Below are 53,662 nucleotides of genomic sequence, written 5' to 3'. Positions count from 1 at the left end.
CACGACGGCCACACTCGACACGTTCACGACCAGCATGACCAGCGGGAACATCAGCGACATCAGCCGGCCGGCACGCAGCGACACGTCGTACAGGTCGTGGTTGGCGCCCGCGAAGCGCTCGCGCTCGTACCCGTCACGGACGAAGGCGCGGATGACCCGTATGCCGGTGATCTGCTCGCGCAGCACCCGGTTGACGGTGTCGATGCGCTCCTGCACCCCGCGGAACAGCGGGCGCATCCGCCGGATGATCAGCGATACGAGGATCGCCAGGACCGGCACGATGACCAGGATCAGCGCGGACAGCGGCACGTCCTGGTTGAGCGCCATCACCACGCCGCCGACGCACATGATGGGCGCCGCCACCATCATCGTGAACGTCATCAGGACCAGCATCTGGACCTGCTGCACGTCGTTGGTGGTTCGGGTGATCAGGGACGGCGCGCCGAACCTGCCCACCTCGCGGGCGGAGAAGGACTGCACCCGGTCGAAGACCGCCGCCCGGATGTCACGGCCCAGTGCCATGGCCGTACGGGCGCCGAAGTACACGGCGCCGATCGCGCAGGCGATCTGCAGCAGCGTCACGACGATCATGATGCCGCCGAGGCTCAGGATGTAGCCCATGTCCCCCTTGACGACACCGTTGTCGATGATGTCGGCGTTCAGGGTGGGCAGATAGAGGGTCGCCAGCGTCTGCACGAGCTGGAGCAGCACGATCAGGGATATCGGGCGCATATGGGGCCGCAGATGCGCCCGCGCCAATCGGACCAACACCTTTCGAGCCTATGCGAGCCCCTGCCCGCGGCAATCGAATTTCCCCGCGCCACTCGAACGAAGGAGGAGGTTTTGCCAGAACTTGTCCGGGCAGCCGCCGGACTTGCCCGGAACGGGGCCCGTCGCGGCGTACGCCATCATGGAGGCCCCTGACGACGCACGACGAACGACGATGAAGAGGCCGCCGTGACAACAACTGGCACCGTGCGCTACTGGGCCGCGGCGAAGGCCGCCGCCGGCACCGCCGAGGAGCCGTACGCGGCGGCGACACTCGCCGAGGCACTGGCCGCGGCACGCGAGCGGCACGCCGCGAACCCGGAGTTCGCCCGCGTCCTGCTGCGCTGCTCGTTCCTGGTGGACGGCGACCCGGTCGGCAGCCGCGACCACGCGGCCGTCCGGCTGGCCGAGGGCGGCACCGTCGAGGTCCTGCCGCCGTTCGCGGGAGGATGAGCGAGACCATGAGCGAGAACCAGCCGCAGCACCCCTACGGGTCCTACGACCCGTACCAGCCGCAGGACCAGCGGCAGCAGCCGCAGCAGCCCGCGCCCGACCCGCAGGCGCCGTACGACGCGCACGGCTCCTACGGGACCGGCGGCGCGTACGGTGCACCGGCGGCCCAGTCGTACGGCGCTCACGACGGCACGTACGGCCAGGCACCGCAGCAGGGCTACGGGCAGCAGCCCCAGCAGTCGTACGGCCGCCAGGCATACGGAACCCCGGCCTACGGACAGCAGCAGCCCCCGCAGCAACAGCCACAGCAGACCTACGACGCGTACGGACGTCCGCAGCAGGCCTCCTGGCCCGCGGCGGCCGGCCAGCAGCAGCAGACCGGTCAGTACGGCCAGCAGGACCAAACCGGTCAGTCCGGCCAGTACGCCACCGGACCCGGCGGCGGTCCCTCCTACGGCCAGAGCCCGTCCGGAGCCGCCTCGTACGGACAGGACGCCTACGCCACGGGCGGCGGCGGCCACGACGACCCGCAGACCCAGATCTGGACGGCACCCACCTGGGACACCAGCGTCCAGCTGCCCGTCATGGGCGGCGGCCCCGACCCGTCGGCCCCGGGCCCGTCCGCACCGGACCCGTCCGCCGCCGAAACCGCGTACCTGCCGAAGCAGCCCCCGGCATCGGCCGCCCCCCGCGACCCGCAGTCACCGGACCGGCCTCAGCCGCAGGCCCAGCACCGGGCGCCCGGCCACCGGGCGCAGGGCCAGCACCGGCCCGCCCCGGATGCCGAGCGGCCCGCCGCCGAACCCGCGCCCGACCTGTCGCGGCTCGCACCCAACCAGCGCGCCCGCGCCGAAGGCCGCTCGCCGATCATTCCGCCCGGTCTGCGGCCCGCCGCGCTCACCGCCGCACTGGCCCTGCTCCTCGCCCTCGCCGCGCCACTGCCCAGGGCGGCCCTGATGGTGCCGGTGGTGCTCCTCCAGGCCGTCACGGCGGCGGGCTGGTTCCGCCTCAACGGCATGTGGCCCGCCCGGCAGGGCATCGCCCTCGCCTTCCTCGCGGGCGTGACCACCGACATCGCCCTGCTGGCCACCGAACGCGACCAGGCGCCCGTCGTCGCCATCGGCACCCTCGGCGTCTGGTGCCTGTTCGTCCTGGTCCTCCAGCTCCGCAACCGCAGCAGCGCGGACGAACGCATGTACGCGCTGACCGCCGGCCTCACCTCCACCGCCCTCGCGGTCCTGGCCGCCGGCCAGCTCGCCGCCGCGGCGACCGCGGTGACGGTGGGCTGTATCGCGGTCGCCGTGACCACCCTGGCCCGCGCGCTGCCGCTGCCGCAGCCCGCCTCCCTCGTCGTCGCCCTGCTCGGCGGCGCGGGCGCGGGCATCGCGGCCGGCCAGCTCACCGGCCTGGGCGCGGCCGGCGCCCTGCTGGGCCTGGCCGCCGGCGGCTGCGCCCTGATCGGCCTCCGCGTGGCCAGCTACGACTACCCGTCCCGCTTCGTCCACATGACAGCAGGCGTCGCCCTGCCGCTGGCCCTGGCAGCGCCGGCGATCTATGTGCTGGGGCGGGCGCTGGTCTGACCGCCCCAGGACGTGCCGAACCCACACCAGGCCACAGAAAAGCACCGGCCCCCACGGTCCGGTTAGGCTCAATCGCAACAGACCGGGGGTCTGACCCGGAAAAACCGGGCCGATTTCGGCCCCACGCCTGGGGGTAATGGTTCGATGCGCGCACTACGAGTGCTGCTGGTGATCGTCGTGATACTCGGCGGCCTGTTCGTGGCCGCCGACCGCGTGGCCGTGAACATCGCCGAGGGCAAGGCCGCCGACAAGATCCGCAGCAGTCAGGGTCTGGACCGTACGCCGGAGGTGTCGATCACCGGCTTCCCGTTCCTGACGCAGGTGGCGAGCCGCAGCCTGGACGAGGTCGACGCCACGATCGACGGCCTGAACGCCACCGCCGAGGGGCACACGCTGCGGATCCAGCAGCTGTCGGCACAGTTCCACGACGTGAAGCTGACCAGCGACTACACCTCGATCGAGAGCGCGGCGAGCGCCACCGGCGAGGCCCGTATCTCGTACGCGGACCTGACCACCGCCTCGGGCAAGAACGTCAAGGTGAGCTACGGCGGTGAGAAGAACGGCAAGAGCCAGGTGAAGATCTCCCCGAACCTGCCGAACCTGCCGATGCTGAACTCGCTGGAGGTCACCGGCACGGTGAGCATAGTGAACGGCGACACCGTGCGGCTGCGCGCCGACACGCTCCCGGCCCTGTGTTCCCAGCTGTCCGCCTGCCGGAACCAGATCCGCGCGCAGACCGACCACGAGTGGAAGCTGAACCGGCTGCCCGGCGGCCTGAAGCTGGACAAGGTCGTCTCGACGCGGGAGGGCATCTCGATCTCGGCCAGCGGCACGGACGTCAAGCTGCCCGGCTGATTCACCGGTGACGCCGCCCGGCCGGGGCGCCCCCACCCCCACCCCCACCCCCACCCCCGGCCACCGGCAACGGCACAAATCGCCGCGAACCCCCACCTGTCCATGCACTGAGACACCCCGTCCCGCACGCCAGACCCCCACCGGCGTGCGGACCGCGGCGGTACGGCTCCCGCGCCGCCCGCACCCCCTCCTCGTACCGCGATACGGACCAACGCGTCTCAGCATCCGACACACCGGTGACACGTCCGGTCGCCCCTCCCTACGATCGGTCGCATGCAGAGCTCTCTGAGCGGTTCCCGCCCGCGGGGACAGGCGAATCTCACGAAGCGGCGGGCAGTCGACCTGTGCCGCGTCGCCGCCATGCTCTGTCGCTCTGCCTGACGGGCGGCCTCTGCCCCCGCCCTCCGCCCGGCCCCCTGAGGCCGTCCCTGCCACTTCCCCACGCAGCGCCGCGTCCCCCGCCCGCAGCGCGCGCCGGCGTACGCGTGTTCCGTAACTGCCCCGGAGGAGAACAACATGAGCCGTAGCGACGTCCTGGTGGACGCCGACTGGGTCGAGGCCCACATCGACGACCCGAAGGTGGTCATCGTCGAGGTCGACGAGGACACCTCGGCCTACGACAAGAACCACATCAAGAACGCCGTCCGCATCGACTGGCAGAAGGACCTCCAGGACCCGGTGCGCCGCGACTTCGTCGACCAGGCGGGCTTCGAGAAGCTGCTCTCCGCGAAGGGCATCGCCAACGACGACACCGTCGTCCTCTACGGCGGCAACAACAACTGGTTCGCCTCGTACGCGTACTGGTACTTCAAGCTCTACGGCCACGACAGCGTCAAGCTGCTCGACGGCGGCCGCAAGAAGTGGGAGCTGGACTCGCGCGACCTGGTCGACGGCTCGCAGGTGCCGAACCGCCCGAAGACCGACTACAAGGCGAAGGCCCAGGACACCTCCATCCGCGCCTTCCGTGACGACGTCGTCGCCGCCATCGGCAACCTGAACCTGGTCGACGTGCGCTCCCCCGACGAGTTCAGCGGCAAGCTGCTCGCCCCGGCGCACCTGCCGCAGGAACAGTCGCAGCGCCCCGGCCACGTGCCGAGCGCCCGCAACATCCCGTGGTCGAAGAACGCCAACGACGACGGCACCTTCAAGTCGGACGACGAGCTCAAGGCCCTCTACGAGGCCGAGAACGTGGACCTGGCGAAGGACACCATCGCCTACTGCCGCATCGGCGAGCGCTCGGCGCTCACCTGGTTCGTGCTGCACGAGCTGCTCGGCCAGTCCAACGTCAAGAACTACGACGGCTCCTGGACCGAGTACGGCTCGCTGGTCGGCGTGCCGATCGAGCTCGGCGCCGCGAAGTAAGCGCACCGCCGCGGCACCGCCGCAGTACCGCCCCCCGTACCCCTCAACCCACCAAGGAAGTACCCATATGTGTGGAGCACAGGCCGGCGGCCCGGACGCTTCGACGATCAAGCCGGGCGAGACCACGATCCAGGGCAGCGTGACCCGCGACGGCCAGCCCGTCACCGGTTACGTGCGCCTGCTGGACAGCACCGGCGAGTTCACCGCCGAGGTCCCCACCTCGGCGACCGGGCAGTTCCGCTTCTACGCGGCCGAGGGCACCTGGACGCTGCGCGCCCTGGTCCCGGGCGCGACCGCGGACCGGACCGTCGTCGCGCAGCACGGTGGTCTCGCGGAGGTCGCCATCGCCGTCTGACGGCGGCACCGATACGTACACCCGTACGGCCGACGGGCCGCACCCCAGGGGTTTGGACGCCATGGCTGGGGGTGCGGCCCGCCGCGCTTCCCAGCCACCCCGGCCGGATCTACGGTGGAACCATGTCCGCGCATCAGCGTCCGCCCGCGCAGCGCCGGCACCGCCGGTACTTCGTCCTGATGGGTGTGTGCATCGCCCTGTTCGTCCTGGCGTGGGGCGTGGTACGGCTGTGGTCCATACCGGCGGCCGTGGCGATGTGCGTGGTCGCCATGGTCATCCCGCCGTTCGCGGCGGTCGTCGGCAACCGGCGGGAGCCGGGTGAGCGCTGGTGGGACGAGTCGGGCGACCCCGAGTCGGACCGGTGGTGGCGCGAGCTCGACGACCACGGTCCCGGGCACGGCTCCGGCTCCGGGCGCCGCTGAGCCGCACCCGCCGCCCGCGGTGCCGCCCGCGCCCGTACCGTCAGTAGACCAGCGCCTGCACCCCGTCCGGCATGACCTCACTCACGAAGACTTGCGCACCGGCGATCCGGACGCCCTCGATGAGGTCCTTCTCCCCGATGTCCCGGCGGGCCGCGCACTGCGTGCACACGGTGATGGTGCCGCCGCCCGCCGTGATCGAGTCGATCAGGTCCGGCAGCGGCGCCGCGTGCGGCAGCTCGAACTCCGCCGCGCGCCCCGGCAGCGCGAACCACGCCGACTCCCCGGTCAGCCACAGGGAGACATGCACCCCACTGGCCACGGCCACCGCCGCCACCGTGAACGCCTGCGAGCACCGCTCGGGGGCGTCCGCCCCCGCCGTCACCTTGATCACCAGCTTCTTCGCCATACGGCCACTTTAAGGCTCCCGCCAACGCGACCTTCCGGCCCGGCAGTTGGCCAGTCGTCCGACCGGCACACGATCACCTCGGGGGCCGCGTGCGACCGGACCGTCCTGGCCGGCCACCTCGCGCGGCGTCACGCACCCGGCTCGTACGCCGCGCGGGCCGCACCCGCCCGCTGATGATCGCCCTGGGCGCCGCGCTCGGCGTCGTCGGCACCTGGCCGACCACGCCCCGCGCCGCGCCACCTCACCTCCCACGGCTGGACCGTGCCGGACGGCACCCGGGCCCGGGTCCACCCGGCGGGACCGACCTCACAGCGCCGCCACCGGCCGCGCCGACTAGACTCGCTTCCGGTCCGTAACACCTCACTCCGTCCGAGGAGCGCGCTCGTGCTTGAGGCAGTCTTCACCACCCTGCTCGTCCTGGTCGCCGTCGGCGTCGTCGCCTTCGCCGGGCTGACCTGGAAGAAGCTGTACCAGGGCCAGCGCTGACCGAGACCCCAGATCCTTTCCCCGATACAGATCGCCTGAGCTGATGATCGAGATCCCGTCCGACCTGAACCCGGCCCTCGTGCCCCTCGCTTTCCTGCTGGGCAACTGGGAGGGCGCCGGCGTCGCCGACTTCCCCGGTGCCGAGAAGTGCAACTTCGGCCAGGAGGTCACCTTCACGCACGACGGCCGTGACTTCCTCGAATACACCTCGCACAGCTGGGTGCTCGACGGCGAGGGCAAGAAGGTCGCGCCGCTGGAGACCGAGTCCGGCTACTGGCGCATCGACAAGGACCGCAAGGTCGAGATCGTGATGATCCGCGACGGCGGCGTCGCGGAGGTCTGGTACGGCGAGCTGGCCGACCAGAAGCCGCAGATCGACCTGGCCACCGACGCCGTGGCGCGTACCGCCGCCTCCGGCCCGTACACCGGCGGCAAGCGCCTGTACGGTTATGTCAACAGCGACCTGATGTGGGTCGGCGAGAAGGCCACCCCCGAGGTGCCGCTGCGCCCGTACATGTCGGCGCACCTGAAGAAGGTCGTCGACCCGAGCGAGTGGGCCAAGGACATCAAGGACCTGCCGGACGACGGCATCGCCTTCTTCAAGTAGACCGCCTTCGAACAGGCAGCACACAGTCGCAGAGCGCCCCGCGGGGGAAGTCCGGTGAGAGTCCGGCGCTGACCCGCAACGGTGTGCGGAACGTCCGTTCCGCCAGCCCGATCACCCGCGGGAGCGCCCGTTCCTGACAACTCGCCGTGGACTGCGAGGGGACACCGCCGCCGGCCTCGCGCCACGCGCCGTCACCCCTGACCGTACGGACGCGGCCCGAGCCGAAGGCGTACGTCCCTTGGCCGCCCCAGCCCGTACCGCCGGCCCCGCCGCCTCCGAGAGCCATGCCTGCGCCCGGCCCCGTACCGGCTCGCCGGTGCCCACCGTGCCGCTGGCCGCCGGGCTGGCCCTCGTGCTGCTCGCCTCACTGGTGTGCGGCGTAGGCCTCGGCGCCTCCGGCGTCGGCTGGGGCGACGTGCTGCGCTACCTCGGCTCCGGGCTGAGCGGCGGCACGATCGCCTCCGACGAGGTCTCCGCGTACACCATCGTGTGGGAGCTGCGCTTCCCGCGCGCGCTCCTGGCCGCCGTCGTCGGCGCCGGGCTGTCCGCCATCGGTGTGGCCGTCCAGGCACTGGTACGCAACGCCCTCGCCGATCCGTTCGTGCTCGGCATCTCCTCCGGCGCCGCGGTCGGCGCCAACGCCGTCCTGCTCTTCGGGGCGCTGGCCGCGCTGGGCGTCTGGGCGCTGTCCGCCGCGGCGTTCTGCTCGGCGCTGCTGGCCATGGCGCTGGTGTACGCGGCGGCCCGCAGCGCGCACGGCCTGACCCCGCTGCGCCTGGTCCTGACCGGCTCCGCGATGTACTACGGCTTCTCCGCCCTCTCCACCCTGATGGTCTTCGCCGCCGACCGGGGCGAGGCGGCGCGCTCCGCCATGATGTGGCTGCTCGGCAGCCTCAGCGGCGCGGGCTGGGGCTCACTGCCCGTCGCCGCGGCGGCGGTGGCCGGGGCGCTGGTGTACCTGATGCTCTCCGCGGGCCGCCTCAACGCGCTCGCGATGGGGGACGAGTCGGCCGCCGCGCTCGGCGTGGACCCCGGGCGGCTGCGCCGGGAGCTGTTCGCGGTCACGGCGGCCGTCACCGGCGCGGTGGTCGCGGTCAGCGGCGCGATCGGCTTCGTCGGGCTGATGGTGCCGCACGTGACCCGGATGCTGGTGGGTGCCGGGCACCGCCGGGTGCTGGTGGTGGCCCCGCTGCTGGGCGCGGTGCTGATGGTGTGGGTGGACATCCTGTCCCGGGTGCTGCTGGCGCCCGTCGAGCTGCCGGTCGGAGTGATCACCGCGGTGCTCGGCGTGCCGGCCTTCGTCCTGCTGATGCGGCGCCGCGGCTACACGTTCGGAGGCGGGGCCTGATGCGGGGACACGGCGGTAGGTACGTACGCAGGCGGGGCCTGACGCGGAACCACGGCGGCACGTACGGAGGCGGCATCTGATGCGGATCGACATCGACGCGGTGTCCGTGGACGTGGCCGGTGCCCGGCTCGTGCACGACATCACCCTGCACGCGGGCAGCGGCCGGGTCGTCGGGCTGGTCGGGCCCAACGGCAGCGGCAAGTCCACCCTGCTGCGCTGTGCCTACCGCGCGCTGCGCCCGGCCGCCGGGACGGTCCGGCTGGACGGCGCGGACCTGCACGCCATGGGCGTACGCGAAGGGGCCCGCCACCTGGCCGCGCTGCCCCAGGAGTCGGCGACCGAGTTCGGCTTCACGGCCGCGGAGGTCGTCGCGATGGGGCGGCTGCCGCACCAGCGCGGTTCGGGGCGGCCGAGCGCGGCGGACCTGCGGGTGTGCGAGGCGGCGCTGGTACGGACCGGCGCGGACCACCTGGCCGGGCGCGCGTTCCTGAGCCTGTCCGGCGGCGAGAAGCAGCGTGTGCTGATCGCCCGCGCGCTGGCCCAGGAACCGCGGGTGCTGGTGCTGGACGAGCCGACGAACCACCTCGACATCGCGCAGCAGCTGGAACTGCTGGCGCTGGTGCGGGACAGCGGACTGACGGTGCTGACCGCGCTGCACGACCTGAACCTGGCCGCCCTGCACTGTGACGAGCTGTACGTCATCTCCGGAGGGCGCATCGTCGCCTCCGGCGCGCCGCACGACGTGCTGGGCCCGGAGCTGCTGGCCGAGGTGTTCGGGGTGCGCGCGCACCGCGTGGCGCACCCCGAGACCGGTGCCGTACAGCTCCTGTTCGACCGCCTGCCCGGCCGTACCGCCCCCTCGACCACCCCGTAAGGACCCTCCATGCGCACCCGCCACCGCTCCGCCGCCCTGCTCACCGCCCTCACGCTCGCCGCGCTCACCGGCTGCGGTGCGCACGTCGCCGAGGACGGGAAGGACGGTGCCGCCAAAGCGTCCGGGGCGGGCGGGTCCGGGCACTACCCGGTCACGGTCGAGAACTGCGGGACGAGGACCACGTACGACAAGGCGCCGCGGCGCGTGGTCACCAACGACGTCGGGATCGCCGACATCATGTTCGCGCTCGGCCTGGAGGACCACATGGCCGGGTACGTCATGCCGGAGTACCGGGGCAAGGTCGACGCCGTCGCCTGGAAGGACGCGTACGGCAAGGTGCCCTGGCTCTCCAAGAAGGCGATCACCAAGGAGATCGCCCTGGACGCCAGGGCCGACCTGGTCTTCGCGGGCTGGAACTACGGCTTCGGCGAGGACAGCGACGTCACCCCCGCCTCCCTGAAGAAGCTCGGCATCGGCAGCTACGTCCTGACCGAGTCGTGCCGCAACGGGACCGACGGCGGCCAGGGCAGCGCCCGCGGGGTGATGCCGCCGCTGGACGCGCTCTACACCGATCTGAAGACCCTCGGGAAGATCTTCGACGTCGAGGAGCGGGCGGACGCGCTGATCGCGAAGTACCGCAAGCAGGTCGCCGACGCCCAGGCCAAGGCCCCCAAGGGCGGCGAACGGCCCACCGTCTTCCTCTACGACGGCGGCCAGGACAAGCCGATGACCTCCGGCCGTTTCGCCGGGCCGCACGACATCATCACCAAGGCCGGCGGCGACCACGTCATGAAGGACCTGAAGGACTCCTGGACCACGGTCGGGTGGGAGTCGGTGGTCGAACGCGACCCTGACGTGATCGTCATCAACGATTACGGCACGCCGACCGCCGAACAGAAGAAGTCGTTCCTGAAGTCGTACGCGCCACTGAAGAACGTCTCGGCGGTCAAGAACGATCGCATCTACGTCATGGACTACGCCGACCTGGTGGAGAGCCCGCGCAATCCGGCGGCCGTCACCGCGCTCTCCGGCTACCTGCGGAAAATAGGCGGCCGCTGAACACCCTCCTACACTGGCGGTGTGGTGAGCAGCGACTGGCAGAGCGACCTCCGCAAGCGCGGGTACCGGCTGACCCCGCAGCGACAGCTCGTGCTGGAGGCGGTGGACAAGCTCGAACACGCGACCCCCGACGACATCCTCACCGAGGTGCGCCGTACGGCGGGCGGTGTGAACATCTCCACCGTCTACCGGACGCTGGAGCTGCTGGAGGAGCTGAACCTGGTCAGCCATGCCCACCTCGGGCACGGCGCGCCCACGTACCACCTCGCCGACCGGCACCACCACATCCACCTGGTGTGCCGGGACTGCACGGAAGTGATCGAAGCCGATCAGACGGTGGCCGCACCGTTTACGACGACGCTTCGGGAAACGTTCGGTTTCGACACCGACCTGAAGCACTTCGCGATCTTCGGGCGCTGCGCGGCATGCACCGAGAAGTGCGCCGCGCAGGCTGCGGACGGCGGGCCGGGCACCGAGGGCGGGTCGGGGGCCACACCGTAGCCGGTCGTACGCTTGGGGCATGCCGCGTCAACGTGAAGCCAGTCCGCTGCTGTCGCTGCCCGGTGCCGTCCCGGCCGAGGCCCCCGACGAAGGCGTCGCCGCGCACTACGGCGACCTGTTCCGCGAACAACGCACCCTCGCGGACGGCCGCGGCTTCGTCGACCTCTCGCACCGCGGCGTGGTCACCGTCAGCGGCCCCGAGCGGCTGAGCTGGCTGCACCTGCTGCTGACCCAGCACGTCAGCGACCTCGCGCCCGGCCACGCCACCGAGGCGCTGATCCTCTCCGCCAACGGCCACATCGAGCACGCCCTCTACCTCGTCGACGACGGCGGGACGACCTGGCTGCACACCGAGCCGGGCGACGAGGAGGCGCTGATCGCCTACCTGGAGAGCATGAAGTTCTTCTACCGCGTCGAGGTCGCCGACCGTACGGCCGAGTACGCGGTCGTCCACCTGCCGGCCGGCTCCATCACCGAGACCCCGAAGGACGCGGTCGTCCGGGAGACCGCGCACGGCCGGGACCTGTTCCTGCCGCGGGAAGAGCTGGAGTCCTTCGCCGCGGACAGCGGCCCCGCCGTCGGCACCCTCGCCCTGGAGGCCCTGCGCGTCGAGGCGCACCGGCCGCGCCTGGGCATGGAGACCGACCACCGCACCATCCCGCACGAGCTGGGATGGATCGGCACCGCCGTACACCTCCAGAAGGGCTGCTACCGCGGCCAGGAGACCGTGGCCCGCGTCCACAACCTGGGGAAGCCGCCGCGCCGCCTGGTCTTCCTCCACCTGGACGGCAGCGAGGTGCACCTCCCCCCGCACGGCGCCCCCGTGCGTCTGGCCGCCGACGGCCCCGAAGGCCGCCAGATCGGCTTCATCACCACCTCGGCCCGCCACCACGAGCTGGGCCCCATCGCGCTGGCCCTGGTCAAGCGCAACGTCCCCGCCGACGCGCCGCTCCTCGCGGAGAGCACCGCGGCGGCCCAGGAGGTCGTGGTCGAGCCGTAGGGCGGCCGGGACCGGCCCGTGGCGGGAGCCGCGGGCCGGTGGCTCACGGGGCAGCGCCCGCACCTCAGACCTCCAGGAGCACCGTGAACGGGCCGTCGTTCGTCAGCGAGACCTTCATGTCCGCGCCGAAGCGGCCCGTGGCGACCTCCGCGCCCAGGGCGCGGAGCCGGGTGACGACCTCGTCGACGAGGGGTTCGGCCACCGGACCGGGCGCCGCCGCGTTCCAGGTGGGCCGGCGGCCCTTGCGGGCGTCACCGTAGAGAGTGAACTGACTGATCACCAGCAGCCCCGCACCCGTGTCCGAGCAGGACTTCTCGCCGTCCAGGATGCGCACCGACCACAGCTTCCTGGCGAGCTGCGCCGCCTTCGCCGGGGTGTCGTCGTGCGTCACCCCGACCAGCACGCACAGCCCCTCACCGACGATCTCCCCGACCGTCTCGCCGTCCACCTCGACGCGTGCGCCGTCGACCCTCTGCACCACAGCTCGCATACCGCCCATGATGCACGCCGCCGCCGGGCCCCTGACAGCCGTACCCTGCCGGGGCCGTTCGGGTGCCATGGCCATGGCTGGCCCTGCGGACGGCCCTCCCGCAGTGGCACGATGCGTGCACGCGGTGCGTCGCGCGGACAACCTGCCCGTACGACCGCACCGGACGAGGGGACGGAACGACTCATGAGCACTGCCGGTCCCGGGCACACCCCCGGACCCGTACCGATCGCCCGTACGGCGCCCACTGCGGCCCGTACGACCCCGCAGGCCCCGGCGCCCGCCGGGTCCGCCCGCACGGAGGACGGTCCCATGTTCCAGGCAGGCACGGCACCGCACCGGCCGCCGCTGCAACGCGATCGCTTCCGCCCGGCCCCGCGGCCCGACCTGCCCCGGCTGAGCCTGCCCGACCTGCGCGTCGTACGGCGCGAGGCGCAGCAGGAGGAGGCCGACCTGAGCTATGTGCGGCGGCTGCTCCAGGGCCGGATCGACATCCTGCGGGCCGAGAGCACCCGCCGCACGGCCCCGCACTCGCCCCTGCTGGACCGGCTTCCGGAGATCCTCACGGACGGGCCGTCGCGGCACCGCTCCTCGGCCCGCCATGTGACGCTCGGCATGCCGCACAGCGAGGAGTACCGCCAGCTGGCGGAGCAGATGCTCGGCGAGGTGGAGCTGTCGGACCTGACGGCCCGTACGGACCAGGAGCTGCACGACGCGATGGGCCGCCTGGTCCGCTACGAGCAGCAGGTCTCCCGGCGTCGCCAGGCGCTGCAGCGGACCGCCGACGATTGCAGTGCGGAGATCGCCCGCAGGTACCGTGAAGGCGAAGCACAAGTAGACGACCTGCTCTCCTGACCCGGCGGCCACAGGTTCCGGGGGGGGATCGCGGGTCACTCCCCGGAAGGCCCCCGATGAGCACCTCCCCCGTTACCGAAGGGTCCGCCCCGGCCGGTATACCCCCCGTCCTCGCCGAGGTCGTGCGTTCGGGCTTCGTCGAGGGCCGGCACCGCGGTTCCCTGGTGGTCCTGGCGGCGGACGGCAGCGTCGAGACCGCGCTCGGCGACGTGTCCTCCCCGGTCTTCCCGCGCTCCGCCAACAAGCCGATGCAGGCCGCCGCGATCCTGCGGGCGGGGCTGGACCTGTCGGGTGAGCGGCTGGCGCTGGCCGCCGCGAGCCACTCCGGCGAAAGCTTTCACCTCGACCTCGTCCAGAAGATGCTCAGCGAGCACGGCCTGTCCGCCGGACTGGTGCGGACCCCGCCGGACCTGCCGCTGGACCCAGTGGAGGCGGAGACGTACCTGGCGTCCGGGCGGATGCGCGAGTCGCTGACCATGAACTGCTCCGGCAAGCACACCGCCATGCTGGCTGCCTGCGCCGCCAACGGCTGGCCGCTGGAGACCTACCTCCACCCGGACCACCCGCTCCAGCAGCTCGCCCTGGAGGCGGTGCGCTCCGCGAGCGGCGAGCGCGTCGAGCACATCGGTACGGACGGCTGCGGCGCGCCGCTGATGGCGATCTCGCTGACCGGCCTGGCCCGCTCGTTCCGGCACTTCGTGCTGGCCGGGCCCGGTACGCCGGAGCGGCGCGTGGCCGACGCGATGCGCGCCCACCCGGAGTACGTGGCCGGCACCCGCCGCCCCGACACCTGGCTGATGCAGGCGCTGCCCGGCGTGCTGTCCAAGATGGGCGCGGAGGCCGTGCAGGCGGTGGCACTGCCGGACGGACGGGCGCTGGCGTTCAAGGTGGACGACGGGGCGACCCGCACGCTCGGCCCGATACTGGGCCGCGTGCTCCGGCTGATGGGCGTCGAGTCGCCGGTGCTGTCGCGCATCGCGGAGGCGCCGCTGCTGGGCGGCGCCGAGCGCGTCGGGGAGATCCGCGCGGCGTTCTGAGGCTCCGGGGTGTCCGGACGCCCCGGGCACCCCGCCCGCGCCGTACCGCGCGATATTGCCGCGACGCCGGGACAGGGCCGTAGCTACCGTACGCACATGAGCATCGAGGTGCGTACGGTCGGCGACGCGGACGTCCCCGATTGGGTGCGGAGCGTGAACGTGGGCTTCCTGCGGCCCCCGGAGGTCTCCGAGGAGCAGGTCGAGTACCGCCGCCGCCACTACGACCCGGACCGCACCCGGGGCGCGTTCGACAACGGCCGCTGCGTCGCCACGTTCCACAGCTTCCCGCAGGAGCTGACCGTCGTCGGCGGCGCGCGGGTGCCCGCCGACGCCGTCACGGCCGTGACGGTCTCCCCCACCCACCGGCGGCGCGGCCTGCTCAGCCGGATGATGGCGGCCGACCTGCGGGACGCCAAGGAGCGCGGTGACGCCCTCGCCACGCTGATCGCCGCGGAGTACCCGATCTACGGGCGGTACGGCTTCGGGCCGGCCGCCTGGACCACCGAGTGGCACATCGACGTGGCCCGCGCCGCGCTGGACCCGCGCCACGCGGGCCCGGACGACGGCGGCCGGGTCGACTTCGTCGACGCCGCCGACGTGCGGGAGGCCGGCCCGGCGCTGCACGAACGGTTCCGCGCCGGCCAGCCCGGCGCGATCGACCTGCCCGCCGTCTGGTGGCAGATCCATACCGGTGCCGTCCCGCTCCCGCACCACCCCGCCAAGGACCGCTTCCACGCCGTCTACCGCTCCCCGTCCGGCGAGGTCGAGGGCCTGGCCACGTACCGGGCGGACGACGTGTGGGAGCACAAGCTGCCGCGCCACACCCTCACCGTCGACCGCCTGACCACGACCACCCCGGCCGCCGAGCGCGCCCTGTGGCGCTTCCTGTGCTCGATCGACTGGGTCATGCACATCAGGACGGGCCTGCGCGGCCCCGACGACCTGCTGCCGTACCACCTCGGCGACCCGCGCGCGGCACGGATCGTGCAGCAGTCCGACTACCTGTGGATACGCCCGCTGGACATCCCACGGCTGCTGGAGGCCCGCACCTACCCGATATCCGGCTCCCTCGTCCTGGACATCCGGGACGAAGCGGGACTGGCCGGCGGACGCTACCTCCTGGAGGCCGGCCCGGAGGGCGCCACCTGTACGCGTACGGACCGCGGCGCGGAACTCGCCCTGGACGTGAGCGCCTTCGCCGCCCTCTACCTGGGCGACGAGTCCGCCGTACGGCTGGCCGCGCTGGGCCGGGCCGGCGAGGAGCGGCCGGGCGCCCTGACGACCGCCGACCTCCTGCTGCGCACAGCACGACGCCCGTGGTGCCCGGACGTCTTCTGAGGCGCCCCGGGCGGAACTCCGGCGCGCGCCAGGGGCCGCCCGGCAGGTGTGCTGAATACAGTGGCGGGGACAAGTAAAGGCCCAGGCGGGAGTTGCAGGAAAGACACCGCCGTACCACCGAAGCAGGAGGCCGGCGACCATGAGTGACGCGAACACGGAGCCACAGGGACCCGACACGACCGAGCACGCGCACGACCCCGAGGTGCTGCAACTCGCGGGCAAGGTATTCGATCTGGCGCGGCACGGCGACACCAGCACCCTCGCCGCCTACGTGGACGCCGGCGTACCCGCCAACCTCACCAACGACAAGGGCGACACCCTGGTCATGCTGGCCGCCTACCACGGCCACGCGGACGCGGTGACAGCCCTCCTGGAACGCGGTGCCGATCCCGACCGCCCCAACGACCGCGGCCAGACCCCCCTGGCCGGCGCCGTCTTCAAGGGCGAGGACGCGGTCGTCCGCATCCTGGTGTCCCACGGCGCCGACCCGTCCGCGGGCACGCCGTCGGCGGTGGAGACGGCCCGGATGTTCCAGAAGGCGGAACTGCTGGCGTTGTTCGGGGCGGAGTGACGCCGGGCGGCCGGTGAAGGGGTGCTCCGGGCGGCGGGGCCACCGGGCGCGGCACGGAATGCGCCACCCGATGCGATGTGAGCCCAGGGCCAGGCATTGACATGAACTTTGGTTGAGGTTTTAGCGTCTGGTTCCGAAGCCGACCGCCGGCTTCGGAGCACCGCCTCAGGAGGCCCCGCCATGTCCGAGCGCCCCTTCACCCTCGCCGTCATCGTCGGCAGTACCCGTGAGGGCCGGTTCGCGCCCGTTGTCGCCGACTGGTTCACCGGACACGCCGGCCGGCGCGACGACGTCGTGGTCGACGTGATCGACCTGGATGACATCCGTCCGTACGAACTGCGGTACGGCAGCGAGGAGCTGGCCTCCTACGCCAAGCGCGTCGGCGCCGCGGACGCCTTCGTCGTCATCACCCCCGAGTACAACCACTCCTTCCCCGCCCCGCTCAAGCACGCCGTCGACCTGCTGCGCGAGGAGTGGCAGGCCAAGCCGGTCGGTTTCGTGTCGTACGGCGGGATCTCCGGCGGCCTGCGGGCCGTCGAGCAACTGCGGCTGGTCTTCGCCGAGTTGCACGCGACGACCGTGCGCGAGACGGTCAGTTTCCCGATGGCCGGCCGCCTCTTCGACGACGAGGGGAAGCTGCGGGAACCCCTGGACGCCGACCGGGCCGCCACCGTGCTGCTGGACCAGCTGGCCTGGTGGGCCCAGGCGCTGCGCGAGGCACGGGAGGCCCGTCCGTACGCGGGATGAGGGGCAGGGCCGCGGCTGTTCGCGCGCGGCACGTTCCCGTACGGGGGTCGGGCACGTGCCCCGCGCGGCAGCCGGCGGATTCCCGACCCCCGTACGGGAACCCGCCGGTCACCGCTGCCGGCCGGAGGCCGCACCGCCCCCGCCGAGCCGTTCGGTCACGCCGGCGGCGCCCACCGGACCGAAGCCCGGCGGTACGGCCATGAGCCCGCCGTCCAGGCAGCCGATGCCGTGCCCGCCCGGGCCGGGGCATCGCGGGCCGGGCCCGGGCGGGCGTGCCGCCGGCGCCCCCTTACGTCCGCTCCTCGGCGTACCGCTCCCGGGCGGCCGCCAGCGAGCGGTCGAAGCCGCGCTGGGTGGCGTCGCACCAGTGCATCAGGTCGGCCAGCATGCGCTGGAGTGTCTCGCTCGGGCTCGTCCGCCAGCCCTGCTCGGAGAGGGTGTACGTCTCCAGCGCCGCCCCCGCGCGCGCCGCCTGTCCGTCGTTTCCGGTCATGTCGCGTTCCCTTCCGTCGCCATCCCGGTCCAGCGTACCAATGCAAGCGCATCGGAAAGGGGCGTGGCAACCGGATTCCGCCCCCGCTCACTCCCGGTCCGGTATCCACGCGCCGTGGAACCCGACCGGCACCCGCGCCGGCAGATGCACCCGCGCGGCCGGTTCGCCCGTGAAATCCTGGGCGTCGAGGATGACGAGGTCCGTGGCGTCGCGCTCCGGGTCGAAGACGTACGCCAACAGCCAGCCCTCGTCCTCCGCCGCGTCCGGACCGGCAGGCACGAACACGGCCTCCCCCACGCCGCCCTGCGCCGTGAAGCGGCGCACCTCGCTGGTGCCGCGCTCCAGGTCGTACTTGAGCAGCCCGGCCCCCACCCGCTCCGTCCCCGGGAAGTGCGCCACCCGTGTGTCCGCCGCCCCGGACTCCAGCACCGCGTACCCGTACCGGTGCGGCAGCGTCAGCCGTCGCGGGTCCACCCGCGGCAGCTCCACCGGCCGGTCGTCCAGCCGCTCCCGCCGGACCCGGCCCGCCCGGATGTCCACCGTCCAGCGCTCCAGCGCGGGCGGCGACCCGTCAGGGCCCGTACGCCCCTTCGCGAACAGCCGGTCGTAACGCACCAGATGCACGACGATCCGGCCGCTGCCGCCCTCCGTCTCGTACGCGTTCATCGGGTGGAAGACGAAGCACGGATCGATCTCCAGCCACCGCACGTCCGACGCCTCGCCCTCCCGCGGCAGCACGCCCAGCCGGGCCGGGCGCCCCGGCTCCCACACGTACGGGAAGGACGGCCCGACCCCCACCCCGCCCGGGTTGAATACCACCGGCAGGTCGTACAGCAGCACATGCCGTTCGGTCAGCGAGAAGTCGTGCATCATCGGCCGCCCGTCGACCGGTATGTCCACGCGCCGCCGGATCCGGCCGTCCGTCCCCGCGACCAGGTACTGCACGTACGGCCAGGCCCAGCAGTACGCCACGCAGTGCAGTTCCTCGGTGTCCGGGTCGATGGTGGTGTGCGCGGCGAGGCCGCCCGGCAGGGTGCCGGCGAAGTCGAAGGGGCCGACCGTGTCCAGATCGCCGTCCAGTTCGTACGGCAGCGCCCCGCCCTCGACCAGTGCGAGCAGGCGCCCGGCGAAGCGGGTGACGTGCGTGTTCGGGGCGAAGTCCATGCCCAGGTGGCGCGGCCCGTGCAGGATCTTCTCGCCCAGGCGCAGCGCCATCGCGTCGGAACGCACCCAGCGGTTGCGGTACCACTCGGCCCGGCCGCCGCGCAGCCGCACGCCGTGCAGCATGCCGTCGCCGCTGAACCAGTGGTACGCCGCCGGGTCGTCCACCCCCAGCGGGTTGGGCCCGTTGCGCACGTAGCGCCCGTCCAGCTCCTCCGGAATCCGGCCGGTCACGGCCATCTCGTACGCGGTGGTCTCCTCCCGCACCGGGGCGAACAGCCCCCGCATGTAAGGATTTCCGGCACCCGCCATCGCCGCCCGCCTTTCCGGCCCCGCCCCGCGGCGACCCCCCGGTCACCGCCTCCCGCGGAGGCACCCCGCCTCCACCCTCCAGCCCCGGCACCGCCACGTCGAGACCGGCGACGGCCCGGTGGGCGCGCAGCACACCGCCCCGCGCCCCCTGCCGGTGCCCCGGGCCGCACCACCGCCCGTCCCCCGCGCGCCCCCGGGCCGTGCCGCCGTCTCTGCCCCGGCTCCCGGCTTCGGGTAAGGTGACCAGCCCACACAGTGGACGACCGAGGAGGTGAGACCCATTACCGCTGTCCAGGCTGGGTGCTCTCACCTCACGGCTGTATGGTCCCTGCGAGGCAGGTGACCGCGAGAGCGCCCTTCGGCACCCCGAAAGGCCCCGACCTCGCATGTCACGTCCGCTCTCCTCTCCCGCTGCCCCGTCCCTCACCGGCCTCGTCACCAGACTCCGCGCGGCCGGCTGCGTCTTCGCCGAGGACGAGGCACAGCTCCTCGCCGCCACGGCCCGCACCCCGTCCGACCTCGCCGCCATGGCGGACCGCCGCGTCGCCGGCCTCCCCCTCGAACAGGTCCTGGGCTGGGCCGAGTTCTGCGGCCTGCGGATCGCCGTCGCCCCCGGCGTCTTCGTCCCCCGCCGCCGCACCGAATTCCTCGTCGGCCAGGCCGCCACGCTCGTCCGCGCCCGTGACGCGGCCGGGCCGCGGCCCGTCGTCGTCGACCTGTGCTGCGGTACGGGGGCCGTCGGCGCGGCACTGGCCGCGGCCGTGAGCGGTCCCGGACCCGCGGCCCCCGCCCCGCCTCCCCGCATCGATCTGCACGCCACCGACATCGAACCCGCCGCCGTACGCTGCGCCCGCCGCAACATCCCGCCCGCCACCGGCCGGGTGTACGAAGGCGACCTCTACGCACCGCTGCCGCCCGCCCTGCGCGGCCGCGTCGACCTCCTCGTCGTCAACGCCCCCTACGTACCGACCGGGGCGATCGGCCTCCTGCCCCCGGAAGCCCGCGACCACGAGCCCCGCGTGGCGCTCGACGGCGGGACGGACGGCCTCGACGTACAGCGCCGGGTGGCGGCCGAGGCCCTGCGGTGGCTCGCCCCCGGCGGCCATCTCCTGATCGAGACCAGCGAACGCCAGGCCCCCCGCACCCTCGAAGCCTTCCGCCGCCAGGGCCTCGTCACCCGGCTGGCGACGGACGACGATCTCAGCGCCACCGTGGCCGTGGGCACCAGACCGGACGGAACGCCCTGAGGCCGGCGCGGGCCCTACCGCCCCCGCTCCCTGCGGAGCGTCTCCTCGGCGGTACGGGCCCGTTCGCCCGCCCCGGGCGGCGGCGCCGGCTCGATACCGGCCTCCGTCAGCATGCTCAGGTCCAGTTCCCACGCCACCCGGGACCGCCGCTCCCACACGTCGAACGCGTCCCTGACATGCCGGCGGGCCGCACCGCCCGTCATACCGGTGACCTTCACCAGGTGCGCGAACGCCTGCGCTTCCAGCCCGCGCACCTGCGCGTACCCGAAATGCGTGACCGTGTGGCAGTCGGTGCACAGGCAGATGAGCCGCTTGAGGGTCTGCACCCGGGCGGCCTCGTCGAAGGTCCACCGTTCATGCGCCTCCAGCCACCGCTTGGCGTCCCGGTCCTCCACGGCACCGCATATCTCGCAGCGCCGGCCGGCCCGGCGGGTGATCGTACGCCGCAGCCGCTCCCAGTCCTTGGCGGCCACACAGGACCGTACGTTGGTGAACCAGCAGGTCCGCGGCACCAGGTCGACGTAGAGACCGCTGCCCAGGTCGCGGTCCTCACCGGGCAGCAGGTCAGGCACGTCCGGTGCCGCCGCCCACCGCCGCAGCGCCGCCACCCCCGCCCGGGGCGCGTACCACCGCTTGGCCGCCGGGTCCCACCGCGCTCCCCCCCTTCTTGGCCTCGTCCTTCTCCGCGAACGGCACGTCCAGCCACTCTCGTTCGGCAGCCATTTCCTCCCCCTGCGACACCGGTGACGACGGCGCTCCCGCCCGGCGCGACGAACGCCGCCTGTCGGCAACGCCGTTGGAAAACCCGCTGGACAGGGACCACACCGACCACAAACTGTCCTCCATGACCAACTCAGCCCACAAGGCAGCCCTCCACTCGGCCCTCCAGGATGCCCGCGACGCGCTGCTGTGGAAGCTCGAAGAACTGCCGGAGTACGACATCCGCCGCCCCGTCACACCGACCGGCACCAACCTGCTGGGCCTGGTGAAACACCTGACCGGCGCCGAGACCTGGTACTTCGGTGAAACCTTCGGCCGCCCCTTCGACGGCCCGCCACTGTGGATCACCACGGACGCCGAACCGAACTCGGACTTCTGGGCGGCCCCCGACGAGACCCGTGAACAGGTGATCGGCCGGTACCGCCGCTCGTGGGCGCACGCGGACGCGACGATCACCACCCTGGACCTCGACGCGGCCGGCCGCGTCCCCGGAGGGAACGGGGCCGGGCTGACGCTCCACCGCGTCCTCGTCCACATGATCGGCGAGACCCACCGGCACGTCGGCCACGCCGACATCGTCCGCGAACTCATCGACGGCAGCACGGGCCAGCGCCCGGGGAACTCCAACATGGCTCCCGGCGACGCGGCGTACTGGAAGAACCACCGCGACCGCCTGGAACGCGCCGCCCGGCAGGCCGCCGCCCGCGAGGCGTGACGGGGCGCGGGCCGCTGTGAGGCGCCCCACACCGGCGGCCTGTCACGCTTTTCCGACGCGACGTGTCTCCATGACGTCCGGGAAGCCCGAGTGGCCCGAGGAAAGGAGCCCGCTGCCATGCCGAGGTGTGCGCACCCGCTCGCCGTGGAGGCGGTCCATGGCTGAGGACGCCTTCACCGATCACCGTTCGCTGCTGTTCACCATCGCCTACGAGATGCTGGGCAGCGCCACCGACGCCGAGGACGTGCTCCAGGAGAGCTACCTGCGGTGGAGCGCGGTCGATCCGGCCGCGGTCGAGCACCCGCGCGCCTACCTGGTGCGCCTGGTGACGCGGCAGGCCCTCAATCACCTGCGTGCGCTCAAGGCGCGGCGCGAGGAGTACGTGGGGATGTGGCTGCCCGAGCCGATCCGTACGGGGCCGGGGGTGAGCGAGGACGTGGTGCTGGCCGAGTCGGTGTCGATGGCCATGATGCTCGTCCTGGAGACGCTGAACCCGACCGAGCGCGCGGTGTTCGTGCTGCACGAGGTGTTCGGGTACACCCACGGCGAGATCGCCGCCTCGATCGGCAAGAGCGAGGTCGCCGTACGGCAGACCGCCCACCGCGCTCGCCGCCACGTCCACGCGCGGCGGCGGCGCTTCGAGCCCGTCTCGGACGCCACCGGGGAGATCGTCCAGCGGTTCCTGTCCGCGGCGGCGACCGGTGAGATCCAGTCGCTGATGGACCTACTGGCGCCGGATGTCGTGGTGCTCTCCGACGGCGGCGGGAAGGCGGCGGCCGTCCGCCGCCCGGTGACCGGCCGCACCGAGGTCGCCCGGTTCGTCCTCGGCGTGTACCGCGCCGGCGCCGCCACCACCCGCGCCGAGCCCGCCACGTACAACGGCATGCCCGCGGCGCGGTTCGTGACGGACGGCGGTCTCGACTGGCTGGTCGCCTTCGAGATCGGCGACGGACGGATCACCGGCCTCTACGGCATCCGCAACCCGGACAAGCTGCACCACGCCGACGCGGTGCGCACACTCGACAGAGGAGGCTCCCAGCCGTGGAAACCATGACCGTGGAACGCGTCATCGACGCCCCGATCGCGACGGTGTTCGCCTGGCTCACCACGACCACCCACTACACCCGCTCCCCCCTGGTGCTGCGCTGCCGCCTGACCCGGCACGGGGAGTCGGCGCCCTACGGCGTCGGCGCGGTGCGCAGCCACCTCTGGCTGATCGGCTGGTTCCGGGAGCGCATCACACACTACGACCCGCCGTACGCCACCGAGTACGTCGTCGAGCGCAGCCTGCCGCCGTCCCGGCACGAACTCGGCCGCATGACGTTCACCGAGACGCCCGACGGCACCCACGTCCGCTGGACCACCCGCGCCGAGATCCCCGTCCCTCTGCTCGGCGGCCTCCTCACCCGCTTCGTCGCGCGGCCGGTCATCACCCGCACCTTCGGCAACATCCTCGCGGCCGCGGACGCCGCACTGACCGGACCCGCCCGCCGGGGACCGGGCGCACCGGACGCGCGGGGGCCCGGTCGCCCCGCCGAAGGCCGAGCGGACGGAGGCAGGACGGACCGAAGCCAGGCGGACTGACGCGTCACTGCCGCGCGTGGAGACCGGCGGTCATCATCTGGATCAGCAGGTCGTAACTGTCGTCCAGGTTCTCCGGGAGTCCGAAGGCTCCCTGGGCCTCCAGTACGGCGAAGCCGTGGACGGCCGCGCGCAGGCAGCGGGCGGCATGGACGGCCGCGGAGTCCTCCAGGCCGTAGGCGCGGAGGGTGGCGGAGATGATGCCGATCAGCCGCGCCCCGGCCTCGGCGGTCCGCGGCTCCGGGCTCTGGATGAATGCCGGGTAGCGGTTGGGGTGGCGCTGCACATAGCACCGCCAGGCCGTCATGAACGCACGGATCGCCTCGTCGGCGGAGCGGCCGAGCACCGCTTCCCCGGCCTGGCCGGCGAGGTCGTCGGCGATGCGGGCCGATACCAGGGCGCGCAGTTCGGCGAGGCTGCGCACGTGCTTGTACAGCGACGGGGCGGCCACGCCCGCGCGGGCGGACACCGCCGCCAGGGTGAGCGCTTCGGGGCCGTTCTCGTCGATGATCCGGAGCGCGACGTCGACGACCGCGTTCGTGGAGAGGGCTGCCCTAGCCACGTCCGTCTCCGGTGAGAAAGTCCAGGACGAGCGCGGCGCCGGCAGCGGGGAACTGCACATGCGGGTAATGGCCCGCCCCGTCGACCATCTCCAGGCGGCCCAGCCCGGCAGGCAGGTCCGCCACGATGCCCTCGCCCTCCTTCCCGGGGTCGGGCCAATCGGGATCGAGCGTGCCCATGACGATCAGGGCCGGACACCGTACGTCGGCCAGCCGGGCACCGGCGTCGGCGGGCGCGGCCGTACCGAAGCGGCCGACGACGGCCATCCGGCCGGGCCTGCGCAGATCCGCCTCCAGCGCGACGAGATGCGCGCCGTACCCGTCGGGCCTGCTGCCCGGGTAGGCGTGGTCGAGGTAGCGCATCCACAGCGGCACACTGCGCAGCAGGCAGGCGCCCGCCAGCAGGCTCATGCCCTTGCGGTAGCGGGCGTGGGAGAAGAGTGCGCGCGCGTCGGGCTGCTGGGCACGGGTGAACGGGCCGATCTCGACGATGGCGTCGACCAGGCCGGGCTCCTCGGCCGCGGCGATGGTGGCGGCACCGCCGCCGAAGGAGTGGCCGACGATGACGGCGGGGCCGCCGCCCAGGTGCCTGATCAGCGCGATGATGTCGCCCGCCGTGTCGGTACGGGTGTAGGACGCCCAGCCGACGCTGGATTCACCGTGCCCCCGCAGGTCCATCGCGGCGACCCGGTACCCGGCGGCCGCGAGCCCGGCGCCCATCTCCCGGAAAGCACCTCGGTTGTCGCCCATACCGTGCACGAGCACGATCAGCGGCCCGCTGCCGGTCACCTCGTACGCCAGCAGCCCGCCTTCGACCTCCAGGATCGCGGTCCGGCCCATACTGTCGTTACTAGCCATAGCTCAAAGGCTAATGCCATTAGCCATAGGACGCCAGAATCCCGCCCGGAGCCGGACGCCGGTTTCGGCGGCTCTGCGCAGTGGGGGCGGGCCCTCCCGAACCCAACGCCACTTTTGCTAGCACCCGCTTGCAATAGTTAGCACGATGGCGCACCATCGGGGTATGGCATCACTCAACGTCGGCAATCTCGGCGAGTTCCTGCGGGAGCAGCGGCGCAATGCGCAGCTGAGCCTGCGGCAGCTCGCGGATGCCGCCGGGGTGTCCAATCCGTATCTCAGTCAGATCGAGCGCGGGCTGCGCAAGCCGAGCGCGGACATTTTGCAGCAGCTGGCCAAGGCGCTGCGGATCTCCGCCGAGACGCTGTACGTGCAGGCCGGGATCCTCGACGAGCGGAAGGTGGACGGGGTCGAGGTGCACACCGCGATCCTCACCGACCCCGCGCTGACCGAGAAGCAGAAGCAGGTGCTGCTGCAGATCTACGAGTCCTTCCGCAAGGAGAACGGACACGGGAGCGGGCGCGGCGAGAGCGGAGGCGCGACGGCGCACGAGCCCGCTCCGGACGCCCGAGAGGCCGACGGCGACCCGCACGCCACCTGAGCGACCGACCACCGATTCCAGGAGGAACCACGCCATGGCCATCACCGACGACGTCCGCAAGGCACTGACCGACCCGACTCCGCTGTACGCCCTCGCCGGCGGCGTGGACCTCGCCGCCGAGAAGGCCAAGGAGCTCCCGGCCCTGGTCGAGAAGTTCCGCCAGGAGGCTCCCAAGCGCTTCGAGGCCGTCCGCAACACCGACCCGAAGGTCGTGCAGGACCGCGTCACCAAGGAGGCGAAGGAGGCGCAGGACTGGATCACCCGTCAGCTGGGCCTGCTCGACTCCGACTTCAAGAAGCTCAGCCAGCAGGCGCAGGACCTGGCGCTGCAGGGCGTCGGCCGGGTCGCCGAGACCGCGGTCAAGGCCCGTGAGGGCTACGAGGGGCTGGCCGAGCGCGGCCGCGGCGCGGTGCAGAACTGGCGCAGCGAGACCGCCGAGGCCACCGAGGACCTCGCGGTCGCGATCGAGCCGGAGCCGAAGCAGGAGCCGAAGCGGGAGCCCGTGGCGGAGGGCGGCGCCGAGGCCGCGACGACCGGCACGACCGATCCGGAGGCCAAGACCACCACGGCCAAGAAGGCTCCGGCCGCCAAGAAGACGCCGGCGAAGAAGACCACCGCGCCGGGCGAGAACGACAAGTAACCGAACCAGCGCGGCGGGCCGGGCACGCCCCGCGTGTCCGGCCCGTTCTCCGGGTACGGTGGGCCGACGACGGACCGAGTCGAACGGGTGGTGGCAGTGCTGATCTACGGGTTCCAGAACGTGCTGAGCTGGGTGCAGCTGGTGCTGGCCGTGTACGCCGCCGTGATGCTCATCGACGCGGCCGTACGGCGGGAGGACGCCTACCGGGCGGCCGACAAGCAGACCAAGGGCTTGTGGCTGATCTTCCTGGTGCTGGCCACCGCGCTGCTGTTCCTGCTGCCACTGATGTCGTTCCTGCCGATCATCGGGCTGATCGCCGTGATCGTCTACACGGTCGACGTGCGGCCCGCGATCAAGGGGATCACCGGCGGCCGGGGCCCGCGCCGCGGCGGGTCCAGTTCGGACGGGCCGTACGGGCCGTTCAACGGCGGGCGGTAGCGGCAGCCGGGGGGCGGAGGTGAGCGCGTACGTCAGTTCCGTACGCGTCCCCGGTCCAGCAGGAGGACGGCCACGTCGTCCGTCAGTTCCCCGCCGTTGAGGTCCCGCACCTCCGTGACCGCGGCGTCCAGCAGCTCCTCGCCCCGGAGCCCGGCGGCCATCTGACGGCCCACCAGCTCCGCCATGCCCTCCTGGCCCAGGCGCTGGTTGCCGTTGCCGACGCGGCCTTCGATCAGGCCGTCCGTGTACATCATCAGGCTCCAGGCGCCGCCCAGCGCGACCTGGCGGCGCGGCCAGCGGGCGCGCGGCAGCAGGCCCAGGGCCGGGCCGCCTTCCTCGTACGGGAGCAGCCGCGGCGCCCCACCGGACCGGGCGAGCAGCGGCGCGGGGTGGCCGGCCAGGCAGACTCCGGCGTGCCGCCCGTCCGGCGTGATGTCCACCAGGCACAGCGTCGCGAAGATCTCCTCGTCGGCGCGCTCGTGCTCCAGGACCTTCTGGAGGGTGGACAGCAGGGCGTCGCCGCACAGCCCGGCGAAGGTCAACGCGCGCCAGGCGATGCGCAGTTCCACGCCGAGCGCGGCCTCGTCGGGGCCGTGGCCGCAGACGTCGCCGATCATCGCGTGCACGGTGCCGTCGGCCGTCCGTACGGTGTCGTAGAAGTCGCCGCCGAGCAGCGCGCGGCTGCGTCCGGGACGGTAGCGGGCCGTGAAGCGCAGGTCGGAGCCGTCCAGCAGCGGTGTGGGCAGCAGGCCGCGCTCCAGGCGGCGGTTCTCCTGGGCCAGCATCCGTGACTCGGTGAGCTGACGCTGCGCGAGGTCGGCGCGCTTGCGCTCGACGGCGTACCGGACGGCCCGGCTGAGGACCGCGCCGTCGAGTTCGTCGCGGAAGAGGTAGTCCTGCGCGCCGACGCGTACGGCTTCGGCGGCCCGTTCGGCGTCGGCCTCGGAGGTGAGCGCGAGGACGGCGTGGGAGGGGGCCATCCGCAGGACCGCGCGCAGGGCGCCCAGCTCGTCGTGGCCGCCGTCCTCCTCGGACGCGGGCCCGTCCTTTTCCGTACGTTCCCGCGCGCAGGCGGGCGCCAGGTCGAGCAGGATGCAGTGCACGTCGTCGGTGAGCAGCCGCTCCGCCTCGGTGAGATTGCGGGCTGTACGGACGCGGACCCGGCGGCCCTGCCAGTCCCGCATCTCGGGAACGGAGCTGGTGGGGTCCTCCCCTATGAGCAGCAGGGTCAGGCCGGTGTCCGCGGAGCGGGTGGCGGGAGAGGGGGAAGCCGAAGGGGCGGGGGCGGCAGAGGTGTCCTGGGCGGCCGCGGGCGCCGCGTCGTCGCGCGCGTCGCCCGCCGGCGCTGCCTCCTCCGGCAGCACGGCCGTCCGCTGGCGCGGAATGGGTACGGACATGCTCTGCTTCCTTCCCTCCCCCCGAGGGTGCGGCGGCCCGCCGAACGGCGCGCCGCTGTGCCCGGTTCCGCCGCCGCCCGGGGGGTCGGTCCGAGCAGTGCGCCACCGGGCACCGAGAGGCGACCATAGCGGTAGCGCGGAGCCTTACGGAATGGCCGACGGCACCCGGCACTTGTCATATGCCGTGCCCCACACAGCTGGTGACCTGGGAAAGAAGCGCCGCGGAATGACGAACATCACCTCGACGGCGTCAGGTTGGCCCCCGGCGCTCCGTGACGAAACGCACGTGGATCTCACGCTCCGTACAAGACCGCGAACTCCGCCGCGTACGGCTTCATGAGCCGCGCCGCCCCCGGAACCGCGGCTCCGGCGCGCCACCGCCCGCACCGCTCCGGCGCGCCCCCGCTCACACCGCCCCGTGTCCCTACTGGTCGGGCCGCACCACCCCGAGGATCGGCATCGAACCGGCCCCGGTGACGGTGATCTGCCGGCCCGGCCGCGGCGCGTGCACCATCGCGCCGTCCCCGATGTACATGCCGACGTGGCTCGCGTCGGGGTAATAGATGATCAGGTCGCCGGGGCGCATGTCCTTCAGGGCGACGTGCGGCAGCCGGCGCCACTGCTCCTGGGAGGTGCGCGGGATCGTCTGCCCGCCCGCCTGCCAGGCGCGCATCGTCAGCCCCGAGCAGTCGAAGGTGTCCGGGCCTTCCGCGCCCCACACGTAGTCCTTGCCGATCTGCGAAGTCGCGTACGAGACCGCCTTCTTGCCCGCCTCCGAGGCGTGCGCGCCGATGTCCTCCAGCACGCCGGAATCCAGCCATTTCTGCTGCGCCTGGAGGGCCCGCGCATCCTCCAGCTTCTTCAGCCGCTCCTTCTCCTCTGCGGCCAGCCGCGACTCCAGCGCCTGCGCGGCCTCGATCTTCTTGCGGACGTCGAGCTGCGCGGCCTCCGTCCTGCGGCGGTTCTCCTCCAGCCGCTCCCAGCGGTCGGTGGCGTCCTGCGCGTACCCCTCCAACGCGTTCTTCGTCCGCGCGAGTTGGTCGCTCAGGTCCTTCGCGGCGTGCTGTCCCTTGCGTACCAGCGTGGCGTTGTCGAGGAACGCCTCGGGGTCCTTGTTGAGCATGAGCCGGGCCTCGGGGGGAATGCCGCCGCCCCGGTACTGGGCGCTGGCCAGCGCGCCCGCCTGGCGCTTGAGTTCGTCCATCCGCCGCTGCGTGCGGTCGATCGTCCGCGCCAGCTTGACGATCTCCTTCTGCTGGAGGCCGACCTGCTCCTTCGCCGCGTTGTACGCCTCGGTGGCCTGCTCCGCCTTGCGGTAGAGCCCTTCGAGCTCCTTGCGGACCTCTTCGAGGCGCTTTTCGGACACGCCCGGCCCGGGATCGGCGTACGCGGCCGGAGCCGTCCCGCCGAGGATGCCGGTCACGCCCAGCACCACCGCCGTGGCGGCCACCACGGCGCCGCGCAGCCCCCGCGCCCCCCGCCGGCTCCCCGCGCCCGCCCGGCTCCGTACCCCCGCCCGGCTCCCCGCGCCCGGCCGCCGCGGCCCGTCCACCGCATCCGCACGGTCCCGTACGTCGCGTTCGCCGTACATACCGCGATCGCCCCGCCCTGCCCCCTGCCGCCCCACCAGCCACCTCCGGTCGTTCCGCACCGATTCGTGCACCTCTACAGGCGCGGATGCTGCCATACCGGCGGGTAATCCGACAGGCCCACGCGCAGGATTCGAAGCCGTCCCTACGCCGCCCCCATCCGACGGCCGAGGTTCACCCCGCGTTCACCCTCCTCCATCGGCGGCTTCACCTGATCTGCCTAATTTCGGCCGTACCGAGCGGCGCGCCACTCCTGCGGAGCGAACGCGGCACGGCATTGCTGAACCACCGGGCGCACCGCCCCGGCGCCCCTTGCCCGACCCCTGCGGCCGCCGCACAGTGGCCACACCGTCACGATCCGGTCACCGCGCCGGTGACCACCCCTATCTCCACCCCGCACGCCGAAGAAGCGGCGCGCCCCAGGAAGGAACTCACGACAGTGAAGCAGCTGCAGCGCAAGAACCGGGTTCGCGCCCTCGCCGTCGGCGCTCTCGCCGTCACCGGTGCCCTGGCCCTGTCGGCGTGCGGCTCCGACGACACCAGTGGTGGCGGCGGTGCGGCCTCGACGGCGAAGACCGGCAACATCAAGTGCGAGGGCAAGGGCAAGCTGCTCGCCTCCGGATCGTCCGCGCAGAAGAACGCCATGGACGCCTGGGTGCAGGCCTACTCGGGCGCCTGCAAGGACACCGACATCAACTACCAGCCCACGGGATCCGGTGCGGGCATCACCACCTTCCTCCAGGGCCAGACCGCCTTCGCGGGCTCCGACTCGGCGCTCAAGCCCGAGGAGGTGGAGAAGTCCAAGAAGATCTGCAAGGGCGGCCAGGCGATCAACCTGCCCATGGTCGGCGGCCCGATCGCGGTCGGCTACAACGTGCCCGGTGTGGACAGTCTCGTCCTCGACGCGCCGACCCTCGCCAAGATCTTCGACTCGGAGATCACCAAGTGGAACGACGCGGCGATCAAGAAGCTCAACCCCGACGCCGAGCTGCCGGACCTCAAGATCCAGGCGTTCCACCGCTCCGACGACTCCGGCACCACCGACAACTTCACCAAGTACCTCAAGGGCGCTGCCCCCGACGCCTGGAAGCACGAGCCGGGCAAGACCTGGGAGGGCAGGGGCGGCCAGGCCGCGGCCGGCTCGGCCGGCGTTTCCTCGCAGGTCAAGCAGACCAGCGGCGCGATCTCCTACTTCGAGCTGTCGTACGCCACGGCCAGCAAGATCAACACGGTCAAGCTGAGCACCGGCGCCAAGGACCCGGTCGAGGCCACCGTCGACAACGCCTCCCAGGCCATCGCCGAGGCCAAGCAGGTCGGCAAGGGCAGCGACCTGGCCCTGAAGCTCAACTACACCACCAAGGCCGAGGGCGCCTACCCGATCACCCTGGTGACGTACGAGGTCGCCTGCGACAAGGGCAACAAGCCGGAGACCCTGCCCGCCACCAAGTCCTTCCTGACCTACATCGCGGGCAAGGACGGCCAGAACTCCCTCAAGGAGCTGGGTTACGCGCCGCTGCCCACCGAGATCGCCGACAAGGTCCGCTCGGCCGTCTCCTCGCTCTCCTGACCCACCGGGCGGCGGCCCGCGCCCCGCAGGCCGCCGCCCGTCCGGTGCACCGCCGCGCCAGGAGCCCCCGCCGGGCTCCGCAGACCGGAGAAACCATGAACTCAGCACCCTCGATACCCAGCGCACCACCACCCGCGCCCCCCGCCGCCCCCACGGTGTCCGGCAAGGCGGTCCGCCCCGGAGACCGGATCTTCCTCGGCCTGTCCCGCGGCTCGGGCATCGCCCTCCTGGTGATCATGGCCGCCATCGCGGCCTTCCTCACCATCCGCTCCGTGATCGCCATCTCCGGGGACCACGCGAACTTCCTGACCCACCTGGAGTGGAACACCTCCGGCCCCGAGCCCAGGTTCGGCATCGCCGTCCTCGCCTTCGGCACCGTCGTCAGCTCGGTGATCGCCATGATCATCGCGGTCCCGGTCGCGGTCGGCATCGCGCTGTTCATCTCGCACTACGCGCCGCGCCGCCTCGCCTCCCCGCTCGGGTACGTCATCGACCTGCTCGCCGCCGTGCCCAGCATCATCTACGGCCTGTGGGGCGCCCTCTTCCTCGTACCGCACCTGACCGGCCTCTCCAGCTGGCTGGGCGACTACCTCGGCTGGACCGGGATCTTCGCGTACGGCGACGACGCGGCCCGCTCACTGTTCACCGTCGGCATCCTGCTCGCGATCATGATCCTGCCGATCGTGACCAGCGTCAGCCGTGAGGTCTTCCTCCAGGTGCCGAAGATGCACGAGGAGGCCGCGCTCGCGCTCGGCGCGACCCGCTGGGAAGTCATCCGCATGTCGGTGCTGCCGTTCGGCCGCTCCGGTGTCATCAGCGCCTCGATGCTGGGCCTGGGCCGCGCGCTCGGCGAGACGATGGCCGTGGCCACCGTCCTGTCCCCCAGCTTCCTGATCAACACCAGTCTGCTGGACCCGGGCGGCGGCACCTTCGCCCAGAACATCGCCAGCAAGTTCAGCGAGGCCGACGAGTTCGGGCAGGACGCCCTGATCGCCTCCGGCCTCGTCCTCTTCGTCATCACGCTGCTCGTCAACGGCGCGGCCCGCCTGATCATCGCCCGCCGCAAGGAGTACTCGGGGGCCAACGCATGAGCAACACGGTCACCACGCGACGGCCCGTCGCCGACAGCGCACCCCTGCCGGTGTCGCTCAAACAGCCCCGGCTGCCCCGCTGGGCCCCGGCCGGCCTCGCCGTGGCCGCGGCCGCCGTGGCCTGCGGCATCGGCCTGGCCGCCGGCCTGGAGAGCCGCATCCAGTGGGGCCTGATCGCCGCCCTGCTGTTCATCCTCGGTACGTTCCTGCTGGCCGCGGCCGTCGAAGGCACCCGGCAGGCCAAGGACCGCCTGGCCACCAGCCTGGTCTGGATGTGCTTCCTGCTGGCCGTGATCCCGCTCGCCTCCCTCATCTGGGAGACTCTCGCGCGCGGCGCCAAGGTCGTCGACGGCTACTTCCTCAGCCACTCGATGGGCACCCTGCCCGACGCGATGGCCGGCGGCGGCATCTACCACGCCCTCATCGGCACCCTGCAGCAGGTGGGCCTGGCCACCCTGATCGCCGCGCCGGTCGGCCTGCTCACCGCGATCTACCTGGTCGAGTACGGGCGCGGCAAGCTGGCCAAGGCCGTCACCTTCTTCGTGGACGTGATGACCGGCATCCCCTCGATCGTGGCCGGCCTGTTCGTCCTGTCGGTGTGGATCCTGATCCTCGGCTGCGGTCCGTCCGGCTTCGCCGGCGCGATGGCGCTGGCCATCCTGATGATGCCGGTGGTCGTGCGCTCCACCGAGGAGATGCTCAAGCTCGTTCCCAACGAGCTGCGCGAGGCGTCCCTGGCCCTCGGCGTGCCCAAGTGGCTCACCATCCTCAAGGTGGTGCTGCCCACCTCGATCGGCGGCATCGCCACCGGCGTGATGCTGGCCATCGCCCGCATCACCGGCGAGACCGCGCCCGTACTGCTGCTGGTCTGGGGCGCGAAGATGATCAACACCAACCCCTTCGAAGGTGCCCAGCAGTCGCTGCCGCTGTATGTGTTCCAGCAGTGGCAGATCGGCACGGACGCGGCGTACGACCGCGCCTGGGGCGCGGCGCTCGTCCTGATCGCCTTCGTCATGATCCTCAACCTGGTGGCCCGCGGCATCGCCCGCTGGAAGGCCCCCAGTACCGGCCGCTGACCCCCACAGCCTGTACGGCGTGGGCTCCACGAAAGAAGCAGTGATTTCCATGGCCAAGCGAATCGACGTCAGCGGCCTCTCCGCGTACTACGGCAGCCACCGGGCCATCGACGACATCTCCATGACCGTCGAGCCCCGCTCGGTGACCGCCTTCATCGGCCCCTCGGGCTGCGGCAAGTCGACGTTCCTGCGCACCCTGAACCGGATGCACGAGGTCACCCCCGGCGGCCGCGTCGAGGGCAAGGTGATGCTGGACGACGAGAACCTGTACGCCAACGGCGTGGACCCGGTGGCGGTACGCCGTACCGTCGGCATGGTCTTCCAGCGCCCGAACCCGTTCCCCACCATGTCGATCTTCGACAACGTCGCGGCGGGCCTGCGCCTGAACGGCACGGTGAAGAAGAAGTCCGAGCTGAACGACGTCGTGGAGAAGTCCCTCAAGGGCGCCAACCTCTGGAACGAGGTCAAGGACCGGCTGAACAAGCCCGGCTCCGGTCTGTCCGGCGGCCAGCAGCAACGGTTGTGCATCGCCCGCGCCATCGCGGTCGAGCCGCAGGTCCTGCTGATGGACGAGCCGTGCTCGGCCCTGGACCCGATCTCCACCCTCGCCATCGAGGACCTGATCGGCCAGCTGAAGGAACGGTTCACGATCGTCATCGTGACGCACAACATGCAGCAGGCGGCGCGCGTCTCGGACCGTACGGCCTTCTTCAACCTGGCCGCGGTCGGCCAGCCGGGCAAGCTGGTCGAGATCGACGACACCGAGCGGATCTTCTCCAACCCGTCGGTCCAGGCCACGGAGGACTACATCTCCGGCCGCTTCGGCTGAGAGCCCGCGCCTGACCGGCCCCGTTGCGTCCTGCGGTGCTGCATGGCGGTGCCACCGCAAGGACGAGGGCCCGCCCTCCGGTGCCGGAGGGCGGGCCCACGAGAACGCGCGGCTCAGCAGCCGCGCAGCGTCGTCACGCGAACACGAGGTGGACGCACCAGTAGCACAGGGCGGCCACCGCCGCGCCCGCGGGCATGGTGATGAACCAGCCCATGACGATGTTCTTGGCGACGCCCCAGCGCACCGCCCGGGTGCCCTTCGTCGAGCCCACACCCATGATCGCCGAAGTGATGACGTGGGTGGTGGAGATCGGCGCGTGGAACATGAAAGAGGCGGTGTACATGACGGACGCCGCGGTCGTCTCGGCCGCGAAGCCCTGCGGCGGGTCCAGCTCGATGATCCGCCGGCCGAGCGTGCGCATGATGCGCCAGCCGCCCGCGTACGTGCCCAGCGACAGGGTCAGCGCACAGGCGATCTTCACCCAGACCGGGATGGCGTCGCCCGCCGTCTGGACATCCGCGATGACCAGCGCCATCACCACGATGCCCATGGTCTTCTGGGCGTCCTGGAGGCCGTGCCCGAGCGCCATGCCGGCCGCCGAGACCGTCTGCGCTATGCGGAAGCCCCGCTTCGCCTTGTGCGGGTTGGACTTCCGGAACAGCCACATGATCACGACCATCACGAGATAGCCGAGGACCAGGCCGATGACGGGCGAGAGGAACATCGGGACGACGATCTTCTCTATGACGCCCGACCAGTAGACGGTCGTACCGCCCGCCAGCGCCGCGCCCACCATGCCGCCGAAGAGGGCGTGCGAGGACGACGACGGCAGCCCGAAGTACCAGGTGACCAGGTTCCAGACCACCGCTCCGACCAGGGCCGCGAAGAGGATGCCCATTCCCTTGGAGCCCTCGGGCGTGGAGATCAGCCCCTCACTGACCGTCTTGGCGACCCCGCTGCCCAGGAAGGCGCCGGCGAGGTTCATCACCGCGGCCATCGCGAGCGCCGCCCGCGGGGTCAGGGCCCGCGTGGAGACCGAGGTCGCGATGGCGTTCGCGGAGTCGTGAAAGCCGTTGGTGTAAGTGAATCCGAGCGCGACCCCGATGGTCACGATGAGCGCGAAGGTGTCCACCGGAGGTCAGGACTCCTTGACCGCGATCGTCTCGACCGTATTGGCGACATGCTCGAAGGCGTCGGCCGCCTCTTCCAGGATGTCCACGATCTGCTTGAGCTTGAGCACCTCGATGGCGTCGTACTTGCCGTTGAACAGGTGCGCGAGCAGCTTGCGGTGGATCTGGTCGGCCTGGTTCTCCAGGCGGTTGACCTCGATCCAGTACTCGGTGAGGTTGGACATCGTCCGCAGGTTGGGCATCGCCTCGGCGGTCAGCTCCGCCGCCCGCGCCAGGACCTCGATCTGCTGCTCGACGCCCTTGGGCAGCTCCTCGATGTTGTAGAGGACGACGAGATCGACGGCCTCTTCCATGAAGTCCATGATGTCGTCGAGCTTCGAGGCGAGGTTGTAGATGTCCTCGCGGTCGAAGGGCGTGATGAACGAGGAGTTCAGCTGGTGGAAGATCGCGTGGGTCGCATCGTCCCCCGCGTGCTCCGCAGCCCGCATCCTCTCGGCGATCTCTGTCCGCGCGGAGGCGTCCGCCCCGAGCAGTTCCATCAGGAGCTTGGAGCCTGTGACGATGTTGTCCGCGGACGCGGCGAACATGTCGTAGAAGCTCGTCTCCCTGGGGGTCAGACGAAAGCGCACGTGAAATCCTCGGGGTGCATCGGATTCGGTCGAGATGATGCTAGGCGCATCATCCAGCCACAGCTAACCGGCATTCCTTCAGTGTCGCCCATCGGGCAGCATGCTCTGCACGGGGTACCGCCCGCGCCCGCGAATTTCTGTACCATATACCCACTAGGGGTATATGGAACGCCTACGTACCACGGGAGATGGCCATGACGACCACGGACGCCGACACCAACGGCACCACCGCAGCCGCCGCGGCCTGCCACACCGACGGACCGAAAGCCGCCCCCGGAACCGACCCCGCCGCCGTCACCGCTCACGATCTGGGCATCCACGGTTACGCGCAGCACAAGGACGCACACCTCAAAAGGCTGCGCCGGATCGAGGGCCAGATCCGCGGCCTCCAGCGCATGCTGGAAGAAGATGTGTATTGCATCGACATACTCACCCAGGTGTCGGCGAGCACGAAGGGCCTGCAGTCCTTCGGTCTCCAACTGCTGGAGGAGCACCTGCGGCACTGCGTCGCCGACGCCGCCGTCAAGGGCCCCGAAGCCATCGACGAGAAGGTCAAGGAAGCCACCAAGGCCATCGAGCGGATGCTGCGCACCTGACCGCGGCTGCCGGACGGACGGCCGTCAGGCACCGTCACGCCCGGCGCCGCCACCCTGTCACCTGCGGTTCCCGGATCCGGGACCCGGTTGCGCGCGGTCCGCGTCCACGTCCAGCACCTCGTCGATACGGTCCGAGCTGAGCCGATCCTCGCTCGCGGCGGCCGCCGCGATCATCAACTCACCAGTCAGGTCGATCTCGACGAGGGCGACGTGGTCCTGAACCGTCGAGTTGCGGTGTCCGGCCACGTACAACACCTCCTCCTTCGAGCGCCTCCCCACTCTTCTGGTGGTTACCGCCCAGAGTAGGTACGGGCGCACGCTCCGCGCATGGCACGGATGGACCATTTCCGCCAGTTCGCACACGCCGTCGTCACGTGCCCCGGACACCGCGGCCCGGCCCGGCCGCTCCCGCCGCCATGGCACTCGGCCGCCCGTGGCGACCGCGCTCAGCCGCCTGCGGCAGCCACCTTGCCCGTGTAGATGTCGCCCCGGTCGGGCAGCCGGACCGGAACCGGCGCCCCGAAGCCGTACAGCATGGTGGTGGAGGTCACCGACGTCCCGCCCGTCGTGCCGTTGGCGAAGCGGAAGCGCTGGCGGACCTTGCGCAGCCGTCCGGCGTCGTCCAGGTACGCGTCGAAGGCCACCACGTCGGTGGTGAAGCCTTTTTCCGCCGCGGTCAGCGCGGGCCGGACCGCGGCGGACGCCGCGCGCGCCGCCGACCCGATGTCCGTCGTCCCGCTGAAGTGCCGCACCGGCACCCCGCCCAGCCGCTCCCGCCCCTCGTACGTCACCTCCCGCACCCCGCGCAGCAGCTCGGCGGCCGCCATCGGGTCGGTCGCGCCGCCGGTGACGAGATTGCCGTCCGCCAGCGAGGCGGTGTCCACCCGCACCCACTTGTCGGCCGGCACGCCCGCCCCGCGGTTCTTCATGTACAGCGCGGACGGCGTGAGGATCTCCGTGATCGTGCGCTGCGCGCCGCTCCCGCCGCCGGTGTCGGGGAGCCGGACGCTCAGCCGCCCGGTCCGCTTGCGGTAATCGTGGCCGCCGCTCCCCCGGATGGCGACGCGGGTGCCGCCGCTGGCGGTCTCCATCTCCGTACGCACCCGGGAGGTGCCGGCCCGCACCAGGGCGTCGGCGCTGGCGCGCAGGGCCGCGGCGTAGTCCGTACGGCCGGACGGGGACCCGGCGGCCGACGGGCCGGACGCCTCCCGCGGCCCGCCGGACGCCCGGTCGCCCGGCGGGCGGGCACGGTCGGTGAAGGGCAGCCCGGCCGCCGACCCGCCCACCGGGCCGTCTGCGGAGCGGCTGTGGTCGTCGGCCGCCGCCCCGTTCGGGGAGCAGCCCGTGGTGAGCAGACCGACCGCCAGGCCCACCCCGCACACGGCGGCCGCGACGGCGCCGCCTCGCCTGTCCTGCACCACCATCGCGTACGAGCCCCCTCGGCCGCTCTGCTCGTGAACCGGCGGACCGGGATGTTCCGGTTGTCCGGACCACCACGACCCGTTCCGTTCAACGACTGTTCAGCCCGCTTCGTCACGCCCGTACACCCCGTGCGCGTAGCGTGGCACCGTGCACGACCGAGCATCACAGGAGCCGACAGCGCAGCCCTCCGGGGCGGCCGACCACCGGACCACCACGACCGAACGAGGCTCGTTCTGCCTGGCCCGCTGCACCTGCGGCTGGCGCGGCCCGGCCCGCCGGGCCCGCTCCCAGGCGCGGACGGACGCGGAACAGCACCACCGGACGGGGTGAACGGGAACCCCTCACCGGCCGGCCCGGGCGGGCACGCCGCACGCGACGCCGCATCCGCCCGGACACCGGACGCCCCACAGCCGCACCCGCCCGGGCCCCTCGCCATGCCCCACCCGGCCCCTCACGGCCCCCGCCCGGACGCCCGCAGCCACGCCCCTGGAACCTCCCCGGGCTCCCGTCCCATCTGGATGGGGGGAAGTCATCCACGGCGCGCGAACCCGCAAAGGGTTCCAAAAGGGGCAGTTCATAATGAAGCGGCGCACGATACTGGCAGCCGGCGGCGGACTCGCGGCAGCCACCGCGGGGTTCACCACCGCCTGCAGCACCGACACCGGCCACGCGAGCGGCCCCGGCGGCGCGGCGTCCCGCGGCGTCGGCCTCAACACCAGCGCGCAGGCAGGCAAGCCGCCGGCCGCCAAGGCATCGTGGGACGCGCTGCGCAAGAGCCTGGACGGCAAGCTCATCCGCGCCGGTGAAGCCCAGTACGACGCCGCCCGGCGCCTGTACAACACCCGCTACGACAACCTGAAGCCCGCCGCCGTCGCCTATGTCCGCCACCCCGCCGACATAGCCGAGTGCCTGTCCTTCGCCCGCCGCTACAACGCCCCCGTCGCGATACGCAACGGGGGCCACTCATATGCCGGTTGGTCCAGCGGCAACGGCAAGCTGATCATCGACGTGTCCGCCCTGAACCGGATCTCCGCACCCTCCGGCGGCATCACCCGCATCGGCGCCGGCGCCAAGCTCATCGAGGCCTACGAGGGCCTGGGCAAGCACAACGTCACCCTCCCCGGCGGCTCCTGCCCGTCCGTCGGCATATCGGGCCTGACCCTCGGTGGCGGCCACGGCGTCGCGTCCCGCGCATACGGCCTGACCTGCGACAGCCTCGTCGGCGCCACCGTCGTCACGGCCGACGGCAAGACCGTCGAGTGCGACGCCAAGCGCAACAGCGACCTCTTCTGGGCACTGCGCGGCGCCGGCAACGGCAACTTCGGCGTCGTCACCGAACTGCGCTTCCGCACCCACGCCGCACCCCGCTCGGTCATGGCCTACATGACCTGGCCCTGGTCCAAGGCCACCGCCCTGCTGCGCTCCTGGCAGGAGTGGGGCCCCGCCCAGCCCGACGAAATATGGTCGTCCCTGCACCTGGACGCCCACCCCGGCGGCACCCCGACCGTCTCCGTCGCCGCCTTCACCCTGGGCTCGTACGGCGACCTCCAGAACGCCGTCGACAAGCTGGCCGACCGGACCGGCGGACCCGGGCCCGCCAAGTCGGTGCGCCTGACGCCCAGCTCGTACCTCGACGCGATGGAGTCGTACGCGGGCTGCTCCTCGAAGACCACCGAGCAGTGCCACCTGCCGGGCACCCTCCCCGGCCGCAGCGCCTCCGGCAAGCTCGCCCGCGAGACCTACGCGGCCCGCTCCGACTTCTACGACCGCTCGCTCGACGCGGCCGGCATCCGCGCCCTGCTCGGCCAGATCGAGGCCGCGAGCCGCAAGGGCGTCGCCGGCAACGCGTCGCTGACCGCGCTGGGCGGCGCGATCAACCGGGTGAAACCCACCGACACCGCCTTCGTGCACCGCCGCTCGCGCTTCCTCGCGCAGTACCTGGCGTCCTGGAAGGCGGGCGGTACCGGCGCCGCGCAGAGCGCCTGGCTGTCGGGCGTCCACGGCGCGATGCGCCGCTACGCCTCGGGCGCGGCCTACCAGAACTACACGGACCCGGCCCTGACCGACTGGAAGAAGTCCTACTACGGCCCGGCCGCCGGCCGCCTCACCGAGCTGAAGCGGAAGTACGACCCGAACGGGCTGTTCAGGACGTTCCCGCAGGCCCTGTGACGGCTCGTCCCCTCATGCGTCGGGGGAGGACCGGGCTGTCGGCCCCGGTCCTCCCCCGGTGTCCTGCTCCACGCCTTCGGCTACGCCGCCAGGTCCTCGTCCCGCCCCTCGCGCGGCACCGGCGGTACGGCCGTCACCGGCCCGGAGACCGTACGGGGCGCCGGTCCACCGGCGTGCACCAGCCACCAGGCGGGCGAGCGCCCCACCGCCGTCGCCACCGGGATCAGCATCGCCTGCGCCACCGGCGCCAGCAGCAGCGCCACCGCCGTACCGAGCGCGAAGCCGCCGACGACGTCCGTCGGGTAGTGCACACCCATGTAGACCCGGCAGAACCCTTCCAGCAGCGCCAGGCCGATACCGATCAGCCCGTACACGCGGTGGGCGATGAACAGCCCCACGCCGACCGCCATGGTCAGCGTCGCGTGGTCACTCACGAACGAGAAGTCGGTCTTGCCGGGAATGAGCACTTCCAGGCCCGCGTGGACCCGGAACGGCCGCGGCCGCTCCACCACCGCCCGGATCGGGATGTTCGCCAGCAACGCCACCCCGGCGGCCAGCGGCGCCCAGACCAGGCCCGCCAGCCGGGCCGGCGCGTCCGGCCGCCTGCGCGCACCCCACCAGGCGATCAGGCACAACACGGCGAGCGCGGCGATGATGCCGTACTCCCCCACGTACTCCATGGCGCGGTTGAGCCACTGCGGTGCGCCCTTCGCGAGGCCGTTGATGCCGTCGAGCACGTCCACATCGGGGTTCGACCCGTCCATTGCGAGTCCAGCCATCTGCCGCGGCCCCTTACCTTTCGCGCGCGCGAGCGCCGTGTGAGTGCTGCCAACCCCCGTGGTCGTCGGGCGTGGCCGGATTCCCACGGCCTCGCCATGTCTCCATGCCCAGGAAACGCGATGGACGGCCGAGCCGTTCCAGCATCCACCGGATGATCACCAGGACGTTATCGAAGAGAGACTGATGTCCGCAGTTCAGGGCCCCATGTTCACGCTGCGTTCGGCCGGGGCAGCGCTTTCGCGCCATCTTCGGTGACGCGGGTCGCACCGATGTAGTCCGGCGTGTCGATCTTGTCGAACCGGATCACCGCGCCCGTGTACGGCGCGTTGATCATGTAGCCGCCGCCCACGTAGATCCCCACGTGATGGATGGACCGCGGATCGTTCAGATCGTGCGCGAAGAACACCAGGTCCCCGGGCAGCAGCTCGTCCCGCTTCGGATGCGGCCCGGCGTTCCACTGGTCGTTCGCCACCCGCGGCAGCTCGATGCCCACCGAGTGGTATGCCGCCTTCGTCAGCCCCGAGCAGTCGAACCGCCCGTCCTGCTCCGGCGTGCCGTTCCCGCCCCACAGATACGGCTTGCCCAGCTGCTCCTGCGCGTAATAGATCGCGGAGGCCGCCTGCCGGGACGGCGCGACCCGCCCCACCGGCGCCTCGAAGCTCTTGGCGAGGGTCGTGATGATCCGCACGTAGTTCTGCGTCTCGCGGATCGCCGGGACCCCGCCCGCCTTGATGACCCGGTACGCGCCCGCGTTGTAGGCCGCCAGCATGTTGCGCGCCGGATCACCCGGTACGTCCTTCACGTACTTCGCCAGCTCGCAGTCGTACGACGCCGCCGACGGGATCGCGTCCGCCGGGTCCCACACGTCCCGCCGGCCGTCCCCGTTCCCGTCGATGCCGTGCGAGGCCCAGGTGCCGGGGATGAACTGGGCGATACCCTGCGCGGCCGCCGGGCTCTGCGCGCGCGGGTTCCAGCCGCTCTCCTGGTACAGCTGGGCGGCGAGCAGCGCCGGGTTGATGGCGGGGCACAGATTGCCCCACTTCTGCACCAGCGGCTGGTACGACGCCGGCACGGCGCCCTTCGCCAGCCCCACCGCCCGGCCCGCACCGCCCGCCAGGCCCGCGGCGGCCGTGTACGTGCCCACCACGAGCAGCGCGAGGAAGCAGAGCACCAGCCCGACCCCGACCCCACCGGCCACCCAGTATTTGCGCACCCCCCAACCCTCCCCCAAACGGGCGCGTTTCACCGCCGTTTTCGGCATGTACCTCACCACACAACGGCCGTACGGACCGCTGTCCGCGCCCCCGGAGGACCGCCCCGGCGCGTGGCCCCGCCCCGTCCCCGCTCTTTCACTCCCCCACCTCGAACCAGACCGATTTCCCGCGCCCCGGCCCGTGCCGGCACACACCCCACTCGTCGGCGCACACCCCGACCAGGTACAGCCCCCGTCCGCCCGCCGAGCTCCCCTCCGGCCACCGCTGCACCGGCAGCCCCGGCGCCCCGTCATGCACCAGTACCCGCAGCGTGGCCGGCCCGGGCCACTCCCCGTACACCGTCACAGGCTCCGAACACCCGCTGTGGCGGCAGGCGTTGACGGCGTTCGTCACCACCTCCGACGTCAACAGCAGCGCGGCGTCGGCCAGCCCGCCCCGCCCGGCCGAGCGCAACGCCGTACCGACCGCGTCCCGGGCCGTACGCACCCACTCGGGATCCGGCGGAAAGACGAGCGAGAAGTCACAGGACGTGAGCGGCCGGTGCGCGGCCTCGGTGGTGGGACACATGACGTGGCCTCCTGGGGTCACCGTGCCCGGGCCGCGCGGGGAGCACGGGGTGGGCCTGTGCCGTCGAAGCTAGGGAAGGGCTTTTGGAAGTTACAACCTTTTCCGACCTATCTCGCTCGGACGAGTGGTCTCCGCCCCGGCTCAGGTCCCCCGCCCCACCGGCCGCGCAAGACTGCCCGGAACCCGAGGAGGAACCGATGCCACCCAGGAGCCAGCCCAGCGAGCGACACCGCCGCCTCGGCGCCGAGCTGCGCAAACTGCGCCGGAGCGCCGGGCTCTCGGGCGACCAGGCCGCCGTGCTGATCGACGCCGACCGTGGCCGCGTGAGCAACATCGAGGCGGGCCGGGTCGACGTGCCCCGCAACGGCCTCCACAAGTTGCTCCGGGCCTACGGCTGCACGGAGGGCCCGCTCTTCGAGGGGCTGATGACGATGGCCCAGGGCCGGGGGAAGGGATGGTGGGACGAGTACCGGGACGACCTCGGCCGCCCGGCACTCGACCTCGCCGAGCTGGAGGCCGCAGCCACCGGCGTCCGCATGCACGAGTCGTCGGCCGTACCCGGCATGCTCCAGACCGCCGACTACGCCCGGGCCATGTGTGCCATGGCGGCGGACGAGTCCAAGGACGAACCCATCGACCGATACGTGGAATTCCGCCTCGCCCGCCAGCGCGTCATCCAACGGGACCCCGGGACTCCCTACCACGCGGTGATCCACGAAAGCGCTCTGCACACACTGATCGGCAGCGCGGAGATCATGCGCGGACAACTGCGCCGGCTGATCGAAGTAGCCCGCCTGCCGCACGTGACCGTGCAGGTCTTTCCCTTCACCGCCGGGGGTTTCTCCGCCTACAGCCGCCCCTTCGCCCTGTTCAGCGGCCCGGCGCCGGAGCTCGACACCGTCCGGCTGGAACAGCCGCTCCGCTCGGCCGTCCTCCACGACCACCAGCACGTCGACAGGTACTCCAAGATCTTCGCGAGGCTGTCCGAACTGGCTCTGCCCCCGGTTGACCCGGCTGCCAAGCCCGAGTCTCATGAGGGCCGGGATTCCCTGACCTTGATCCATCACCTGATGTACACCATGCAGTAAGGAACCGTCATGCCGCAGGTCACCTGGCAGAAGTCGTCGTACAGCACACACGGCAACGACGACTGCGTAGAGGTGACCGCAAGCTCCGGCGGACCGGTCCTCTACCGCGAGAGCGACCGCCCCGGGAAGGTCGCCCAGGCCACCAGTCACACCTGGGCCGCCTTCCTCCGGGCCGTAAAGTCCTGCGCGTACGAGTGAGTGCACGAGGTCACCGCCCACCGCGGGCCCGACGGAGGAACCCATGCAGACCAGCCCCACTCCCCCCGAGAACCTCAACTGGCAGAAGGCCACGGACGACGAGAGCGCGCCCGAGTACATCGAGGTGGCCTTCGGGGACGACGACCGCGTCCACCTGCGGACGAACACCGAGCCGGACAACATCGTCACCACGACGCGCACCAAGTGGGACGCCTTCGTCCTGGGCGTGAAGGCCGGCGAGTTCGACCACTTCGTGGGGCTTTAGCACCGGACCGCGAGACACCATTCGAACATTGCTCCGCGTGACCGGCCGTGATACACACGGTGATACCGGCGGGTCACCAGGCGCCGCGCGTCTCCGTGCGCACGCAATCCCCACGGGATCCGTCAAAGAAAGCCGCCAAGTCGACATCTGGTGGCGGTTTTGTCAGCGAAGATAGATGCTGGCCCGTACCGTGTGGCGCGGGCACGCAACAACCCATAAGGGGCGGTGAGTTCATTCATGCACTTGGCGGCCGAAAAGGGCGACATCACCACCATCATTGGCGGAATCGCCCCGGACTGGGGTCCGTTCGGGACACTGGGCAACGAAGCACGCGTGATGATCGAAGTGGTCATGGCAGTAGCGATTCTGCTCTGCCTCGGCATCGCGATCTGGGGCGCGGCCAAACAGCGCATCGGCGCCACCGCGCTGCGCGACACATTCAGCGCCGAACAGGGCAAGGGCCTCATCGTGGCCGGCCTGACCGGCGTCTTCATCATCGGCTCACTGGGCACGCTCTTCACGATCGTGTACGGAATGGCCGTGTAGCCGGGACCGTCGGCGCACACCGGAGAGGCCGCTCCGACGCCCCTGGAGCGGCACACCCGGCCCGCCCCCGATGCGCCGCCGCCTCACCGGCCCCTCCCGCCCCGTACCGAAGTCCCGCACGCCCCCACACACCACCGGCGCGGCACACCACGGGCCACTCCCTCCCGTACGCCCCGCCGGCCGCCCGCGCCGTCACCCCTCCCTCACCACCCCCACCACCGGCCACACCACACCGCCGAGAGCACCCGCTGATGCCCGCTCACCCCGCCCCGCACCGTTCCGCTTTGCGCCACTCCCGGGTGCAACGGGCCGATTGGACCGCGCGCCGGGCGGGGACACATGGGCATGGCGGGGACAGAGCGACGGCCGCGGCCCACGAGGCGGTCACAAATGCCGCAGAGTCCCCCATTCGCCTCTTCCGCCCGACACCTGAGGTCCCGTCACGGTGAGATCTACTCGTACCACTGCGCCCGAGCCGCTGCCCGCGCGGCTACGGTCATATACGGGCGGCAAAACGACAGCAGTGACGGCCAGGCCGGTTGAGGGGGCACAAGCGCGATGAGTCTCAGCGATGGCGGTGGATACGGCGGTGGCGAGCCGGGCGGCCCGGACACGGGCGGCCAGACCCGCACCAGACTCCCGGACGGCGGCGACGACCCGTACGGGAGCGGCCGCCGTCCTCGAACAGGCCCCTCCAGCCGGAACCTGATCACGATCGTCGGCGTGGTGGTCCTCCTGATCGCCGCCATCGCCTTCGCGAACCGCGGCGGGGGCGGGCAGGGGGCCGGCGACGACAGCGCGAAGGAAGCGGACGCCCGGCCCACCGCACCGACCGGCACGAAGCCGGTCACGGGCAAGAACGACGGCATCGCGACGGGCTTCCCGAAGACGGAGCAGGGGGCGGAGTCGGCGGCGGCGAATTACGCGGTGGCGCTCAACAGCGACGGCATGTACACGAAGGAACGGCGGCGGACGATAGTCACGACGGTGTACGCGCCGGATGTGGCGGCCGCCCGCGAGAACGCCCTCGACAAGGCGTACGGGGACCCGAAGTTCCTCGACCGGATCGGGCTCAAGCCCGACGGCCGGGCCCCTGACGGCTCAACGTTCGTCTCCCGGGCCAACCCGGTCGGGACCAAGGTCGAGAAGTTCTCGGGCACCGCGGCCAAGGTCTCGGTCTGGTACTCGGCCCTGTTCGGCATCGCCGGAGCCGACTCCAAGAACCCGGTGGCGGAGGGCTGGTACACGAACACCTTCGACCTGCAGTGGATCGACGGCGACTGGAAGATCACCGACTTCACGCAGAAGGACGGCCCGGCCCCGGTCGGCCGGGACCAGACCGCGTCGTCGGCCGAGGAGATGTCCAAGGCTGTGCAAGGCTTCGGAGGGTTCACGTATGCCCGCTAACCATCGTCGTCGCGCCCCCACCCTCGCCGCACTGGTGACGGGCGCACAGACGGCTGTCCTCCTCCTGGGGTCACGCGCCTTCGCGGCGCCGAGTCCCACCCCTACTCCGACCCCCACGGGCAGCCCATCGGCCAGTCCCTCGCCGAGCAACGACCCCTGCGACCTCATCCGCGGCCTCGCCAGGGAGTACTGCCAGAACGGCGACAAAGCCGATTCCACCCCCAAATCCCCCGGCGGCCTGACCGACAACAACCCCCTCGACCCCCTCACCTCCCTGGCCAAAGGCTGTGCCGACGCCGCCGCCTGGATCGTCAACAAGCTGTCCGACGCCGTGCAGGCGACCTCGCAGGTCGACTTCACGAACAGCGCCTTCCTGAAGCAGTACGCCGTCGTCTTCGCCGCTTCGACCGTGCTGACGCTCGTACTGTGGCTGCTCGCCGTCGCCAAGCGCGCCGTACGCGGCGTCCGGCTGACGGAGGCGATCAGCGAGGCGATCGGGTTCCTGTGGCTGACCGTGCTGGCCTCGGCGTTCACGCCGCTGATCCTGTACACCGTCGTCTCCGCGACCGACGGCATCACCGAGATCATCGCGAAGGGCACCGGTGCGCAGACCGACACGTTCTTCGGGGCGTTCGCGGCGGCGCTGAAGAAGGACTCGGACATCGGCGGCGGCCCGATCATGCTGATCGTGGTGTCGCTCGTCTCGGTGCTGGCGGCCGGTGTGCTCTGGCTGGAGCTGGTGATCCGGGCGGCGCTGCTGTATGTGGGCGCGCTGCTCGGTACGGTCGTCTACGCGGGCCTGGTCGACAAGAACATGTGGGGGCACGTCCGCCGCTGGGCGGGCATCATGATCGCCGTGATCATGGTCAAACCGGTCATCGTGATCGTCCTGGGCATCGCCGGCGCGCTGACCACCGGCGATGGGCCGAACGCCATCTCGGCCGTCGTCTCCGGTCTCGCGATCATCCTGCTGGCCATCTTCGCCAGCGCCGTGATCTACCGTTTCGTTCCCGGTTTCGGCGACGAGCTGGTCTCGGCGCGTACGAACAAGAAGCAGGCCACCGAGGGCTCGCAGGCCGCCGCCGTGATCTCCTCGCCCGCCGCGCTGGTGTCCCAGGGCATCAAGACGCACAGCTCCCGCAGGTCCGGCGGGGGCGGTGGCCAGGAGCAGGGTGGCGGGCAGGCCCGGCCCGCCGACGCGGTGTCCGGCGGCGTCGCCGCCCACGGCAGCCGTGGCGGCGCCTCCGGCGGCCGCGTCCCGGCCCCCGCCTCCCCGGGCTCCCGTTCGCATCCGTCCCCCGGTCCGAGCGGCGGCTCGTCCGGCAGCACCCGCACCGGCAAGACTCCTGGAGGTGACGGGCGTTGACGACCCAGTCCCACCCGATCGCGCCCCGCCGCACGTACCTGATCGGCCGCGCCCGCCCGAACGCGATCGTCGGCAAGAACCGCGAGACCGGTGAGATCGCGCTGATCATCGCGGGCGCGTTCGTCGGCATGGTGTGCGGCCTGCTGGTGCCGGTGCTGTCGCTGCGGATCGTCACCCTGACCGGTTTCCCGCTGCTGGCGATCGCCGCGGTCTACTTCCCGTACCGCGGCCGTACGTTCTACAAGTGGTTCGAGATCAACCGCAGCTACCGGCGTACGGTCCGCCAGGGCACGACGTACCGCTCCGGAGCCGCCGAGGCCGGTGTCCGCCTGGACGGCCGGGAGGTGGAGGTCGGCCCGCCGCCCGGCATCGGCCGCATCAACTGGCTGTCCGCGCCGTTCGGCCCGGACGAGATCGCCGTCCTGCTGCATGCCGACCGCCGTACGGTCACCGCCGCCATCGAGATCGAGGGCCCGGGCGTCGGCCTGCGGGACAGTGAGGACCAGGAGGCGCTGGTCGAGCGGTTCGGCACGCTGCTCAAGCACGTCGCCAACGGGGACGGCTTCGTCACCCGCCTGCAGATGCTGGCCCGTACGCTCCCCGCCGACCCCGACGCGCACGCCAAGGACGTCGCCCAGCGCGGCAACCCGGACTCCCCCGACTGGCTCCAGGACTCCTACGACCAGCTCCAGTCCATGGTCTCCACCTCCTCAGAGCAGCACCGCGCCTACCTCGTCGCCTGCATGCACTACACCCGTGAACTGGCCGCCGAGGCGCACACCATGGCGCGCGCCGCGCACCTGCACAACGGCGGGCTGATCCGCAAGAAGCTGGACCGGGACGCGGGTCTGGCCGTCGTCATGGCGCGCGAGCTGACCGACATCTGCGCCCGGCTGGCCGAGGCCGACATCCGCGTACGGCAGCCTCTCGGGCAGAGCCGGCTGTCCTCCCTGGTGCACTCCATGTACGACCCGGACCATCCCATCGACCACATCCAGGCGATGACCAAGCGCAACGCCTGGCCGGCCGAGCTGGACGCGATGGAGCCGACGTACCTCCAGGCCAAGACCCGCGAGTCGGCGACCCGCGCGCCGTGGTGCCACGCCACGGCATGGATCAAGGAGTGGCCGCTGACCCCGGTCGGCGTCAACTTCCTGGCACCGTTGCTTGTGCACACGCCCGACGTCATCCGTACGGTGGCGGTCTGCATGGACCTGGAGCCCACCGAGATCGCGATCGAGCGGATGCTGACGGAGAAGACCAACGACGACGCGGAGGCCAGCCGGGCCGCCAAGATGAACCGGGTGGTCGACCCGCGCGACGTGGCCCACCACGGCCGCGTCGACCAGCGCGGCGAGGACCTGGCCTCGGGCGCGGCGGGCGTCAACCTCGTCGGCTACATCACCGTCTCCGCCCGCTCCCCGGAGGCGCTGGCCCGCGACAAGCGGACCATCCGCGCCTCGGCGGGCAAGAGTTACCTCAAACTGGAGTGGTGCGACCGGGAACACCACCGGGCCTTCGTCAACACGCTGCCGTTCGCGACCGGGATCCGCCGCTAAGCCGCTGGGAGGCGCGTACGTCATGGCCATGCTCGATCCGCTCGCAGCGCTCACCGAGGCGTTCACCAGCTTCCTGTTCGGGAAGGTGGAGACGACGCGGCTTCCGGTACGGACCTCCACCGGCCAGGCCCAGGCCGTCTACCTGCCGACCGCCGCACCGGGCCTGGGCGACTCCGGCGTGATCATCGGCCGCGAGGTCTACAGCGGCAAGGGCTACATCTACGACCCCTTCCAGCTGTACGGCCAGCAGCTCCCGGCCCCCCACTGGCTCGTCCTCGGCGAGTCCGGCAACGGCAAGTCGGCGCTGGAGAAGACGTACGTGCTGCGCCAGCTGCGCTTCCGCGACCGGCAGGTCGTCGTCCTGGACGCACAGGGCGAGGACGGCGTCGGCGAGTGGAACCTGATCGCCGAGCAGCTCGGCATCACCCCCATCCGCCTGGACCCCACCGCCGCCCTCAACGGCGGCATCCGCCTCAACCCCCTCGACCCGTCGATCACCACGACCGGCCAGCTCGCCCTGCTCCGCACGATCATCGAGGTCGCCATGGGCCGCGGCCTGGACGAGCGCTCCGGCTTCGCCCTCAAGGTCGCCCACGCGTACGTCAACGAGACGATCACCAACCGCCAGCCGGTCCTCACCGACATCGTCGAGCAGCTCCGCCACCCCGAGAAGGAATCAGCGGAGGCCATGAACGTCGACATAGACGACGTACGGGCCTGGGGCCTGGACGTGGCCCTGGTCCTCGACCGGCTGGTCGACGGCGACCTGCGCGGCATGTTCGACGGCCCGACCACCGCCGGCATCGACCTCGACGCGCCACTGATCGTCTTCGACCTCTCGCACATCGACCGCAACTCGATCGCGATGCCGATCCTGATGGCCATCGTCGGCGTGTGGCTGGAGCACACGTGGATCCGCCCGGACAGGAAGAAACGGATCTTCCTCGTCGAAGAAGCCTGGCACATCATCAACTCCCCCTTCGTCGCCCAGCTCTTCCAGCGGCTGCTGAAGTTCGGCCGGCGCCTCGGCCTGTCCTTCGTCGCCGTCGTCCACCACCTCAGCGACGTGGTGGACGGCGCGGCCGCCAAGGAAGCCGCGGCGATCCTGAAAATGGCCTCCACCCGCACGATCTACGCACAGAAGACCGACGAGGCCCGGGCCACCGGCGCGGTCCTCGGCCTGCCGCGCTGGGCGGTCGAGATCATCCCGACGCTCACGCCCGGCATCGCGGTGTGGGACGTCAACGGCAACGTCCAGGTCGTCAAACACCTGATCACCGAGGCGGAACGGCCGCTGGTCTACACCGACCGGGCGATGACCGAGAGCTCCGCCACGATGATGACGAACGAAGCGCTCGCGATCGGCCGCGCGGCCGACGCGGAGGCCGAACGGCAGGCCGAAGAGCTGGCGATGCAGCGGCAGTTCCGGGACGAGTCGAGCGAGACGGTGGCGTGACACGGGGACACGGGGACGGGTACGGCGGTACGGGCGCCCCTGGTGGCCGGGGCGGTCCGGGAGGCATGGGAGGGCCGAGCGGCGGCCGGGGACGGGGCGTCCCCGACTCCCTCCTGATAGGCGTACTCGCCTTCCTCCTCGGCCTCACCGTCCTGGCCTGGACGGCGACCGGCCTGGCCGGCCTCTTCACCCACGGCGCCTGGCCGGACGGCGTGACCTTCACCCGTACGCCACTGGCCCTGCGCAGCCTGATAGCCGCCCCGCACGACCTCACGGCCGCCTGGCCCGACACCCCGGCCGCGCAGCTCTCCGGGTACGGGCTGTTCTGGGGCATCCTCATCAGCGAACTGCTGGTGCTCGTCGTCCTGACGGTCTTCGCCATGGGGACGATCGCCCGCTATCGGGTGGTGCGGGCGAACCGACGGGCCGGGGCCGGAGTCCCCGGGTGGAACGAAGGCGCCGCACAGGGCGGGACGACACCCACAGACGCCCCCGAGACGGCTGCCGCACCTCCGGCAGCAGCACCTACGCCGCCCCCAGCGCCCGCCCCGGCAGCACCCACGACCGCCTCAGCACCCCCAGCGTCCCCCCCGGTTGCACCCGCGACCGCCTCAGCAGCGCCGCCGCCCGCAACGCCCACAGTCGCCCCCAGCGCCCCCGGCTACGTTCCCGGCCCTGCGCACGGCCTCACCCCCGACCTCACGCCCCCCACCCCCGACACCGCCCTCACCCCGGCCGTGCACTACGGCACCGACCGCCGCCAGGCCGGCGCGCTCGCCGCGGCCGCCATCACCGCGGCCGAGGGCCCTCTCGTCGTCGCCACCACCGACCCCGCCCTCTGGGCCGACACCAAGGACGGCCGCGCCAAGCTGGGCCCGCTCGTGACGTACGACCCGCAGCACCTTCTGGACACCCCGGCCCGTATGCGCTGGTCACCGACGTCGGGCTGCGAGGACATCGGGACCGCCGCGGCCCGCGCGGCAGCGCTCCTCACCCCCGTACGCCCCTCCGGCGCGCTGGACTCCGCGGTGGCCGACGCCGCGACGACGCTGCTGCGCTGCTGGCTGCACGCCGCCGCGGTGGACGGCCGGCCCTTCCGCCAGCTGCACCGCTGGGCGCACACCAAGGGCGCCGCACATGAGCCCGTACGCATCCTGCGGACGAACCAGAAGGCGTCGCCGGGCCAGGCGGGCGAGCTGGAGTCCGTACTGACCGCGCACGCGGAACGCCGCGAGATGGCCCAGGAGTTGGTCTCCCGCACCCTGGCGTCGCTCTCCTCGATCCACATCCGGGACGCCTGCAATCCGGCTCGATCCGATGCCCTCCTTCTCGAATCTTTCATCGACGAAGGGGGAACGCTCTACGTGGTAGGGGAATCCATCGAGGATCCGCGCACCACTCCGGGCGCGATGCCGCTGCTCATCGCGCTCCTCTCCAACGTGGTCGAGCGCGGCCGCCGCATGGCCGAACGGTCATCCGCCGGTCGGCTCGACCCACCACTCACCCTCGTCCTGGACGACATCGCGGCGCTGGCCCCGTTCCCCGCCCTGCCCGGCCTCCTGGAAACCGGCCGCGTACAGGGGCTGTTGACGCTGGCCACACTGCGCTCCCAGGAGCAGGCCCGCGCCCGCTGGCCGCACACACCGCTTCCGGCCTGACCGGCGCCCGCTACGCGCGTTCCAGCGCCATCTCGCGCTCGATGGCGGTCTCGTCCTTGGGGTCGGCCATCGTCCGGCCGGTCTCGACGAAGCCCAGCGACCGGTAGAGCGCCATCGCGCGCTCGTTCTCCTCGTGCACCCAGAGCCGTACGCGCGCCACCGCCGGCTCGGTACGGCTCCACGCCCATTCCACGGCCGCCGCGAACAGCTCGCGCACCAGCCCCGTACCGCGGTGCTCCGGACGGACGTACACGCCCACGACGTGCGCCCACGGCTCCTCGCCGTCCCGCTCCTCCGCACCCTCCCGCTCGACGAGCACGACGACCATGCCGCCCCAACTGCCGTCGGGCGCCTCGCCGATGAACGTCAGCGGATCCCGGTCCTCATCGCTCCGTGCCGCCCGCCGCTGCCACACCTCGTCCGGGTACGCCGCGACCTTCTCGAAGGACTCGTTGAAGGCGATACGCGCGACCGGATCGGCCAGCGCCGCCAGCCGGAGCTCCCTGAGCCGCTGCCATTCGTCCGCCTTCACCGGCCTGACCAGATACCCCATCGGCCCAGCATCCCAGCAGTCCGTCCCCCTGGCCACACGTCATTCACCTTTCCCACCCCTCACCCTGTTATTAGGCTAGCCTCACCTAACTAACACTGCGTCCGTTGCGGAGGCACCACCGTGTCCGAGCCCCCCGGCCCCACCGCCGTCTCTCCCCACAAGCCCACGGCCTCGCCCTCTCCACCCTGCAGCGGGCTCCGCACCCTCCGCCTGGCCGGCGTCGCCGGGATCGCGGCCTCCGTGGCCTGGCTCGTCGGCGACATCCTGCTGCTCGGGAAGCCCATGGGGACGGCGGGCCAGTACCCGATCCTGTCCGCGTACGACGGCATGGCCCGCGACTCCCTGGCCGCGATGCTGCCCGCCTCCACCACCCGCCTCGCCTGGGGCGCGCTGCTCGGCGTCCTGACCGGGCCGCTCTACCTCCTCGCCTGCCGCCACTTCCGCCAGGCCCTCACCCCGCAGCCCCGCCGGCTCGCCCTGCCGCCCTGCCTCCTCCTGACAGCCGGTTACGCGCTCGCCCCCTTCGCCCACGGCTCGTTCTTCTACTGGGGCCAGGCCGCGAAGGCGGTCCACGAGTCCGGCGCCGGCTCCGACGCACTGACCACCCTTCCGGGTGACCTCGCCACCGTGCTCTTCATCCCGTACGCCGTACTCCTGGCGCTCTGGATCGTCGGTTCCGTCTGGATGGGCGTCCTCGTCCTCCGCGGCGGCACCGCCTTGCCCCGCTGGATGTGCGTCGCGAATCCCCTGGTCTGCACCCTCCTCGGGGCCGCCGTCACCAAGCTCTGGCCCGGCGCCATCGGTACGGCCCTCCAGGGGGCCGCCCTGAGCGTCGCCAACCTGATCCTCTTCTCCCTCACCACCCTGGCGTTCTGGAAGAAGACCGACTGACCGCCCTCGGCAGAACTCCGAATTCACCGGGAACGCAAAAAAGCTCCGGTCCCTGAACCATCAAGGTTCAGAGACCGGAGCTGAAAAATTGTTCGGCGGCGTCCTACTCTCCCACAGGGTCCCCCCTGCAGTACCATCGGCGCTGAAAGGCTTAGCTTCCGGGTTCGAAATGTAACCGGGCGTTT

General features: G+C 71.8%; 61 protein-coding genes, 1 rRNA gene and 1 riboswitch (1 of these 63 cut by a window edge). Of the genes, 42 read left to right on the top strand and 20 right to left on the bottom strand.

Going from position 1 to position 53,662, the window contains the following annotated elements; all coding sequences use genetic code 11:
* On the bottom strand, positions 1-771 hold the 5' portion of the coding sequence (locus ACZ4Z1_RS26400; RefSeq protein ID WP_468489098.1) for an ABC transporter ATP-binding protein. The gene continues 963 nt to the left of window position 1, outside the view; the window shows 771 of its 1,734 coding nt (coding positions 1-771); it begins with the start codon at positions 769-771; the stop codon falls past the left edge of the window.
* Between the two features lie 186 nt (positions 772-957).
* On the opposite strand from ACZ4Z1_RS26400, the gene ACZ4Z1_RS26395 reads away from it, so the two are divergent.
* The 7 genes from ACZ4Z1_RS26395 (at position 958) to ACZ4Z1_RS26365 (ending at position 5,795) form a co-directional block, all read left to right on the top strand.
* A complete protein-coding gene (locus tag ACZ4Z1_RS26395) occupies positions 958-1,221 on the top strand; it encodes a MoaD/ThiS family protein (protein ID WP_208853437.1) in 264 nt (87 codons plus the stop codon).
* Positions 1,222-1,229: 8 nt separating this feature from the next.
* Positions 1,230-2,801: a hypothetical protein gene (locus tag ACZ4Z1_RS26390; RefSeq protein ID WP_468489097.1), complete on the top strand. Its 1,572-nt coding sequence runs from the start codon at positions 1,230-1,232 to the stop codon at positions 2,799-2,801.
* Between the two features lie 144 nt (positions 2,802-2,945).
* The gene (locus tag ACZ4Z1_RS26385; protein ID WP_468489096.1) at positions 2,946-3,656 is read left to right on the top strand and encodes an LmeA family phospholipid-binding protein; all 711 of its coding nucleotides are present in this window, start codon (positions 2,946-2,948) and stop codon (positions 3,654-3,656) included.
* Positions 3,657-3,929: 273 nt separating this feature from the next.
* Complete coding sequence (locus ACZ4Z1_RS26380) at positions 3,930-4,037, top strand: putative leader peptide (RefSeq protein WP_468489095.1); 108 nt, start codon at positions 3,930-3,932, stop codon at positions 4,035-4,037.
* A gap of 135 nt (positions 4,038-4,172) precedes the next feature.
* Positions 4,173-5,018, top strand: coding sequence for a sulfurtransferase (locus ACZ4Z1_RS26375; RefSeq protein WP_468489094.1), 846 nt, complete (start codon positions 4,173-4,175; stop codon positions 5,016-5,018).
* A gap of 67 nt (positions 5,019-5,085) precedes the next feature.
* Positions 5,086-5,373, top strand: a complete 288-nt coding sequence (locus ACZ4Z1_RS26370) for a DUF1416 domain-containing protein (protein WP_385228406.1) — start codon at positions 5,086-5,088, stop codon at positions 5,371-5,373.
* 122 nt (positions 5,374-5,495) lie between these two features.
* Positions 5,496-5,795, top strand: coding sequence for a DUF3099 domain-containing protein (locus ACZ4Z1_RS26365; protein ID WP_468489093.1), 300 nt, complete (start codon positions 5,496-5,498; stop codon positions 5,793-5,795).
* Positions 5,796-5,835: 40 nt separating this feature from the next.
* Here the strand turns inward: ACZ4Z1_RS26365 and ACZ4Z1_RS26360 are convergent, their stop codons facing one another.
* Entirely contained in the window at positions 5,836-6,201 is a 366-nt protein-coding gene (locus ACZ4Z1_RS26360; RefSeq protein ID WP_468489092.1) for a DsrE family protein, read from the bottom strand.
* 529 nt (positions 6,202-6,730) lie between these two features.
* On the opposite strand from ACZ4Z1_RS26360, the gene ACZ4Z1_RS26355 reads away from it, so the two are divergent.
* The 6 genes from ACZ4Z1_RS26355 (at position 6,731) to ygfZ (ending at position 12,076) form a co-directional block, all read left to right on the top strand.
* Positions 6,731-7,294: a heme-binding beta-barrel domain-containing protein gene (locus ACZ4Z1_RS26355; protein WP_468489091.1), complete on the top strand. Its 564-nt coding sequence runs from the start codon at positions 6,731-6,733 to the stop codon at positions 7,292-7,294.
* Positions 7,295-7,300: 6 nt separating this feature from the next.
* Positions 7,301-7,430, top strand: a riboswitch (cobalamin riboswitch).
* A gap of 180 nt (positions 7,431-7,610) precedes the next feature.
* Complete coding sequence (locus ACZ4Z1_RS26350) at positions 7,611-8,642, top strand: FecCD family ABC transporter permease (protein ID WP_468489256.1); 1,032 nt, start codon at positions 7,611-7,613, stop codon at positions 8,640-8,642.
* A gap of 79 nt (positions 8,643-8,721) precedes the next feature.
* Positions 8,722-9,516, top strand: coding sequence for an ABC transporter ATP-binding protein (locus ACZ4Z1_RS26345; protein ID WP_468489090.1), 795 nt, complete (start codon positions 8,722-8,724; stop codon positions 9,514-9,516).
* Between the two features lie 9 nt (positions 9,517-9,525).
* Positions 9,526-10,575: an ABC transporter substrate-binding protein gene (locus tag ACZ4Z1_RS26340; RefSeq protein ID WP_468489089.1), complete on the top strand. Its 1,050-nt coding sequence runs from the start codon at positions 9,526-9,528 to the stop codon at positions 10,573-10,575.
* A gap of 21 nt (positions 10,576-10,596) precedes the next feature.
* A complete protein-coding gene (locus ACZ4Z1_RS26335) occupies positions 10,597-11,076 on the top strand; it encodes a Fur family transcriptional regulator (protein ID WP_468489088.1) in 480 nt (159 codons plus the stop codon).
* Between the two features lie 19 nt (positions 11,077-11,095).
* A complete protein-coding gene (ygfZ, locus tag ACZ4Z1_RS26330) occupies positions 11,096-12,076 on the top strand; it encodes a CAF17-like 4Fe-4S cluster assembly/insertion protein YgfZ (RefSeq protein WP_468489087.1) in 981 nt (326 codons plus the stop codon).
* Positions 12,077-12,140: 64 nt separating this feature from the next.
* Here the strand turns inward: ygfZ and dtd are convergent, their stop codons facing one another.
* Entirely contained in the window at positions 12,141-12,566 is a 426-nt protein-coding gene (dtd, locus tag ACZ4Z1_RS26325; protein WP_150248710.1) for a D-aminoacyl-tRNA deacylase, read from the bottom strand.
* A 309-nt stretch (positions 12,567-12,875) separates the two neighbouring features.
* Between dtd and ACZ4Z1_RS26320 the strand changes: the two genes are divergently transcribed.
* The 5 genes from ACZ4Z1_RS26320 (at position 12,876) to ACZ4Z1_RS26300 (ending at position 17,111) form a co-directional block, all read left to right on the top strand.
* Positions 12,876-13,418, top strand: a complete 543-nt coding sequence (locus ACZ4Z1_RS26320) for an RsiG family protein (protein ID WP_468489255.1) — start codon at positions 12,876-12,878, stop codon at positions 13,416-13,418.
* A 56-nt stretch (positions 13,419-13,474) separates the two neighbouring features.
* The gene (locus ACZ4Z1_RS26315) at positions 13,475-14,455 is read left to right on the top strand and encodes an asparaginase (RefSeq protein WP_468489086.1); all 981 of its coding nucleotides are present in this window, start codon (positions 13,475-13,477) and stop codon (positions 14,453-14,455) included.
* 96 nt (positions 14,456-14,551) lie between these two features.
* Positions 14,552-15,793, top strand: a complete 1,242-nt coding sequence (locus tag ACZ4Z1_RS26310; RefSeq protein WP_468489085.1) for a GNAT family N-acetyltransferase — start codon at positions 14,552-14,554, stop codon at positions 15,791-15,793.
* Between the two features lie 139 nt (positions 15,794-15,932).
* Positions 15,933-16,364, top strand: coding sequence for an ankyrin repeat domain-containing protein (locus ACZ4Z1_RS26305; protein WP_468489084.1), 432 nt, complete (start codon positions 15,933-15,935; stop codon positions 16,362-16,364).
* 180 nt (positions 16,365-16,544) lie between these two features.
* Positions 16,545-17,111 (top strand): NADPH-dependent FMN reductase, encoded by a 567-nt coding sequence (locus ACZ4Z1_RS26300; RefSeq protein WP_468489083.1) that lies wholly within the window; start codon positions 16,545-16,547, stop codon positions 17,109-17,111.
* 289 nt (positions 17,112-17,400) lie between these two features.
* On the opposite strand, the gene ACZ4Z1_RS26295 is transcribed toward ACZ4Z1_RS26300, so the two are convergent.
* Together ACZ4Z1_RS26295 and ACZ4Z1_RS26290 are read right to left on the bottom strand one after the other, a co-directional pair.
* Positions 17,401-17,604, bottom strand: a complete 204-nt coding sequence (locus ACZ4Z1_RS26295; RefSeq protein ID WP_468489082.1) for a hypothetical protein — start codon at positions 17,602-17,604, stop codon at positions 17,401-17,403.
* Between the two features lie 87 nt (positions 17,605-17,691).
* Positions 17,692-19,077 (bottom strand): carotenoid oxygenase family protein, encoded by a 1,386-nt coding sequence (locus ACZ4Z1_RS26290; RefSeq protein ID WP_468489081.1) that lies wholly within the window; start codon positions 19,075-19,077, stop codon positions 17,692-17,694.
* A 386-nt stretch (positions 19,078-19,463) separates the two neighbouring features.
* Here ACZ4Z1_RS26290 and ACZ4Z1_RS26285 point away from each other — a divergent pair, with 386 nt between their 5' ends.
* Positions 19,464-20,324: a putative protein N(5)-glutamine methyltransferase gene (locus ACZ4Z1_RS26285; RefSeq protein WP_468489080.1), complete on the top strand. Its 861-nt coding sequence runs from the start codon at positions 19,464-19,466 to the stop codon at positions 20,322-20,324.
* A 14-nt stretch (positions 20,325-20,338) separates the two neighbouring features.
* Here ACZ4Z1_RS26285 and ACZ4Z1_RS26280 read toward each other — a convergent pair whose 3' ends face one another.
* Together ACZ4Z1_RS26280 and ACZ4Z1_RS26275 are read right to left on the bottom strand one after the other, a co-directional pair.
* Positions 20,339-20,896 carry a DUF5710 domain-containing protein gene (locus ACZ4Z1_RS26280; protein WP_468489079.1) on the bottom strand — a complete coding sequence of 186 codons (558 nt, stop codon included), beginning with the start codon at positions 20,894-20,896 and terminating at the stop codon, positions 20,339-20,341.
* Complete coding sequence (locus ACZ4Z1_RS26275; RefSeq protein WP_468489078.1) at positions 20,889-21,047, bottom strand: hypothetical protein; 159 nt, start codon at positions 21,045-21,047, stop codon at positions 20,889-20,891. The genes ACZ4Z1_RS26280 and ACZ4Z1_RS26275 overlap by 8 nt, the downstream gene beginning before the upstream one ends.
* A gap of 121 nt (positions 21,048-21,168) precedes the next feature.
* Here ACZ4Z1_RS26275 and ACZ4Z1_RS26270 point away from each other — a divergent pair, with 121 nt between their 5' ends.
* The 3 genes from ACZ4Z1_RS26270 (at position 21,169) to ACZ4Z1_RS26260 (ending at position 23,343) form a co-directional block, all read left to right on the top strand.
* Positions 21,169-21,759 carry a DinB family protein gene (locus ACZ4Z1_RS26270; protein ID WP_468489077.1) on the top strand — a complete coding sequence of 197 codons (591 nt, stop codon included), beginning with the start codon at positions 21,169-21,171 and terminating at the stop codon, positions 21,757-21,759.
* Between the two features lie 157 nt (positions 21,760-21,916).
* Positions 21,917-22,813: an RNA polymerase sigma-70 factor gene (locus ACZ4Z1_RS26265; protein ID WP_468489076.1), complete on the top strand. Its 897-nt coding sequence runs from the start codon at positions 21,917-21,919 to the stop codon at positions 22,811-22,813.
* Positions 22,801-23,343 carry an SRPBCC family protein gene (locus ACZ4Z1_RS26260; RefSeq protein ID WP_468489075.1) on the top strand — a complete coding sequence of 181 codons (543 nt, stop codon included), beginning with the start codon at positions 22,801-22,803 and terminating at the stop codon, positions 23,341-23,343. The genes ACZ4Z1_RS26265 and ACZ4Z1_RS26260 overlap by 13 nt, the downstream gene beginning before the upstream one ends.
* A gap of 4 nt (positions 23,344-23,347) precedes the next feature.
* Here ACZ4Z1_RS26260 and ACZ4Z1_RS26255 read toward each other — a convergent pair whose 3' ends face one another.
* On the bottom strand, positions 23,348-23,902 hold the full coding sequence (locus ACZ4Z1_RS26255) for a TetR/AcrR family transcriptional regulator (protein WP_468489074.1): 555 nt from the start codon (positions 23,900-23,902) through the stop codon (positions 23,348-23,350).
* The gene (locus tag ACZ4Z1_RS26250; protein WP_468489073.1) at positions 23,895-24,758 is read right to left on the bottom strand and encodes an alpha/beta fold hydrolase; all 864 of its coding nucleotides are present in this window, start codon (positions 24,756-24,758) and stop codon (positions 23,895-23,897) included. Before ACZ4Z1_RS26250 ends, ACZ4Z1_RS26255 begins: the two co-directional genes overlap by 8 nt.
* A 163-nt stretch (positions 24,759-24,921) precedes the next feature.
* Here ACZ4Z1_RS26250 and ACZ4Z1_RS26245 point away from each other — a divergent pair, with 163 nt between their 5' ends.
* From ACZ4Z1_RS26245 to ACZ4Z1_RS26235, 3 genes are all read left to right on the top strand, one after another.
* Entirely contained in the window at positions 24,922-25,356 is a 435-nt protein-coding gene (locus tag ACZ4Z1_RS26245; RefSeq protein WP_468489072.1) for a helix-turn-helix domain-containing protein, read from the top strand.
* A gap of 34 nt (positions 25,357-25,390) precedes the next feature.
* The gene (locus tag ACZ4Z1_RS26240; protein ID WP_468489071.1) at positions 25,391-25,996 is read left to right on the top strand and encodes a hypothetical protein; all 606 of its coding nucleotides are present in this window, start codon (positions 25,391-25,393) and stop codon (positions 25,994-25,996) included.
* Positions 25,997-26,092: 96 nt separating this feature from the next.
* Positions 26,093-26,434 carry a DUF2516 family protein gene (locus ACZ4Z1_RS26235; protein WP_468489070.1) on the top strand — a complete coding sequence of 114 codons (342 nt, stop codon included), beginning with the start codon at positions 26,093-26,095 and terminating at the stop codon, positions 26,432-26,434.
* A 32-nt stretch (positions 26,435-26,466) separates the two neighbouring features.
* On the opposite strand, the gene ACZ4Z1_RS26230 is transcribed toward ACZ4Z1_RS26235, so the two are convergent.
* Entirely contained in the window at positions 26,467-27,831 is a 1,365-nt protein-coding gene (locus tag ACZ4Z1_RS26230; protein ID WP_468489069.1) for a PP2C family protein-serine/threonine phosphatase, read from the bottom strand.
* Positions 27,832-28,255: 424 nt separating this feature from the next.
* A complete protein-coding gene (locus ACZ4Z1_RS26225) occupies positions 28,256-29,281 on the bottom strand; it encodes a C40 family peptidase (RefSeq protein ID WP_468489254.1) in 1,026 nt (341 codons plus the stop codon).
* A gap of 578 nt (positions 29,282-29,859) precedes the next feature.
* Here ACZ4Z1_RS26225 and pstS point away from each other — a divergent pair.
* From pstS to pstB, 4 genes are all read left to right on the top strand, one after another.
* On the top strand, positions 29,860-30,987 hold the full coding sequence (pstS, locus tag ACZ4Z1_RS26220; RefSeq protein ID WP_468489068.1) for a phosphate ABC transporter substrate-binding protein PstS: 1,128 nt from the start codon (positions 29,860-29,862) through the stop codon (positions 30,985-30,987).
* A 95-nt stretch (positions 30,988-31,082) separates the two neighbouring features.
* Positions 31,083-32,078: a phosphate ABC transporter permease subunit PstC gene (gene pstC, locus ACZ4Z1_RS26215; RefSeq protein ID WP_468489067.1), complete on the top strand. Its 996-nt coding sequence runs from the start codon at positions 31,083-31,085 to the stop codon at positions 32,076-32,078.
* Positions 32,075-33,154: a phosphate ABC transporter permease PstA gene (pstA, locus tag ACZ4Z1_RS26210; RefSeq protein ID WP_468489066.1), complete on the top strand. Its 1,080-nt coding sequence runs from the start codon at positions 32,075-32,077 to the stop codon at positions 33,152-33,154. The genes pstC and pstA overlap by 4 nt, the downstream gene beginning before the upstream one ends.
* A gap of 49 nt (positions 33,155-33,203) precedes the next feature.
* Entirely contained in the window at positions 33,204-33,983 is a 780-nt protein-coding gene (gene pstB / locus ACZ4Z1_RS26205; RefSeq protein ID WP_468489065.1) for a phosphate ABC transporter ATP-binding protein PstB, read from the top strand.
* A gap of 133 nt (positions 33,984-34,116) precedes the next feature.
* Here pstB and ACZ4Z1_RS26200 read toward each other — a convergent pair whose 3' ends face one another.
* Entirely contained in the window at positions 34,117-35,115 is a 999-nt protein-coding gene (locus ACZ4Z1_RS26200) for an inorganic phosphate transporter (protein ID WP_125054874.1), read from the bottom strand.
* 6 nt (positions 35,116-35,121) lie between these two features.
* The gene (locus ACZ4Z1_RS26195; protein WP_030021078.1) at positions 35,122-35,742 is read right to left on the bottom strand and encodes a DUF47 domain-containing protein; all 621 of its coding nucleotides are present in this window, start codon (positions 35,740-35,742) and stop codon (positions 35,122-35,124) included.
* 194 nt (positions 35,743-35,936) lie between these two features.
* Here ACZ4Z1_RS26195 and ACZ4Z1_RS26190 point away from each other — a divergent pair, with 194 nt between their 5' ends.
* A complete protein-coding gene (locus tag ACZ4Z1_RS26190; RefSeq protein WP_468489064.1) occupies positions 35,937-36,338 on the top strand; it encodes a metal-sensitive transcriptional regulator in 402 nt (133 codons plus the stop codon).
* A gap of 57 nt (positions 36,339-36,395) precedes the next feature.
* Here ACZ4Z1_RS26190 and ACZ4Z1_RS26185 read toward each other — a convergent pair whose 3' ends face one another.
* Both ACZ4Z1_RS26185 and ACZ4Z1_RS26180 read right to left on the bottom strand, forming a co-directional pair.
* On the bottom strand, positions 36,396-36,593 hold the full coding sequence (locus tag ACZ4Z1_RS26185) for a hypothetical protein (protein WP_468489253.1): 198 nt from the start codon (positions 36,591-36,593) through the stop codon (positions 36,396-36,398).
* Between the two features lie 191 nt (positions 36,594-36,784).
* Positions 36,785-37,762 (bottom strand): SCO4651 family lipoprotein, encoded by a 978-nt coding sequence (locus ACZ4Z1_RS26180; RefSeq protein ID WP_468489063.1) that lies wholly within the window; start codon positions 37,760-37,762, stop codon positions 36,785-36,787.
* Positions 37,763-37,907: 145 nt separating this feature from the next.
* Between ACZ4Z1_RS26180 and ACZ4Z1_RS26175 the strand changes: the two genes are divergently transcribed.
* Both ACZ4Z1_RS26175 and ACZ4Z1_RS26170 read left to right on the top strand, forming a co-directional pair.
* On the top strand, positions 37,908-38,090 hold the full coding sequence (locus ACZ4Z1_RS26175) for a hypothetical protein (RefSeq protein WP_468489062.1): 183 nt from the start codon (positions 37,908-37,910) through the stop codon (positions 38,088-38,090).
* A 249-nt stretch (positions 38,091-38,339) separates the two neighbouring features.
* The gene (locus ACZ4Z1_RS26170; RefSeq protein ID WP_468489061.1) at positions 38,340-39,929 is read left to right on the top strand and encodes an FAD-binding oxidoreductase; all 1,590 of its coding nucleotides are present in this window, start codon (positions 38,340-38,342) and stop codon (positions 39,927-39,929) included.
* 80 nt (positions 39,930-40,009) lie between these two features.
* On the opposite strand, the gene ACZ4Z1_RS26165 is transcribed toward ACZ4Z1_RS26170, so the two are convergent.
* The 3 genes from ACZ4Z1_RS26165 to ACZ4Z1_RS26155 form a co-directional block, all read right to left on the bottom strand.
* Positions 40,010-40,708 (bottom strand): phosphatase PAP2 family protein, encoded by a 699-nt coding sequence (locus tag ACZ4Z1_RS26165; protein ID WP_468489060.1) that lies wholly within the window; start codon positions 40,706-40,708, stop codon positions 40,010-40,012.
* A gap of 209 nt (positions 40,709-40,917) precedes the next feature.
* Positions 40,918-41,922, bottom strand: a complete 1,005-nt coding sequence (locus ACZ4Z1_RS26160) for a C40 family peptidase (protein ID WP_468489059.1) — start codon at positions 41,920-41,922, stop codon at positions 40,918-40,920.
* A 136-nt stretch (positions 41,923-42,058) separates the two neighbouring features.
* Positions 42,059-42,490, bottom strand: a complete 432-nt coding sequence (locus ACZ4Z1_RS26155) for an ATP-binding protein (RefSeq protein WP_468489058.1) — start codon at positions 42,488-42,490, stop codon at positions 42,059-42,061.
* 197 nt (positions 42,491-42,687) lie between these two features.
* On the opposite strand from ACZ4Z1_RS26155, the gene ACZ4Z1_RS26150 reads away from it, so the two are divergent.
* The 9 genes from ACZ4Z1_RS26150 to ACZ4Z1_RS26110 all read left to right on the top strand — a co-directional run bounded on the left by ACZ4Z1_RS26150 (position 42,688) and on the right by ACZ4Z1_RS26110 (position 52,033).
* Positions 42,688-43,578, top strand: coding sequence for a helix-turn-helix domain-containing protein (locus ACZ4Z1_RS26150; RefSeq protein WP_468489057.1), 891 nt, complete (start codon positions 42,688-42,690; stop codon positions 43,576-43,578).
* Positions 43,579-43,587: 9 nt separating this feature from the next.
* A complete protein-coding gene (locus tag ACZ4Z1_RS26145) occupies positions 43,588-43,776 on the top strand; it encodes a DUF397 domain-containing protein (RefSeq protein WP_468489056.1) in 189 nt (62 codons plus the stop codon).
* A 43-nt stretch (positions 43,777-43,819) separates the two neighbouring features.
* Positions 43,820-44,041 carry a DUF397 domain-containing protein gene (locus tag ACZ4Z1_RS26140; RefSeq protein ID WP_468489055.1) on the top strand — a complete coding sequence of 74 codons (222 nt, stop codon included), beginning with the start codon at positions 43,820-43,822 and terminating at the stop codon, positions 44,039-44,041.
* A gap of 237 nt (positions 44,042-44,278) precedes the next feature.
* Entirely contained in the window at positions 44,279-44,587 is a 309-nt protein-coding gene (locus ACZ4Z1_RS26135) for a hypothetical protein (protein ID WP_030021086.1), read from the top strand.
* A 558-nt stretch (positions 44,588-45,145) separates the two neighbouring features.
* Positions 45,146-45,994 carry a DUF8175 domain-containg protein gene (locus tag ACZ4Z1_RS26130; RefSeq protein ID WP_468489054.1) on the top strand — a complete coding sequence of 283 codons (849 nt, stop codon included), beginning with the start codon at positions 45,146-45,148 and terminating at the stop codon, positions 45,992-45,994.
* Positions 45,984-47,360 carry a hypothetical protein gene (locus ACZ4Z1_RS26125; RefSeq protein ID WP_468489053.1) on the top strand — a complete coding sequence of 459 codons (1,377 nt, stop codon included), beginning with the start codon at positions 45,984-45,986 and terminating at the stop codon, positions 47,358-47,360. Before ACZ4Z1_RS26130 ends, ACZ4Z1_RS26125 begins: the two co-directional genes overlap by 11 nt.
* The gene (locus tag ACZ4Z1_RS26120) at positions 47,357-48,919 is read left to right on the top strand and encodes an SCO6880 family protein (protein ID WP_468489052.1); all 1,563 of its coding nucleotides are present in this window, start codon (positions 47,357-47,359) and stop codon (positions 48,917-48,919) included. Before ACZ4Z1_RS26125 ends, ACZ4Z1_RS26120 begins: the two co-directional genes overlap by 4 nt.
* A gap of 28 nt (positions 48,920-48,947) precedes the next feature.
* Positions 48,948-50,375, top strand: a complete 1,428-nt coding sequence (locus tag ACZ4Z1_RS26115; protein ID WP_468489252.1) for an ATP-binding protein — start codon at positions 48,948-48,950, stop codon at positions 50,373-50,375.
* A gap of 65 nt (positions 50,376-50,440) precedes the next feature.
* The gene (locus tag ACZ4Z1_RS26110; RefSeq protein ID WP_468489051.1) at positions 50,441-52,033 is read left to right on the top strand and encodes a type IV secretory system conjugative DNA transfer family protein; all 1,593 of its coding nucleotides are present in this window, start codon (positions 50,441-50,443) and stop codon (positions 52,031-52,033) included.
* A gap of 10 nt (positions 52,034-52,043) precedes the next feature.
* Here the strand turns inward: ACZ4Z1_RS26110 and ACZ4Z1_RS26105 are convergent, their stop codons facing one another.
* On the bottom strand, positions 52,044-52,586 hold the full coding sequence (locus ACZ4Z1_RS26105) for a GNAT family N-acetyltransferase (protein WP_468489050.1): 543 nt from the start codon (positions 52,584-52,586) through the stop codon (positions 52,044-52,046).
* A 120-nt stretch (positions 52,587-52,706) separates the two neighbouring features.
* On the opposite strand from ACZ4Z1_RS26105, the gene ACZ4Z1_RS26100 reads away from it, so the two are divergent.
* Positions 52,707-53,477, top strand: a complete 771-nt coding sequence (locus ACZ4Z1_RS26100) for a DUF6796 family protein (RefSeq protein WP_468489049.1) — start codon at positions 52,707-52,709, stop codon at positions 53,475-53,477.
* A gap of 90 nt (positions 53,478-53,567) precedes the next feature.
* Here ACZ4Z1_RS26100 and rrf read toward each other — a convergent pair.
* Positions 53,568-53,662 (bottom strand): 5S ribosomal RNA (rrf, locus tag ACZ4Z1_RS26095); the annotation flags it as partial.

It is taken from the genome of Streptomyces sp. NPDC030165 (assembly GCF_055573595.1).
This window is presented reverse-complemented; position numbering and strand designations above follow the sequence as displayed.

Bases quoted from the DNA above. Each gene is read 5' to 3' on its own strand.
- ACZ4Z1_RS26380 (WP_468489095.1), top strand. From the start codon at position 3,930: ATGCAGAGCTCTCTGAGCGGTTCCCGCCCGCGGGGACAGGCGAATCTC.
- ACZ4Z1_RS26230 (WP_468489069.1), bottom strand. From the start codon at position 27,831: ATGTCCGTACCCATTCCGCGCCAGCGGACGGCCGTGCTGCCGGAGGAG.
- ACZ4Z1_RS26140 (WP_468489055.1), top strand. From the start codon at position 43,820: ATGCAGACCAGCCCCACTCCCCCCGAGAACCTCAACTGGCAGAAGGCC.
- ACZ4Z1_RS26390 (WP_468489097.1), top strand. From the start codon at position 1,230: ATGAGCGAGAACCAGCCGCAGCACCCCTACGGGTCCTACGACCCGTAC.
- pstB (WP_468489065.1), top strand. From the start codon at position 33,204: ATGGCCAAGCGAATCGACGTCAGCGGCCTCTCCGCGTACTACGGCAGC.
- ACZ4Z1_RS26275 (WP_468489078.1), bottom strand. From the start codon at position 21,047: ATGGCTGCCGAACGAGAGTGGCTGGACGTGCCGTTCGCGGAGAAGGAC.
- ACZ4Z1_RS26365 (WP_468489093.1), top strand. From the start codon at position 5,496: ATGTCCGCGCATCAGCGTCCGCCCGCGCAGCGCCGGCACCGCCGGTAC.
- ACZ4Z1_RS26315 (WP_468489086.1), top strand. From the start codon at position 13,475: ATGAGCACCTCCCCCGTTACCGAAGGGTCCGCCCCGGCCGGTATACCC.
- ACZ4Z1_RS26345 (WP_468489090.1), top strand. From the start codon at position 8,722: ATGCGGATCGACATCGACGCGGTGTCCGTGGACGTGGCCGGTGCCCGG.
- ACZ4Z1_RS26110 (WP_468489051.1), top strand. From the start codon at position 50,441: ATGGGAGGGCCGAGCGGCGGCCGGGGACGGGGCGTCCCCGACTCCCTC.
- ACZ4Z1_RS26150 (WP_468489057.1), top strand. From the start codon at position 42,688: ATGCCACCCAGGAGCCAGCCCAGCGAGCGACACCGCCGCCTCGGCGCC.
- ACZ4Z1_RS26305 (WP_468489084.1), top strand. From the start codon at position 15,933: ATGAGTGACGCGAACACGGAGCCACAGGGACCCGACACGACCGAGCAC.
- ACZ4Z1_RS26165 (WP_468489060.1), bottom strand. From the start codon at position 40,708: ATGGCTGGACTCGCAATGGACGGGTCGAACCCCGATGTGGACGTGCTC.
- ACZ4Z1_RS26360 (WP_468489092.1), bottom strand. From the start codon at position 6,201: ATGGCGAAGAAGCTGGTGATCAAGGTGACGGCGGGGGCGGACGCCCCC.
- ACZ4Z1_RS26170 (WP_468489061.1), top strand. From the start codon at position 38,340: ATGAAGCGGCGCACGATACTGGCAGCCGGCGGCGGACTCGCGGCAGCC.
- ACZ4Z1_RS26375 (WP_468489094.1), top strand. From the start codon at position 4,173: ATGAGCCGTAGCGACGTCCTGGTGGACGCCGACTGGGTCGAGGCCCAC.
- ACZ4Z1_RS26125 (WP_468489053.1), top strand. From the start codon at position 45,984: ATGCCCGCTAACCATCGTCGTCGCGCCCCCACCCTCGCCGCACTGGTG.
- ACZ4Z1_RS26155 (WP_468489058.1), bottom strand. From the start codon at position 42,490: ATGTGTCCCACCACCGAGGCCGCGCACCGGCCGCTCACGTCCTGTGAC.
- ACZ4Z1_RS26145 (WP_468489056.1), top strand. From the start codon at position 43,588: ATGCCGCAGGTCACCTGGCAGAAGTCGTCGTACAGCACACACGGCAAC.
- pstC (WP_468489067.1), top strand. From the start codon at position 31,083: ATGAACTCAGCACCCTCGATACCCAGCGCACCACCACCCGCGCCCCCC.
- ACZ4Z1_RS26190 (WP_468489064.1), top strand. From the start codon at position 35,937: ATGACGACCACGGACGCCGACACCAACGGCACCACCGCAGCCGCCGCG.
- ACZ4Z1_RS26320 (WP_468489255.1), top strand. From the start codon at position 12,876: ATGTTCCAGGCAGGCACGGCACCGCACCGGCCGCCGCTGCAACGCGAT.
- ACZ4Z1_RS26310 (WP_468489085.1), top strand. From the start codon at position 14,552: ATGAGCATCGAGGTGCGTACGGTCGGCGACGCGGACGTCCCCGATTGG.
- ACZ4Z1_RS26135 (WP_030021086.1), top strand. From the start codon at position 44,279: ATGCACTTGGCGGCCGAAAAGGGCGACATCACCACCATCATTGGCGGA.
- ACZ4Z1_RS26245 (WP_468489072.1), top strand. From the start codon at position 24,922: ATGGCATCACTCAACGTCGGCAATCTCGGCGAGTTCCTGCGGGAGCAG.
- ACZ4Z1_RS26295 (WP_468489082.1), bottom strand. From the start codon at position 17,604: ATGACCGGAAACGACGGACAGGCGGCGCGCGCGGGGGCGGCGCTGGAG.
- pstA (WP_468489066.1), top strand. From the start codon at position 32,075: ATGAGCAACACGGTCACCACGCGACGGCCCGTCGCCGACAGCGCACCC.
- ACZ4Z1_RS26385 (WP_468489096.1), top strand. From the start codon at position 2,946: ATGCGCGCACTACGAGTGCTGCTGGTGATCGTCGTGATACTCGGCGGC.
- ACZ4Z1_RS26115 (WP_468489252.1), top strand. From the start codon at position 48,948: ATGCTCGATCCGCTCGCAGCGCTCACCGAGGCGTTCACCAGCTTCCTG.
- ACZ4Z1_RS26265 (WP_468489076.1), top strand. From the start codon at position 21,917: ATGGCTGAGGACGCCTTCACCGATCACCGTTCGCTGCTGTTCACCATC.
- ygfZ (WP_468489087.1), top strand. From the start codon at position 11,096: ATGCCGCGTCAACGTGAAGCCAGTCCGCTGCTGTCGCTGCCCGGTGCC.
- ACZ4Z1_RS26250 (WP_468489073.1), bottom strand. From the start codon at position 24,758: ATGGCTAGTAACGACAGTATGGGCCGGACCGCGATCCTGGAGGTCGAA.
- ACZ4Z1_RS26180 (WP_468489063.1), bottom strand. From the start codon at position 37,762: ATGGTGGTGCAGGACAGGCGAGGCGGCGCCGTCGCGGCCGCCGTGTGC.
- ACZ4Z1_RS26130 (WP_468489054.1), top strand. From the start codon at position 45,146: ATGAGTCTCAGCGATGGCGGTGGATACGGCGGTGGCGAGCCGGGCGGC.
- ACZ4Z1_RS26285 (WP_468489080.1), top strand. From the start codon at position 19,464: ATGTCACGTCCGCTCTCCTCTCCCGCTGCCCCGTCCCTCACCGGCCTC.
- ACZ4Z1_RS26240 (WP_468489071.1), top strand. From the start codon at position 25,391: ATGGCCATCACCGACGACGTCCGCAAGGCACTGACCGACCCGACTCCG.
- ACZ4Z1_RS26270 (WP_468489077.1), top strand. From the start codon at position 21,169: ATGACCAACTCAGCCCACAAGGCAGCCCTCCACTCGGCCCTCCAGGAT.
- ACZ4Z1_RS26300 (WP_468489083.1), top strand. From the start codon at position 16,545: ATGTCCGAGCGCCCCTTCACCCTCGCCGTCATCGTCGGCAGTACCCGT.
- ACZ4Z1_RS26290 (WP_468489081.1), bottom strand. From the start codon at position 19,077: ATGGCGGGTGCCGGAAATCCTTACATGCGGGGGCTGTTCGCCCCGGTG.
- ACZ4Z1_RS26355 (WP_468489091.1), top strand. From the start codon at position 6,731: ATGATCGAGATCCCGTCCGACCTGAACCCGGCCCTCGTGCCCCTCGCT.
- ACZ4Z1_RS26370 (WP_385228406.1), top strand. From the start codon at position 5,086: ATGTGTGGAGCACAGGCCGGCGGCCCGGACGCTTCGACGATCAAGCCG.
- ACZ4Z1_RS26105 (WP_468489050.1), bottom strand. From the start codon at position 52,586: ATGGGGTATCTGGTCAGGCCGGTGAAGGCGGACGAATGGCAGCGGCTC.
- dtd (WP_150248710.1), bottom strand. From the start codon at position 12,566: ATGCGAGCTGTGGTGCAGAGGGTCGACGGCGCACGCGTCGAGGTGGAC.
- ACZ4Z1_RS26340 (WP_468489089.1), top strand. From the start codon at position 9,526: ATGCGCACCCGCCACCGCTCCGCCGCCCTGCTCACCGCCCTCACGCTC.